Origin of the sequence: Trabulsiella odontotermitis, from assembly GCF_001188485.1 — a bacterium.
In the GTDB taxonomy this organism is placed as follows: domain Bacteria; phylum Pseudomonadota; class Gammaproteobacteria; order Enterobacterales; family Enterobacteriaceae; genus Trabulsiella; species Trabulsiella odontotermitis_A.
This window is the reverse complement of record NZ_JNGH01000085.1, coordinates 113782-168499: the sequence shown is the minus strand read 5'-3', so window position 1 is coordinate 168499 and position 54718 is coordinate 113782. Positions and strand designations below refer to the sequence as shown.

50 protein-coding genes and 3 pseudogenes (1 of these 53 cut by a window edge) are annotated in these 54718 nt (G+C 55.0%); 35 read left to right on the top strand and 18 right to left on the bottom strand.

Features of this window, described 5'->3' with window-relative positions:
- Positions 1–1188, top strand: a 1188-nt coding sequence (locus tag GM30_RS11865) for an MFS transporter (RefSeq protein ID WP_049848794.1), incomplete at its 5' end; no start/stop codon positions are given.
- Here the strand turns inward: GM30_RS11865 and rbsR are convergent.
- The 7 genes from rbsR to kup all read right to left on the bottom strand — a co-directional run bounded on the left by rbsR (position 1185) and on the right by kup (position 9084).
- Positions 1185–2177 (bottom strand): ribose operon transcriptional repressor RbsR, encoded by a 993-nt coding sequence (rbsR, locus tag GM30_RS11860; RefSeq protein WP_124966063.1) that lies wholly within the window; start codon positions 2175–2177, stop codon positions 1185–1187. The two genes, GM30_RS11865 and rbsR, sit on opposite strands and share 4 nt — an antisense overlap.
- A gap of 3 nt (positions 2178–2180) precedes the next feature.
- A complete protein-coding gene (rbsK, locus tag GM30_RS11855) occupies positions 2181–3110 on the bottom strand; it encodes a ribokinase (protein WP_049848789.1) in 930 nt (309 codons plus the stop codon).
- 105 nt (positions 3111–3215) lie between these two features.
- On the bottom strand, positions 3216–4106 hold the full coding sequence (gene rbsB, locus GM30_RS11850) for a ribose ABC transporter substrate-binding protein RbsB (protein WP_049848788.1): 891 nt from the start codon (positions 4104–4106) through the stop codon (positions 3216–3218).
- Positions 4107–4131: 25 nt separating this feature from the next.
- On the bottom strand, positions 4132–5097 hold the full coding sequence (rbsC, locus tag GM30_RS11845) for a ribose ABC transporter permease (protein ID WP_049848787.1): 966 nt from the start codon (positions 5095–5097) through the stop codon (positions 4132–4134).
- A gap of 5 nt (positions 5098–5102) precedes the next feature.
- Positions 5103–6608: a ribose ABC transporter ATP-binding protein RbsA gene (gene rbsA, locus GM30_RS11840; RefSeq protein WP_049848786.1), complete on the bottom strand. Its 1506-nt coding sequence runs from the start codon at positions 6606–6608 to the stop codon at positions 5103–5105.
- Between the two features lie 7 nt (positions 6609–6615).
- A complete protein-coding gene (gene rbsD / locus GM30_RS11835) occupies positions 6616–7035 on the bottom strand; it encodes a D-ribose pyranase (protein ID WP_049848785.1) in 420 nt (139 codons plus the stop codon).
- Positions 7036–7212: 177 nt separating this feature from the next.
- The gene (kup, locus tag GM30_RS11830) at positions 7213–9084 is read right to left on the bottom strand and encodes a low affinity potassium transporter Kup (protein WP_049848784.1); all 1872 of its coding nucleotides are present in this window, start codon (positions 9082–9084) and stop codon (positions 7213–7215) included.
- Between the two features lie 222 nt (positions 9085–9306).
- Here kup and ravA point away from each other — a divergent pair, with 222 nt between their 5' ends.
- Positions 9307–10806, top strand: a complete 1500-nt coding sequence (gene ravA, locus GM30_RS11825) for an ATPase RavA (protein WP_049848783.1) — start codon at positions 9307–9309, stop codon at positions 10804–10806.
- Entirely contained in the window at positions 10800–12251 is a 1452-nt protein-coding gene (viaA, locus tag GM30_RS11820; protein WP_049848782.1) for an ATPase RavA stimulator ViaA, read from the top strand. Before ravA ends, viaA begins: the two co-directional genes overlap by 7 nt.
- 2 nt (positions 12252–12253) lie before the next feature.
- Here the strand turns inward: viaA and asnA are convergent, their stop codons facing one another.
- Positions 12254–13246, bottom strand: a complete 993-nt coding sequence (gene asnA, locus GM30_RS11815) for an aspartate--ammonia ligase (RefSeq protein ID WP_049848781.1) — start codon at positions 13244–13246, stop codon at positions 12254–12256.
- Positions 13247–13396: 150 nt separating this feature from the next.
- On the opposite strand from asnA, the gene asnC reads away from it, so the two are divergent.
- From asnC to phoU, 20 genes and pseudogenes are all read left to right on the top strand, one after another.
- Positions 13397–13855, top strand: a complete 459-nt coding sequence (gene asnC, locus GM30_RS11810; protein WP_008500198.1) for a transcriptional regulator AsnC — start codon at positions 13397–13399, stop codon at positions 13853–13855.
- Positions 13856–13945: 90 nt separating this feature from the next.
- Positions 13946–14389: an FMN-binding protein MioC gene (mioC, locus tag GM30_RS11805; protein ID WP_049848780.1), complete on the top strand. Its 444-nt coding sequence runs from the start codon at positions 13946–13948 to the stop codon at positions 14387–14389.
- Positions 14390–14769: 380 nt separating this feature from the next.
- Positions 14770–16659: a tRNA uridine-5-carboxymethylaminomethyl(34) synthesis enzyme MnmG gene (mnmG, locus tag GM30_RS11800; protein ID WP_049848779.1), complete on the top strand. Its 1890-nt coding sequence runs from the start codon at positions 14770–14772 to the stop codon at positions 16657–16659.
- A 116-nt stretch (positions 16660–16775) separates the two neighbouring features.
- The gene (rsmG, locus tag GM30_RS11795; protein ID WP_049848778.1) at positions 16776–17399 is read left to right on the top strand and encodes a 16S rRNA (guanine(527)-N(7))-methyltransferase RsmG; all 624 of its coding nucleotides are present in this window, start codon (positions 16776–16778) and stop codon (positions 17397–17399) included.
- 614 nt (positions 17400–18013) lie between these two features.
- A complete protein-coding gene (gene atpI / locus GM30_RS11785) occupies positions 18014–18394 on the top strand; it encodes a F0F1 ATP synthase subunit I (RefSeq protein WP_049848776.1) in 381 nt (126 codons plus the stop codon).
- An 8-nt stretch (positions 18395–18402) separates the two neighbouring features.
- Positions 18403–19218: a F0F1 ATP synthase subunit A gene (gene atpB / locus GM30_RS11780; RefSeq protein ID WP_049848775.1), complete on the top strand. Its 816-nt coding sequence runs from the start codon at positions 18403–18405 to the stop codon at positions 19216–19218.
- Positions 19219–19266: 48 nt separating this feature from the next.
- Positions 19267–19506, top strand: a complete 240-nt coding sequence (atpE, locus tag GM30_RS11775; protein WP_000429386.1) for a F0F1 ATP synthase subunit C — start codon at positions 19267–19269, stop codon at positions 19504–19506.
- Between the two features lie 57 nt (positions 19507–19563).
- A pseudogene (gene atpF / locus GM30_RS11770) lies at positions 19564–19993 on the top strand (F0F1 ATP synthase subunit B).
- A 14-nt stretch (positions 19994–20007) separates the two neighbouring features.
- Positions 20008–20541, top strand: coding sequence for a F0F1 ATP synthase subunit delta (gene atpH / locus GM30_RS11765; protein ID WP_049848773.1), 534 nt, complete (start codon positions 20008–20010; stop codon positions 20539–20541).
- Between the two features lie 12 nt (positions 20542–20553).
- Positions 20554–22095 (top strand): F0F1 ATP synthase subunit alpha, encoded by a 1542-nt coding sequence (atpA, locus tag GM30_RS11760; protein WP_049848772.1) that lies wholly within the window; start codon positions 20554–20556, stop codon positions 22093–22095.
- 50 nt (positions 22096–22145) lie between these two features.
- On the top strand, positions 22146–23009 hold the full coding sequence (atpG, locus tag GM30_RS11755) for a F0F1 ATP synthase subunit gamma (protein ID WP_049848771.1): 864 nt from the start codon (positions 22146–22148) through the stop codon (positions 23007–23009).
- A 26-nt stretch (positions 23010–23035) separates the two neighbouring features.
- Complete coding sequence (gene atpD / locus GM30_RS11750) at positions 23036–24418, top strand: F0F1 ATP synthase subunit beta (protein ID WP_049848770.1); 1383 nt, start codon at positions 23036–23038, stop codon at positions 24416–24418.
- A 20-nt stretch (positions 24419–24438) separates the two neighbouring features.
- Positions 24439–24858, top strand: coding sequence for a F0F1 ATP synthase subunit epsilon (locus GM30_RS11745; RefSeq protein WP_049848769.1), 420 nt, complete (start codon positions 24439–24441; stop codon positions 24856–24858).
- 518 nt (positions 24859–25376) lie between these two features.
- On the top strand, positions 25377–26747 hold the full coding sequence (gene glmU, locus GM30_RS11735) for a bifunctional UDP-N-acetylglucosamine diphosphorylase/glucosamine-1-phosphate N-acetyltransferase GlmU (protein WP_049848767.1): 1371 nt from the start codon (positions 25377–25379) through the stop codon (positions 26745–26747).
- A 183-nt stretch (positions 26748–26930) separates the two neighbouring features.
- A complete protein-coding gene (glmS, locus tag GM30_RS11730; RefSeq protein ID WP_049848766.1) occupies positions 26931–28760 on the top strand; it encodes a glutamine--fructose-6-phosphate transaminase (isomerizing) in 1830 nt (609 codons plus the stop codon).
- Between the two features lie 290 nt (positions 28761–29050).
- Entirely contained in the window at positions 29051–30091 is a 1041-nt protein-coding gene (gene pstS / locus GM30_RS11725) for a phosphate ABC transporter substrate-binding protein PstS (RefSeq protein ID WP_049848765.1), read from the top strand.
- An 83-nt stretch (positions 30092–30174) separates the two neighbouring features.
- Complete coding sequence (gene pstC / locus GM30_RS11720) at positions 30175–31134, top strand: phosphate ABC transporter permease PstC (protein WP_049848764.1); 960 nt, start codon at positions 30175–30177, stop codon at positions 31132–31134.
- A complete protein-coding gene (gene pstA, locus GM30_RS11715) occupies positions 31121–32011 on the top strand; it encodes a phosphate ABC transporter permease PstA (RefSeq protein ID WP_049848763.1) in 891 nt (296 codons plus the stop codon). Before pstC ends, pstA begins: the two co-directional genes overlap by 14 nt.
- Before the next feature lie 47 nt (positions 32012–32058).
- Positions 32059–32832 carry a phosphate ABC transporter ATP-binding protein PstB gene (pstB, locus tag GM30_RS11710; RefSeq protein ID WP_049848762.1) on the top strand — a complete coding sequence of 258 codons (774 nt, stop codon included), beginning with the start codon at positions 32059–32061 and terminating at the stop codon, positions 32830–32832.
- 13 nt (positions 32833–32845) lie between these two features.
- Positions 32846–33571, top strand: coding sequence for a phosphate signaling complex protein PhoU (phoU, locus tag GM30_RS11705; protein WP_049848761.1), 726 nt, complete (start codon positions 32846–32848; stop codon positions 33569–33571).
- Positions 33572–33619: 48 nt separating this feature from the next.
- Here the strand turns inward: phoU and yieH are convergent, their stop codons facing one another.
- Positions 33620–34285, bottom strand: coding sequence for a 6-phosphogluconate phosphatase (yieH, locus tag GM30_RS11700; protein ID WP_049848760.1), 666 nt, complete (start codon positions 34283–34285; stop codon positions 33620–33622).
- A gap of 167 nt (positions 34286–34452) precedes the next feature.
- Here yieH and GM30_RS11695 point away from each other — a divergent pair, with 167 nt between their 5' ends.
- Positions 34453–35790: an NCS2 family permease gene (locus GM30_RS11695; RefSeq protein WP_049848759.1), complete on the top strand. Its 1338-nt coding sequence runs from the start codon at positions 34453–34455 to the stop codon at positions 35788–35790.
- Between the two features lie 45 nt (positions 35791–35835).
- Here GM30_RS11695 and GM30_RS11690 read toward each other — a convergent pair.
- The 8 genes and pseudogenes from GM30_RS11690 to GM30_RS27940 form a co-directional block, all read right to left on the bottom strand.
- A pseudogene (locus tag GM30_RS11690) lies at positions 35836–36362 on the bottom strand (NADPH-dependent FMN reductase).
- Between the two features lie 30 nt (positions 36363–36392).
- Positions 36393–37136: a 4'-phosphopantetheinyl transferase family protein gene (locus GM30_RS11685; protein ID WP_049848758.1), complete on the bottom strand. Its 744-nt coding sequence runs from the start codon at positions 37134–37136 to the stop codon at positions 36393–36395.
- A gap of 151 nt (positions 37137–37287) precedes the next feature.
- Entirely contained in the window at positions 37288–38652 is a 1365-nt protein-coding gene (mnmE, locus tag GM30_RS11680) for a tRNA uridine-5-carboxymethylaminomethyl(34) synthesis GTPase MnmE (protein WP_049848792.1), read from the bottom strand.
- A 63-nt stretch (positions 38653–38715) separates the two neighbouring features.
- Entirely contained in the window at positions 38716–40362 is a 1647-nt protein-coding gene (yidC, locus tag GM30_RS11675) for a membrane protein insertase YidC (protein WP_049848757.1), read from the bottom strand.
- 2 nt (positions 40363–40364) lie between these two features.
- Positions 40365–40622, bottom strand: coding sequence for a membrane protein insertion efficiency factor YidD (gene yidD, locus GM30_RS24365; RefSeq protein ID WP_072092080.1), 258 nt, complete (start codon positions 40620–40622; stop codon positions 40365–40367).
- On the bottom strand, positions 40586–40945 hold the full coding sequence (rnpA, locus tag GM30_RS11670) for a ribonuclease P protein component (RefSeq protein ID WP_049848756.1): 360 nt from the start codon (positions 40943–40945) through the stop codon (positions 40586–40588). The genes yidD and rnpA overlap by 37 nt, the downstream gene beginning before the upstream one ends.
- A gap of 17 nt (positions 40946–40962) precedes the next feature.
- A complete protein-coding gene (gene rpmH / locus GM30_RS24360) occupies positions 40963–41103 on the bottom strand; it encodes a 50S ribosomal protein L34 (protein WP_000831330.1) in 141 nt (46 codons plus the stop codon).
- Positions 41104–41332: 229 nt separating this feature from the next.
- The gene (locus tag GM30_RS27940; protein WP_420341001.1) at positions 41333–41413 is read right to left on the bottom strand and encodes a hypothetical protein; all 81 of its coding nucleotides are present in this window, start codon (positions 41411–41413) and stop codon (positions 41333–41335) included.
- Between the two features lie 326 nt (positions 41414–41739).
- Between GM30_RS27940 and dnaA the strand changes: the two genes are divergently transcribed.
- The 11 genes and pseudogenes from dnaA (at position 41740) to GM30_RS11615 (ending at position 54577) form a co-directional block, all read left to right on the top strand.
- Positions 41740–43137: a chromosomal replication initiator protein DnaA gene (gene dnaA / locus GM30_RS11665; protein WP_049848755.1), complete on the top strand. Its 1398-nt coding sequence runs from the start codon at positions 41740–41742 to the stop codon at positions 43135–43137.
- A 4-nt stretch (positions 43138–43141) separates the two neighbouring features.
- The gene (gene dnaN / locus GM30_RS11660) at positions 43142–44242 is read left to right on the top strand and encodes a DNA polymerase III subunit beta (RefSeq protein WP_049848754.1); all 1101 of its coding nucleotides are present in this window, start codon (positions 43142–43144) and stop codon (positions 44240–44242) included.
- Entirely contained in the window at positions 44242–45315 is a 1074-nt protein-coding gene (recF, locus tag GM30_RS11655) for a DNA replication/repair protein RecF (RefSeq protein WP_049848753.1), read from the top strand. Before dnaN ends, recF begins: the two co-directional genes overlap by 1 nt.
- Positions 45316–45343: 28 nt before the next feature.
- Positions 45344–47674, top strand: a pseudogene (gene gyrB, locus GM30_RS11650) (DNA topoisomerase (ATP-hydrolyzing) subunit B).
- Positions 47675–47834: 160 nt separating this feature from the next.
- Complete coding sequence (gene yidA / locus GM30_RS11645) at positions 47835–48650, top strand: sugar-phosphatase (protein ID WP_049848752.1); 816 nt, start codon at positions 47835–47837, stop codon at positions 48648–48650.
- Positions 48651–48874: 224 nt separating this feature from the next.
- On the top strand, positions 48875–49564 hold the full coding sequence (dgoR, locus tag GM30_RS11640; RefSeq protein ID WP_049848751.1) for a D-galactonate utilization transcriptional regulator DgoR: 690 nt from the start codon (positions 48875–48877) through the stop codon (positions 49562–49564).
- Positions 49561–50436, top strand: coding sequence for a 2-dehydro-3-deoxygalactonokinase (locus GM30_RS11635; RefSeq protein ID WP_049848750.1), 876 nt, complete (start codon positions 49561–49563; stop codon positions 50434–50436). Before dgoR ends, GM30_RS11635 begins: the two co-directional genes overlap by 4 nt.
- Positions 50420–51037, top strand: coding sequence for a 2-dehydro-3-deoxy-6-phosphogalactonate aldolase (locus GM30_RS11630; RefSeq protein WP_049848749.1), 618 nt, complete (start codon positions 50420–50422; stop codon positions 51035–51037). The genes GM30_RS11635 and GM30_RS11630 overlap by 17 nt, the downstream gene beginning before the upstream one ends.
- Positions 51034–52182, top strand: coding sequence for a galactonate dehydratase (dgoD, locus tag GM30_RS11625; protein WP_049848748.1), 1149 nt, complete (start codon positions 51034–51036; stop codon positions 52180–52182). Before GM30_RS11630 ends, dgoD begins: the two co-directional genes overlap by 4 nt.
- A gap of 59 nt (positions 52183–52241) precedes the next feature.
- The gene (locus tag GM30_RS11620) at positions 52242–53360 is read left to right on the top strand and encodes an MFS transporter (RefSeq protein WP_072094102.1); all 1119 of its coding nucleotides are present in this window, start codon (positions 52242–52244) and stop codon (positions 53358–53360) included.
- 50 nt (positions 53361–53410) lie between these two features.
- Entirely contained in the window at positions 53411–54577 is a 1167-nt protein-coding gene (locus GM30_RS11615; protein WP_049848746.1) for a YidR family protein, read from the top strand.
- Between the two features lies 1 nt (position 54578).
- Here the strand turns inward: GM30_RS11615 and GM30_RS11610 are convergent, their stop codons facing one another.
- Positions 54579–54718, bottom strand: partial view of a YceK/YidQ family lipoprotein gene (locus GM30_RS11610; protein WP_049848745.1) — the end only. The gene runs 193 nt beyond the window's last position; 140 of the gene's 333 nt are visible here — the last part of the coding sequence; its start codon lies off the right edge, out of view; it ends in the stop codon at positions 54579–54581.

Genomic DNA, 54718 nt, shown 5'->3' with positions numbered 1-54718 from the left:
GCCTGTTTGGGCCCCCGCCGCATCTTTATGCTCGCCGTCAGCCTGTTTACGCTGGGTTCGCTGGCATGTGCGCTCTCCAGCTCGCTGCTGGAGCTGGTTATCTTCCGCGTTGTGCAGGGGATTGGCGGCGCGATGATGATGCCGGTCGCCCGCCTCGCGCTGCTGCGTGCCTACCCGCGCAGCGAGTTGTTGCCGGTGCTGAACTTCGTCACCATGCCGGGTCTGGTCGGGCCGATTCTCGGACCGGTGTTGGGCGGCGTGCTGGTAACCTGGGCAACATGGCACTGGATTTTCCTGATTAATATCCCGATTGGCATCGCCGGGTTGCTCTACGCCCGCAAATATATGCCGAACTTCACCACGCCGCGCCGTGGCTTTGATATGTCGGGCTTCCTGCTGTTTGGCCTGAGTCTGGTGCTGTTTTCCAGCGGCATGGAGTTGCTGGGCGAAAAAATCGTCGCGACGTGGCTGGCTTTAGTCATTGTATTTGCCAGCGTCGTGTTGCTGCTGGCGTATATCCGCCATGCGCGCCACCACCCGACACCGCTCATCGCGCTGCCCATCTTTAAAACACGCACCTTTTCTGTCGGCATCGCGGGCAACCTCGCCACGCGTCTTGGCACCGGTTGTATTCCCTTTCTGATGCCGCTGATGCTGCAGGTTGGGTTTGGATACCCGGCGTTAATAGCAGGCTGTATGATGGCACCGACCGCTGTAGGATCAATCATCGCTAAATCCACCGTCACGCGGGTGTTGCGGACGCTGGGTTATCGCAGAACGCTGGTCGGGATTACGGTGTTTATCGGTCTGATGATCGCTCAGTTCTCGCTGCAATCCCCGGCAATGCCGATCTGGATGCTGCTCCTGCCGCTGTTTGTGTTGGGAATGGCGATGTCAACACAGTTCACCTCCATGAACACCATCACGCTTGCCGATCTGACGGACGAAAACGCCAGCAGCGGCAACAGCCTGTTAGCCGTCACTCAGCAGTTATCGATCAGTCTGGGGGTGGCCATCAGCGCTGCGGTGCTGCGCTTCTATGAAGGATTTGATAACGCCAATACTATCGAGCAGTTCCACTACACCTTTATTACGATGGGGGCGATCACGGTGGTGTCAGCGTTGACGTTTATGCTGTTAAAAGCGAAAGATGGCCGCAATCTGATTAAGGAACGGCACAAGCATTAAACCGAGCCACGCACCACCAGCTCAGGGGTGAGCTGCACACGCTGCTGTTTTTGTTCGGGCTGCGCCATACGATGGATCAGCACATCGATGGCCAGCTCGCCCAGTTCATCTTTCGGTTGATGAACCGTTGTCAGCGGCGGCGTCATGTAGCGCGCCAGTTCGATATCATCATAGCCAATCACCGCCATATCCTGCGGAATACGCAGGCCCGCCTGATAGAGCGCCTGATAAGCACCCACCGCCATCGCATCGTTACCGGCGAACACCGCGTCCGGTGGCACAGGCAGCGCCAGCAGTTTGTTCATCGCCTCAAAACCGCCGCCAAATTCAAAGTCGCTGGTGATTTCATACCCTTCGGTAATCGCAAACCCGGCGCGATGCATTGCCGCCCGGTAGCCTTCAAGCCGCAGGCGGGCAGGGGTTTTGTCGAGCGGGCCAGAAATGCAGGCGATTCGGGTGTGACCGGTGTCGATCAGATACTGCGTCGCCATGTCGCCGCCGAACAGGGAGTTGTCCTGAATCAGATCGCAATCGCCGTCGAACGGTGCCCAGTCCATCATCACCATCGGCACAGACGGGTAGCGTTGCATGATCTCGCGTGAAGGTTGATGCGTTTCGGTGCACAGCAACAGCAGACCATCAACGCGCTTTTGCATCAGCGTCTCAAGGTTGCTGTTCATCCGCTGTTCGTCGCCTTCAGTATTGCACAACACCAGACTATAGCCGCGCTCAAAACAGCTCCGTTCAACGCCGCGAACCAGCTCAGAATAGAAAGGATTGGTACTGGCGGTAATGAGCATACCGATGGTGCGGGTCTGGTTGAGCTTAAGGCTACGCGCCAGCGCAGAGGGCGCGTAGTTGAGGTTTTTGATGGCGGCTTCGACTTTCGCGGTGATGGCTTCACTCACGAAGCGATCTTTATTGATAACGTGTGAAACCGTCGAGGTGGAAACGCCCGCCACGCGGGCAACATCCTTCATGGTAGCCACACATTACCCCTGTTGCTGTAAGAAGTCGTCGATCTCTTTGCGCCAGGGAACCGAAGGCTGCGCGCCTTTACGTGTCACGGCAATCGCCGCCGCGGCATGGGCAAAGCGGATCGCCTCGTCCAGAGGTTTCTCTTCCAGCAGCGCGGTTACCAGCGCACCGTTGAAGGTATCTCCCGCGGCGATGGTATCAATGGCTTTAACTTTGAACCCCGGCACGCGCTGACCTTTACCGTCAACACTGGCCCATACACCACGGCTGCCGAGGGTGATAATGACTGTCCTGATGCCTTTGTCATGCAGCGCGCGGGCGGCTTTCGCCGCATCGTCGTCATTTTCCACGCGAATGCCGGTCAGCTTTTCCGCTTCGGTTTCGTTAGGGGTAATGATGTCCACCAGCGACAGCAGTTCATCCGATAACTCACGGGCCGGTGCCGGGTTGAGGACAACCGAAGTCTGGTGCTGATGCGCAATATTTGCCGCCGCCAGGACGCTTTCCAGTGGCGATTCCAGTTGCATCAGTAATGCGTCCGCCTGTGCGATGCGCGTTTTTTCCGCCTCGACCAGCGTAGTCGAGAGCGCAGCGTTAGCGCCCGCATGAATACCGATAACATTCTCACCTTCCGCGTTGACGAAAATCAGCGCGACGCCGGTTGATTCACCATCAATAGCGCTGACGGGTGTGACGTCAATATTGTCGCTCGCCAGCTGCTTACGAACGCGGATGCCAGTGTCATCATCACCTGTACAGGCGATAAAGGCGATGTTCGCTCCGCTGCGCCCGGCGGCCACCGCCTGGTTTGCGCCTTTGCCGCCGAACGCCACCTGATAGTGGTTGCCGGTGACGGTTTCGCCAGGGGTCGGGAACGTTTCAAGGTTAAGAATGTGATCGGCATTAATACTGCCAAGGACGACGAGGTTGCCTGCGGTTTTCATTTTGAGTGTGTCCGGTAAAGTGCGCCACCGATGATTAGCCGGTGGCGCATGCCCTGCTTTTCTTTATACGTTGTCCCTCAGGCTGCGAACAACCTGAATCGCTTATTACTGCTTGATGACCAGTTTCAGGTCAACCGGATATTTGGCCTGAACCTTCTCGCCTTTCAGCACCTTATCCGCAGTGTCAACGCCTTTGGCGCCGATCTGCTCAGGAAGCTGAGCGATAGTCGCTGCCAGTTTGCCATCATTTACTGCTTTTTCGCCATCAGGAGTACCGTCAAATCCAACCACCATCACATCGGATTTACCTGCGGTCTGCAGCGCACGCAGCGCACCCAATGCCATTTCGTCGTTCTGAGCAAATACCGCCTGTACGTCCGGGTGAGCCGTCAGCAGGTTCTGCATAACGTTCAGGCCTTTGGTACGGTCGAAGTCAGCTGGCTGGCTGGCCAGTACGTTAAATTTGTGTGCCGCGACAGCCTGCTGGAAGCCTTCACCACGCTCACGCGCGGCGGACGTCCCGGCGATACCCTGCAGTTCGATCACTTTCGCGCCTTCACCGGCTTTTTTAGCGATGTAGTCACCGGCGATTTTGCCGCCTAACACGTTATCAGAGGCGATATGGCTGACGACGTCGCCTTTTGACGCAACGCGGTCAAGGGTGATTACCGGAATTTTCGCCTGGTTTGCCATTTTCACAGCGTTACCGACAGCGTCGGAATCGGTCGGGTTGATCAGCAGCAGTTTGGTGCCGCGAACGGTCAGGTCCTGCACGTTAGCCAGCTCTTTCGCCGGGTTGTTCTGGGAATCCAGTACCACCAGGTCATAGCCCAGTTTATCAGCTTCTTTCTGAGCCCCGTCTTTCAGCGATACGAAGAACGGGTTATTCAGCGTGGAGATCACCAGTGCGATGGTATCTTTTGCCATTGCGTTGGCGCTTACGGTGGCGCTCAGTGCCACAGCTGAAACCAGGGTAGCCAGTTTTTTCATGTTCATATCTGAGATGTCCTGTAGTCGATTATTACTGCTTTTTGTTGTCTACCAGTACCGCCAGCAAAATCACCACCGCTTTGACGATCATCTGGTAATAGGAGGAAACACCTAACAAATTCAAACCATTGTTCAGGAAACCGAGAATCAACGCACCAATCAGGGTCCCGACAATACGACCTTTACCGCCAGCCAGACTGGTACCGCCGAGCACAACGGCTGCGATGGCGTCCAGTTCATAGCCTGTCCCTGCTGTCGGTTGCGCGGAAGAAAGCCGCGCGACTTCGATAATGCCTGCCAGCGATGCCAATAAACCACACAAAGAATAGACGATAATCTTGATTTTATTGACGTTAATACCCGACAGGCGCGTTGCTGCTTCGTTACCGCCCAGCGCGTAGATGTAACGACCCAGACGCGTGTGATGCAGCATGTACCAGGCGGCAATAAACACAATCGCCATGATCCAGACCGGTGCCGGGACGCCCAGCAGGCGACCAATACCGAACCAGCCAAACAGATCGGCGTTATCGGTAAAGCCTGTGTTAATAGGGCTACCGTTGGTGTAAACCAGTGTCACGCCGCGCAGCAGCAGCATCATCACCAGCGTGGCGATAAACGCCTGCACGCGACCTTTTGCAACAATTATCCCGGTCACGGCGCCAATCGCCGCACCCAGCGCCAGTGCTGCCGCCACTGCCACCAGCGCGTTAACTTCGATACCGACAATCGATGCCGCCACGGCACCGGTCAGCGCCAGTAACGAACCCACGGAGAGGTCGATCCCCGAGGTCAGAATAACCAGCGTCATGCCGACCGCCATAATGGCGTTAACGGAGGTTTGCTGCAGAATGTTGAACAGGTTGTTGATGGTAAAAAAGTTGGGGCTCATGGCCGACACAATCGCGATCAGCACCAGCAGGGCAATCAGCGATTTTTGCTCCATCAGCCACGCCTTGGTGAAATAACGGCGCCCAGAAACAGCCGAGGTAGTCATCTTTTTTACTCCTGATTCACACGGTTAAGCTTGCCCACAGCGGCAGCCATCAACACTTCCTGAGTGGCCTGCTCGCGTGTGAATTCACCGCCGAGATGCCCTTCATGCATCACCATGATGCGATCGCTCATGCCTAACACTTCCGGCATCTCGGAGGAGACCAGAATGATGCTCAGGCCATCGGCTTTGAACTGGTTTATTAACTGGTAGATCTCTTTTTTGGCCCCCACGTCAACGCCGCGAGTCGGCTCATCAAGGATCAGCACTTTCGGGCGGGTCATCAGCCCGCGGGCAATCGCCACTTTTTGCTGATTACCGCCGGACAACAGGCCGATAGCCTGTTCCATCGACGGCGTTTTGACGTTGAACAGACGGATAAAATCGCTCACCGCCTGCTGCTCATCTTTATGTTTGATGCTGCCGCCGTTACGGCTGAAATAGCGCAGCGCCGTCAGCGACATATTCTCTTTCACCGACATGCCCAATACGAGGCCGTCGCGTTTGCGGTCTTCCGAGATATAGACGATGCCATTCGCCAGGCCATCCTGCGGCGAGCGGGTCACTACTTCATGCCCGTCGAGGGTCACGTAACCGCTGGTGCGTGGCAGTGCGCCGTACAGCACTTTCATCAGCTCGGTACGCCCGGCGCCCATCAACCCGGCAACGCCGAGAATTTCGCCTTTGCGCAGGGTAAACGACACATCGTTCACCCCCGGCCCGCAGAGGTTATCGACCTTCAGACGGATCTCGCCCGGCGCTTTTTCAAGATGGGGATATTGTTCTTCGAGTTTACGTCCCACCATCATCTCGATCAGCTGATCTTCATTGAGGCTGGACACCTCGCGCTCCGCGATAAACTGCCCGTCGCGGAAGACAGTGACGTCATCGCAAATCTGGAAAATCTCTTTCATGCGATGGGAAATATAGACAATCCCGCGCCCCTGCGATTTCAGCTCGCGGATCACGCGGAACAGAGATTCGGTTTCGGTATCGGTCAGCGCATCGGTCGGTTCATCCATAATGATGACTTTCGATTCGAAACTCAGCACTTTGGCGATTTCGACCATCTGCTGATCGCCAATTGACAGATCACCCACCGTACGGTCGCTCTTAAAGCGGAGATTCAGCTTCGCCAGCAGTTTGTCGGCTTCGGCGAACATCATTTTCCAGTCGATTTTGCCGAAACGGTTGATAAATTCGCGGCCGAGGAAAATGTTTTCTGCAATGGTGAGCTGCGGGATCAGGTTCAGCTCCTGATGGATGATGCCAATCCCGGCTTCCTGAGAAGATTTAGGCCCGGTAAAGGTAGTTTCTTTACCAAGCCATAACAACGAACCGGCATCACGGGTGTAGATCCCCGTCAGCACTTTCATCATCGTGGATTTGCCCGCGCCGTTTTCACCCACCAGCGCCATCACGCGACCGGGATAGACGTTCAGTGACGCGCCGGACAGGGCTTTAACCCCCGGGAAAGCTTTATCGATGCCTTTGAGTTGCAGTAATGCGTCCATGATGGCCTCAGAAAGTGACGCCAGCACAAAGAATAATATTCGCATACGGGGAACATTCCCCGCTGCGAATGACCGCCTGACTCAGCGCGGTTTGTTGTTTGAACTGTTCATGCGTGGTGTAACGAATTTCAATGGTGTTTCCCTGGTGCTGCTGCAGTCGCTCGATGTGCCTGAGCAACGCTTCGTGGAGTTGCGGATTATGTTGTTTAATCTCTTCCGCGAGAATGGCCTTCTCAACCTGCATCTCCGTGGTGACCACTTCCAGAACCTGCATAAACGAAGGTACGCCGTGGGTTAATGCCATATCGATGCGTTCGGCGCTGTGTGGGATCGGCAAGCCTGCATCACACACCACCAGCGTATCGGTATGCCCAAGACGGGAAATGACTGAGGAGATCTCAGCGTTAAGAACGATACCTTTCTTCATTTTTTTGACTCCACTAGCGAAACGTTTCGCTGGTAGTAGTTTTATCGTAGAGACGCTCAGAAAACCATCGTTACGTTATAGAAATGTGATCGCCATCGAAACGTTTCGCAAAGTGAAATTATGAAGAGGTTTTGGACGGCCGGGTAAGCGAAGCGCTACCCGGCAGAAGGACGCGCGTTAAATCTCGACCTGAGTGCCGAGTTCGATAACGCGGTTGGGCGGAATTTCAAACTGATCCGGCGCACGCAGAGCGTTGCGCTGCAGCAACAGGTAAAGCTTACCGCGCAGGCGCAAATACCACGGCCGGTTTTCGCCGATGATCAGCGACTCGTGCGACATAAAGAATGACGTCTCCATCATCCGGCAACTGAGCCCTTCCAGACCACAGCGGTGGAACACCTCTTCCACGTTCGGCGTTTCACGCCAGCCGTAGCTGGCCACCACCCGCCAGAATGACGGCGACAGCTGTTCTATCTGTACGCGGCGTACGTTATGCACATACGGCGCATCTTCGGTGCGCAGCGTCAGCAGGATCACACGCTCGTGCAGCACTTTGTTGTGCTTCAGGTTATGCAGCATGGCGAACGGGATGACGTTCAGCGCGCGGGACATATACACCGCGGTGCCGGGCACGCGCACCGGCGGGGATTTCTCCAGCGAGGCAATCATCGCTTCCAGAGAATTACCGTGCTCGTGCATACGGCGCAGCAGGCGGAAGCGTTCGCTTTTCCAGGTGGTCATCACCAGGAACATCACGATACCGAGGCTTAACGGCAGCCAGCCGCCGGAGAGCAGTTTGTCCAGGTTCGCCGAGAACAGCGGCACGTCAACAAACAGGAACGCCAGCAGGATAAGACCCACCAGATATTTGTTCCAGTTCCAGTTTTTCCGCGCCACGGTGGCGGAAAGAATAGACGTCAGCACCATCGTCCCGGTCACCGCAATCCCATACGCCGCCGCCAGATTGCTTGAATGTTCAAAGCTGACGATCACCAGCACCACGGCAAAGTAGAGCATCCAGTTGACGAACGGGATGTAAATCTGACCAGATTCCATTTCTGAGGTGTGGATGATGCGCATCGGCGACAGATACCCCAGACGCACCGCCTGACGGGTCAGCGAGAAGACGCCGGAGATCACCGCCTGCGACGCGATAACGGTCGCCAGCGTGGCGATAATCAGCATCGGCACCAGCGCCCATTCTGGCGCCAGCAGGAAAAACGGGTTTTTAATCGCTTCAGGGTGCTTCAGCAGCAGCGCGCCCTGGCCAAAATAATTCAGCACCAGCGACGGCAGCACCACGCTGAACCAGGCGACGCGAATCGGCAATTTGCCGAAATGGCCCATGTCCGCATACAGCGCCTCAACGCCAGTAATCGCCAGCACCACCGCGCCCAACGCCACGAAAGAAACCGTTTTGAATTCAAGGAAGAAATGGACGGCCCAGTATGGGTTCAGCGCATGCAGCACGTCCGGGTTGGCGATAATGCTGCGTAACCCCAGTACCGCCAGCAGCAGGAACCAGATCAGCATAATCGGCGCAAACAGCTTGCCGACCATACCGGTGCCATGCTTTTGAATCACAAAGAGTAATGTGAGAACAATTATGGAAATGGGGACGATCCAGGTGTCCAGTTCCGGAGCAATAATTTCCAGCCCCTCAATGGCGGACATCACCGATATCGCCGGGGTGATCACCACCTCGCCGTAAAAGAAACTCCCGCCAATCAAGCCCAGGATCACCAGCACCGAAGTGGTTCTTGCCGACGTATTGCGCCCGGCAAGGGACATCAGTGTCAGAATACCGCCTTCACCGGCGTTATCCGCACGCATCACAAAGGTGATGTACTTGATAGAGACCGTAAAAATCAGCAGCCAGAAAATCAGTGACAGAAACCCAAATACCGCATCACGCTCTACGCCAAATCCGAACTGCCCTGACAGGCATTCACGAAGTGTATAAAGCGGGCTGGTACCGATATCACCGTATACCACGCCAATTGCCGCGAGCGTAATCGCCGGCAACGATTGCTTATTATCAGTACTCATAGACTCTTCTTTCGTTTATAAAACAAATGAGTGCCTGGTCCCTTGGCCCACAAAAAGGCGCACAGTATGCACGATTAATCGCAAAATCGTACCCCTAACTGAATTCATGTTAACCTGGCTCAAATAAAAAAAGAGCAGCGTCGACACCGGGTACCACCGACAATCCTGAGCGGCTATACTCGCTCAATTAGCCGGTATTCGGCGAAAGGACGCAAATCAATTATGGCTCAATCACATCTGTTGGCGGAAAGAATTTCCCGGCTAAGCGGAGCGCTGGAAAAAGGGCTCTATGAACGCAGCCACGCCATCCGCCTGTGCCTGCTGGCAGCACTCAGCGGCGAGAGCGTTTTTCTGCTCGGCCCGCCTGGCATCGCCAAAAGCCTTATCGCCCGCCGCCTGAAATTCGCGTTTCAGCATGCGCGGGCGTTTGAATATCTGATGACCCGTTTCTCCACACCGGAAGAGGTGTTTGGCCCGCTGTCCATTCAGGCGCTGAAAGACGAAGGCCGCTATGAGCGGCTCACCGCAGGCTATCTGCCGGAAGCGGAAATCGTTTTTCTGGATGAGATCTGGAAAGCCGGCCCGGCGATTCTGAACACCCTGCTAACCGCTATCAATGAACGCAGCTTTCGTAACGGCGCTCATGAAGCAAAAATTCCCATGCGTCTGCTGGTGGCGGCGTCCAACGAACTGCCGGAAGCGGACAGCAGCCTGGAAGCATTGTATGACCGTATGCTGATTCGCCTGTGGCTCGATAAAGTCCAGGAAAAGGGCAATTTTCGCTCGATGCTGATAAGCCAGCAGGATGAAAGCGAAAACCCGGTGCCAGCCGGGTTGCAGGTCACTGATGAAGAGTTCGTACAGTGGCAGAAAGCCATTGGCGATATCACCCTCACGGACAGCGTCTTCGAACTGATTTACCAGTTGCGCCAGCAGCTGGATGCGCTACCCGGCGCACCGTATGTTTCCGACAGGCGCTGGAAAAAAGCGATCCGTCTGTTGCAGGCCAGCGCCTTCTTCAGCGGACGCGACGCCATCGCGCCCATCGATCTTATCCTGTTGAAAGACTGCCTGTGGTATGACGCGGAAAGCATGAACCTGATGCAGCAGCAGCTGGAAATATTGATGACCGGGCACGCCTGGCAGCAGCAGGCCATGCTGACACGTCTTGGCGCGATTGTTCAGCAACGCATCCAGATCCAACAGCAACAGAGTGATAAAACGGCGCTCAAAGTCACCCGCGTCGGGGGGATGTTCAGCCGCAAACCGCATTACGAACTGCCTGCAGATATTAAAGAATCCACGCTGATACTGCTGCTTCAGCAGCCGCTGAAACTGCACGATATTAACGTGGTACATATTACCTTTGAGCGTGCGGTGCTGGAGTTGTGGCTCGAAAAAGGTGGTGAGATCCGCGGTAAACTGAACGGGATCGGTTTTGCGCAGGTGATTAATCTCGAAGTCGACACCAGCCTGCATCTGGTGGTTCGCGACGTCAGTCTGCAGGGTTCCCGCCTCGCGCTGCCCGGCGCCGAATCGCAAGAGAACATGCCTGCAGAGATCAAACAGCAGCTTGATGCGCTCGACGAAGCATGGCACCAGCAACATAACCGCTTTAGCGAACAGCAAAAATGCCTGTTCATCCATCGCGACTGGTTAGGTCGCATTGAAGCCAGCCTACAGGACGTCGGAGCGCAGATTAAACAGGCTCGTCAATGCTGACGCTGGATACGCTAAATGTGATGCTGGCAGTGAGTGAAGAGGGATTAATCGATGAGATGATCCTTGCCCTGTTAGCCTCACCGCAGCTGGCGCTTTTTTTTGAAAAATTCCCCAGACTGAAAAACGCGATAGCCAGCGATCTCCCGCGCTGGCGCGATGCGTTAAAAAGCCGGTTAAAAGAGACCGATGTGCCGCCGGATCTGGCGGAAGAGGTGCTCTGCTATCAGCAAAGTCAGCTGCTGTCGACGTCGCAGTTCATCGTTACGCTGCCGCAAATTCTGGCACTACTGCATAAAGTCCAGTCGCCGTTTGCCGCCCAGGCGCAGCATCTGGTGGACAGCAACACCACGTTCACCCCTGCGCTGCATACCCTGTTTTTACAGCGCTGGCGGCTGAGCCTGGTGGTTCAGACCACCTCCCTGAATCAGCAACTGCTGGAAGACGAACGCGAGCAGTTACTGAGCGAAGTGCAGGAGCGCATGACCTTAAGCGGGCAGCTTGAGCCGGTGCTGGTGGAAAATGAAAACGCCGCCGGACGACTGTGGGACATGAGCGCCGGGCAGCTCAAGCGCGGCGACTATCAGCTGATCGTGAAATACGGTGAGTTTCTGAGCCAGCAACCAGAGCTGATGCAGCTGGCGGAGCAGCTAGGCCGTTCGCGGCAGGCGAAATCCGTTCCCAAAAAAGATTCCCCGATGGAAACCTACCGCACGCTGGTGCGCGAACCATCCACCGTGCCGGAGCAGGTCGATGGTCTGCAGCGAAGCGATGACATTTTGCGCCTTTTACCCCCGGAGCTGGCCACGCTCGGCATCACCGAACTGGAATACGAATTTTACCGTCGGCTGGTGGAAAAACAGCTGCTGACCTATCGCCTTCACGGCGATGCCTGGCGGGAGAAGATCAGCGAACGACCGGTGGTTCATCAGGATGTGGATCAGCAGCCTCGCGGGCCATTTATCGTCTGCGTGGATACCTCGGGATCGATGGGCGGCTTTAACGAGCAGTGCGCCAAGGCCTTCTGTCTGGCACTGATGCGGGTGGCGCTGGCAGATAACCGCCGCTGCTTTATTATGCTGTTTTCCAGCGAAGTGGTGCGTTACGAGCTTTCCGGGCGTCAGGGTCTGGAGCAGGCGATCCGCTTTTTAAGCCAGCGTTTTCGCGGCGGTACGGATCTGGCCAGCTGTTTTCGCGCCATTATCGAAAGGATGCAGGAAACTGCATGGGCGGATGCCGATGCGGTGGTGATTTCTGACTTTATCGCCCAGCGACTGCCGGATGAGGTGGTAAACAAAGTGAAAGATTTGCAGCGTGTGCATCAGCACCGTTTTCATGCCGTGGCGATGTCCACACATGGAAAACCCGGCATCATGCGCATCTTCGATCATATCTGGCGCTTTGATACCGGGTTGCGTAGCCGCCTGCTGCGTCGCTGGCGGCGCTAATCTTACAGCAGGGAGCCGACGCTCTCGCGAACCTGCTGCGGCCATACGCCGCACTGCACCTGACCGATGTGCGGCAGCTGGAGCAGCAGCATGGTAAGGCGGGACTGACCGATACCGCCGCCGATGGTCTGCGGCATTTCGCCACGCAGCAGCGCCTGGTGCCATTCGAGCTTCAGGCGATCTTCATCACCGGTCAGCGCCAGCTGGCGTTTCAGCGTTTCGGCATCGACGCGGATCCCCATGGATGAAAGCTCAAACGCATCTTCCAGCATCGGGTTCCACACCAGAATATCGCCATTCAGACCAGCAAAACCTTCAGACACCGGCGTGCTCCAGTCGTCATAATCCGGCGCACGAACATCGTGACGGTGACCGTCGCTCAGCTTGCCACCGATACCAATCAGGAAAACCGCGCCCAGCTCTTTGGCAATCGCGCGCTCGCGGCCTTTGGCGTCGAGTCCCGGATAGCGCGCCAGCAACTCCTGACTGTGAACAAACTGAATCTGTTCCGGCAGGAAAGGCTTCAGACCAAACTCTTTGCTGACTGCGGCTTCGGTTTCTTTAATTCCCTGCCAGATCGCTTCAACGGTCGCTTTCAGCGTGCCGGTGTGACGTTCTCCATCGCCCATCACGCGTTCCCAGTCCCACTGATCCACATACACTGAGTGGATCGGCGTGAGGCGATCTTCGTCAGGACGAAGGGCTTTCATGTGCGTGTACAGGCCCTCACCCGCGCTGAAATCGTGTTGCCCGAGCGTCTGGCGTTTCCATTTTGCCAGGGAATGCACCACTTCAAACTGCGCGTCCGGCAGTGTTTTCACTTTTACCTGCACCGCTTTTTCGCAACCCGACAAGTTATCCTGCGTCCCGTCACCCACGCGGCTTAAGATCGGCGCCTGTACTTCAATCAGGCCAAGTTTTTCTTCCAGCTGGCGGGAAAAATGGGATTTTACGAAACTGATCTGACGTTGTTTTGCGATATAAGCGGTTTTCATTTTTTTGACTCCTGCGTCCTGTTGGTATTGATTAAGCAACAAAAGTGGAGTGGAATTCAATAATCAACAAACAAAATTGGCTTTGCACTTTTAATTCAATAAAATCGCAGGCTAAAATTGCATAATCATTAATGATCATAAGAAAAACCTATGGAAAATTATCAGATCGACAATCTGGACCGCGGCATCCTTGAGGCGCTGATGGCCAATGCGCGCACCGCTTACGCCGAACTGGCGAAACAGTTTGGTGTCAGTCCGGGGACCATTCATGTGCGTGTCGAGAAAATGAAGCAGGCCGGGATCATCACCGGTGCGCGTATCGATGTCAGTCCAAAGCAGCTGGGGTACGACGTCTGCTGCTTTATCGGCATCATCCTTAAAAGCGCGAAAGACTATCCGTCGGCGCTGGCAAAACTTAACGCGCTCGATGAAGTGACCGAGGCGTACTACACCACCGGGCATTACAGCATCTTTATCAAGGTGATGTGCCGTTCGATCGACGCGCTTCAGCAGGTACTTATCAACAAGATCCAAACAATCGATGAAATTCAGTCCACCGAGACGCTGATCTCCCTCCAGAACCCGATTATGCGGACGATCCGCCCGTAAGCGCGCAGAATTAATCCCACATTTTCCACAGGTAGATCCCAGCTCGCACACAGCGTACAATACGCCACTCTGTAATAAGGAGTGGCGATCATGGCGGACATTACGCTTATCAGCGGCAGCACGCTGGGCGGTGCTGAATATGTAGCGGAGCATCTGGCGGAAAAGCTGGAAGACGCAGGTTTTTCAACCGAAACGCTGCATGGACCTCTGCTGGAGGATCTGACGCCGAACGGTCTCTGGCTGTTGATCAGCTCCACGCACGGTGCCGGCGATATTCCGGACAACCTGCAGCCGTTCTATGACGATCTCCAGGAGAAGAAGCCGGACCTGTCTGGCGTGCGTTTTGGCGCGATCGGTATCGGCAGCCGTGAATACGACACCTTCTGTGGCGCGATCGACAAACTCGACGCCCTGCTGCTCTCCTGCGGAGCCAAACAGGTTGGCGAAACGCTGAAGATCAACATCCTTGAACACGACATTCCTGAAGATCCGGCTGAGGAATGGACAGGATCCTGGATAAACTTGATCAAATAAATGAACAGATCGTGCGATCGGGTGTGGATAACTCTGGTTAAAAGCTTGGATCAACCGGTAGTTATCCAAAGTATAACGTCTGGTCAGTTTTCACCCTGTGTATAACCCTTCAATTTGATCCCAGCTTATACGGGGCAGGATCACCGATCATTCACAGCGAATGATCCTTTGTAATCTATTGATCCTGAACGGCGGATCGGACTTATCCACAAAGGATGCCGATCCTAATAAGAGATCACAATAGAACAGATCTCTAAATAAAAAGATCTTCTTTTTAATACCCAGGATCCCAGTGCTTTCTCCATCGGCTAAAGTTGAGTAGAATCCACGGCCCGGGCACCAATCCATTTTCAAACCGCGACACCGCGAGGCAGGAAACCATGTTTTATCAGGATCCTTTTGACGTCATTATCATTGGCGGGGGTCATGCAGGCACTGAGGCCGCGATGGCCGCAGCGCGTATGGGTCAACAGACTCTGCTTTTGACACACAATATCGATACGCTGGGACAGATGAGCTGTAACCCGGCGATCGGCGGTATTGGAAAAGGACATCTGGTAAAAGAAGTGGACGCCCTCGGTGGATTGATGGCGAAGGCGATCGATCAGGCGGGTATTCAGTTCAGGATACTAAACGCCAGCAAAGGCCCGGCGGTTCGCGCCACCCGTGCGCAGGCCGACCGTGTACTGTACCGTCAGGCAGTGCGTACCGCGCTGGAGAATCAGCCAAACCTGATGATCTTCCAGCAGGCGGTTGAAGATCTGATCGTTGAAAACGATCGTGTCGTGGGCGCAGTAACCCAGATGGGGCTGAAGTTCCGCGCTAAAGCGGTGGTCCTGACCGTGGGCACCTTCCTGGACGGCAAAATTCACATCGGTCTGGATAATTACAGCGGTGGCCGCGCTGGCGATCCGCCGTCAATTTCACTCTCACGCCGTCTGCGTGAACTGCCGCTGCGGGTTAATCGCCTGAAAACCGGGACCCCGCCGCGCATTGATGCCCGCACTATCGACTTCAGCGTTCTCGCCCAGCAACACGGCGATAACCCGATGCCTGTTTTCTCGTTTATGGGTTCAGCGGATCAACACCCGCGCCAGGTGCCGTGTTATATCACGCATACCAATGAGAAAACCCATGACGTGATCCGCAATAACCTCGATCGTAGCCCGATGTATGCCGGTGTGATCGAAGGGATCGGCCCGCGCTACTGCCCGTCGATCGAAGACAAAGTGATGCGCTTTGCGGATCGCAATCAGCACCAGATTTTCCTTGAGCCGGAAGGGCTGACCTCAAACGAAATCTACCCGAACGGGATCTCCACCAGCCTGCCGTTTGATGTGCAGATGCAGATTGTCCGTTCGATGCAGGGTATGGAAAACGCGCGCATTGTGCGTCCAGGCTACGCTATCGAGTACGATTTCTTTGATCCGCGTGACCTGAAACCCACGCTGGAAAGCAAATTTATTGCGGGGTTGTTCTTTGCCGGGCAGATCAACGGCACCACCGGTTACGAAGAAGCCGCTGCGCAGGGTCTGCTCGCCGGTCTCAACGCCGCCCGCTTTTCTGCCGACAAAGAGGGCTGGGCGCCGGGCCGTTCGCAGGCCTACCTCGGCGTGCTGGTGGACGACCTTTGCACGCTGGGCACCAAAGAACCGTACCGCATGTTTACCTCGCGCGCGGAATATCGCCTCATGCTGCGTGAAGACAACGCCGATCTGCGTCTGACCGAAATGGGCCGTGAACTGGGTCTGGTGGACGACGAACGCTGGGCGCGATTCAACGAAAAACTGGAACGTATTGAACGTGAACGCCAGCGCCTGAAAACCACCTGGGTGAATCCGGCCGCGGAATCAGCCGCAGAAGTGAACGCTCACATTACGGCACCGCTCTCCCGTGAAGCCAGCGGGGAAGATCTGCTGCGTCGCCCGGAGATGACCTACGACCAACTGGTGCAGCTGTCGCCGTTTGCGCCGGGGCTGGATGACGTTCAGGCCGCCGAGCAGGTTGAGATTCAGGTGAAATACGAAGGATATATCGCCCGTCAGCAGGATGAGATCGACAAACAGCAGCGCAACGAAAATACTCTGTTGCCGGCGACGCTCGATTATCGTCAGGTGAGCGGGCTCTCCAATGAAGTGATCGCCAAACTCAATGATCATAAACCTGCTTCGATCGGACAGGCGTCACGAATTTCAGGTATAACCCCAGCAGCCATCTCGATCCTGCTGGTGTGGCTGAAAAAACAAGGTATGCTGCGCCGTAGCGCCTGATAGCAGCATCATTAGTGCTGTTTTGGCGGGTGGCGCTTCGCTAACCCGCCCTACAAATTCGCAGGCCCGGTCAGCGTTAGCGCCACCGGGCAAATTCTTTTAGACAGGTATCAACCGTGCTCAAAAAACTCTCTCGTCTGCTCGATGAAGCAGGCATTTCGTTGTCCGATCACCAGCAACAGCAACTGGTGGCCTACGTCGAATTGCTCAACAAATGGAACAAAGCGTACAACCTGACGTCTGTACGCGATCCGAACGAGATGCTGGTGCGTCATATCCTCGACAGCGTGGTCGTGGCACCGCACCTGCAGGGCTCGCGCTTTATCGATGTGGGTACCGGGCCGGGATTACCGGGCATCCCGCTGGCCATCGTGCTGCCTGAGGCCCATTTTATCCTGCTCGACAGCCTCGGCAAGCGCGTGCGTTTTCTGCGTCAGGTGCAGCATGAACTGAAGCTGGGCAATGTTGAACCCGTACAGAGTCGGGTCGAGGACTTCCCGGCAGAGCCGCCGTTCGATGGCGTGATCAGCCGTGCATTTGCGTCGCTGAATGATATGGTGAGCTGGTGCCAGCATTTACCGGCGCCGTCGGGACGTTTTTATGCCCTGAAAGGCCATGTGCCGGACGATGAAATCGCGCAGTTACCTGCCGGTTTTGCCGTTGAAAACATCATCAAACTGCAGGTGCCTGAGCTGGATGGCGAGCGTCATTTGGTGCTGTTAAACCACAACAAAATTTAATTTTCATCAAAAAAAATAGAAAAATTCCCCCCGTCGTAATGTTAACAATTGACGGACAAAACGGCGGAACATCCGGTTACATTTAACCACTCGTTTACCAGGCTTTTTCTTGTTCATAACGGTGCGCGTTTTGTCAGTGGAGAAAATAGTTACAACTGAAAATATCAGTCTGCTAAAAATGCGTGTAATGAACCACCGGCGGCTGTTAATTAGTTATTAAAAATGTCAATGACAGGTTTTTAATCTGTATAAGCCTTTTTTGAAAACAGTCGTTCAGTTTCGGCTTAAATTTCAAAAGGATGAATAAAGCTATTTTTCGTACAGTTTTATTTGGATGAAAACAGTAATTTTTATTATGTGATCTGTGCCACGCTTTATTGCCAGTGATTTCGCGTTATTTGCAGATTTGTCTGATCGTTCACAGTTTGGTGAAATCCTGGAAAATAGCCCGGCAGAAAAATGTTTAAACATTTATTCACCTTTTAGCTACTTATTGTTTGAAATCACCGGTACGCACCGTATAATTTGTCCGCTTTTTGATGCTTGACTCAAAGTCTCAAAGGACGTTTTATACGACACGCGGCATACCTCGTAAGGAGCAGGAGTAGAACGTGATGTCTGTGTCGCTCGTAAGTCGAAACGTTGCTCGTAGGCTTCTGTTCATTCAGCTCATGGCAGTAATGGCAAGTGGATTGCTGTTTTGCCTCAAAGACCCCTACTGGGGCATTTCCGCCGTATGTGGCGGTATGGCAGTATTGCTGCCTAACGTGTTGTTTATGATTTTTGCCTGGCGTCACCAGGCGCATACACCTGCTAAGGGACGCGTGTCCTGGACATTTGCCTTCGGTGAGGCGTTCAAGGTGTTAGCGATGCTGGCTCTGCTGGTGGTGGCGCTGGCGGTTTTTAAGGCGGTTTTCTTGCCGCTCATCGTTACGTGGGTTTTGGTGCTGGTGGTTCAGATACTGGCACCCGCTGTAATTAACAACAAAGGGTAAAAGGCATCATGGCTTCTGAAAATATGACGCCGCAGGATTACATAGGTCACCATCTGAACAACCTTCAGATTGACCTGCGTACATTCTCGCTGGTGGATCCGCATAACCCCCCAGCCACCTTCTGGACGCTCAATATTGACTCCATGTTTTTCTCGGTGGTTCTGGGTCTGTTGTTCCTGGCGATGTTCCGCAGCGTTGCGAAAAAGGCGACCAGTGGCGTTCCGGGTAAATTCCAGACCGCAATTGAGATGATCATCGGCTTTGTGCATGGCAGCGTCAAAGACATGTACCATGGCAAGAGCAAACTCATTGCACCACTGGCCCTGACGGTTTTCGTCTGGGTATTCCTGATGAACCTGATGGATCTGCTGCCTATCGATATGATCCCATACATCGGTGAGCATGTGCTGGGTCTGCCTGCGCTGCGCGTCGTTCCGTCTGCTGACGTGAACATCACCCTGTCTATGGCGCTGGGCGTATTTATCCTGATTCTGTTCTACAGCATCAAAATGAAAGGCGTGGGCGGGTTCGTAAAAGAACTGACCCTTCAGCCGTTCAATCACTGGGCATTCATCCCTGTCAACTTAATCCTTGAAGGTGTTAGCCTGCTGTCCAAACCGGTTTCACTCGGTCTGCGACTGTTCGGTAACATGTATGCGGGTGAGCTGATTTTCATTCTGATAGCGGGTCTGTTGCCGTGGTGGTCACAGTGGATCCTTAATGTGCCCTGGGCCATTTTCCACATCCTGATCATCACACTGCAAGCCTTTATCTTCATGGTTCTGACGATCGTCTATCTGTCGATGGCGTCTGAAGAGCATTGATTTTTAACAACACTACTACGTTTTAACTGAAACAAACTGGAGACTGTCATGGAAAACCTGAATATGGATCTGCTGTACATGGCTGCCGCTGTGATGATGGGTCTGGCGGCAATCGGTGCTGCGATCGGTATCGGCATCCTCGGGGGCAAATTCCTGGAAGGCGCAGCGCGTCAACCGGATCTGATTCCTCTGCTGCGTACTCAGTTCTTTATCGTTATGGGTCTGGTGGACGCAATCCCGATGATCGCTGTAGGTCTGGGTCTGTACGTGATGTTTGCTGTCGCGTAGTAAGTTGTACGGGATAACCCTAATCCACAGTCGTAAAATTTTAAGAGGTATTGTGCTGTGAACATGAACGCAACAATCCTCGGCCAGGCCNNGCCCGCCGTTAATGGCTGCCATCGAAAAACGTCAAAAAGAAATTGCTGACGGCCTTGCTTCTGCAGAACGCGCTAAGAAAGATTTGGACCTTGCACAGGCCAACGCGACCGACCAGCTGAAAAAAGCGAAAGCGGAGTCCCAGGTGATCATCGAGCAGGCTAACAAGCGTCGCGCTCAGATCCTGGACGAAGCGAAAGCGGAAGCAGAACAGGAACGCACAAAAATCGTCGCACAGGCGCAGGCTGAAATTGAAGCCGAACGTAAACGTGCTCGCGAGGAGCTGCGTAAGCAGGTCGCAATCCTGGCTGTTGCTGGCGCCGAGAAGATCATCGAACGTTCCGTGGATGAAGCTGCTAACAGCGACATCGTGGATAAACTTGTCGCTGAACTGTAAGGAGGGAGGGGCTGATGTCTGAATTTGTAACGGTAGCTCGCCCCTACGCCAAAGCAGCTTTTGACTTTGCCGTCGAACACCAGAGCGTTGACCGCTGGCAGGACATGCTGGCGTTTGCCGCTGAAGTGACTAAGAACGAACAAATGGCAGAGCTTCTCTCTGGCGCCCTGGCGCCGGAAACGCTCGCTACGTCGTTCATCGCCGTGTGCGGTGAGCAGCTGGACGAAAACGGCCAGAACCTGATTCGGGTAATGGCGGAAAACGGTCGTCTGAGCACGCTCCCGGATGTTCTTGAACAGTTTATTCACCTGCGCGCCGCCAGTGAGGCGATCGCTGAGGTAGAAGTCACTTCTGCCTCTGAGCTTAGTGAAGAACAGCGTTCGAAGATCACAAGTGCGATGGAAAAACGTCTGTCACGCAAAGTTAAGCTGAATTGCAAAATCGATAAGTCTGTAATGGCAGGCGTTATCATCCGTGCGGGTGATATGGTCATTGATGGCAGCGTACGCGGCCGTCTTGAGCGCCTTGCAGACGTCTTGCAGTCTTAAGGGGACTGGAGCATGCAACTGAATTCCACCGAAATCAGCGAACTGATCAAGCAGCGCATTGCTCAGTTCAATGTTGTGAGTGAAGCTCACAACGAAGGTACTATTGTTTCTGTAAGTGACGGTGTTATCCGCATTCACGGCCTGGCCGATTGTATGCAGGGTGAGATGATTTCCCTGCCGGGAAACCGTTACGCCATCGCACTGAACCTCGAGCGTGACTCTGTAGGTGCGGTTGTGATGGGTCCGTACGCTGACCTCGCCGAAGGCATGAAGGTCAAATGTACAGGCCGTATTCTGGAAGTGCCGGTTGGCCGTGGCCTGCTGGGCCGCGTGGTGAACACCCTGGGTGCGCCAATCGACGGTAAAGGTCCGGTTGAGCACGATGGCTTCTCGCCAATCGAAGTGATCGCACCGGGTGTTATCGACCGTCAGTCCGTCGATCAGCCGGTTCAGACCGGTTATAAATCCGTTGACGCCATGATCCCAATCGGTCGTGGTCAGCGTGAATTGATCATCGGCGACCGTCAGACCGGTAAAACCGCGATGGCTATCGACGCCATCATCAACCAGCGTGACTCCGGCATCAAATGTGTGTACGTGGCTATCGGCCAGAAAGCGTCCACCATTTCTAACGTGGTTCGTAAACTGGAAGAGCACGGCGCACTGGCTAACACCATCGTTGTGGTGGCGACCGCGTCTGAATCTGCCGCACTGCAATACCTGGCGCCATACGCCGGTTGCGCCATGGGCGAATACTTCCGTGACCGCGGTGAAGATGCGTTGATCGTTTACGATGACCTGTCTAAACAGGCCGTTGCTTACCGTCAGGTTTCCCTGCTGCTCCGTCGTCCGCCAGGACGTGAAGCTTTCCCGGGCGACGTATTTTACCTCCACTCCCGTCTGCTGGAGCGCGCATCCCGCGTTAACGCGGAATACGTTGAGAACTTCACCAAAGGTGAAGTGAAAGGTAAAACCGGCTCCCTGACCGCGCTGCCGATTATCGAAACTCAGGCAGGTGACGTTTCTGCGTTCGTTCCGACCAACGTAATTTCCATTACCGATGGTCAGATCTTCCTGGAAACCAACCTGTTTAACTCCGGTATTCGTCCTGCGGTTAACCCGGGTATCTCCGTATCCCGTGTGGGTGGTGCAGCGCAGACCAAGATCATCAAGAAACTGTCCGGTGGTATCCGTACCGCGCTGGCGCAGTATCGTGAACTGGCCGCGTTCTCTCAGTTTGCATCCGATCTGGACGAAGCAACCCGTAAACAGCTGAGCCACGGTCAGAAAGTGACCGAGCTGCTGAAACAGAAACAGTATGCCCCGATGTCTGTTGCTCAACAGGGTGTGGTGCTGTTCGCAGCTGAACGCGGTTACCTCGAAGATGTGGAACTGGCGAAAATCGGTAGCTTCGAAGCCGCGCTGCTGGCTTACGTTGACCGTGATCACGCTCCGCTGATGCAAGAGATCAACCAGTCCGGTGGCTATAACGACGAAATCGAAGGCAAGCTGAAAGGCATCCTCGATTCCTTCAAAGCAACCCAGACCTGGTAACGTCCGGCGGCTTGTCTTAGGGCAGGCCGCAAGGCATTGAGGAGAAGCTCATGGCCGGCGCAAAAGAGATACGTAGTAAGATCGCAAGCGTCCAGAACACGCAGAAGATCACTAAAGCGATGGAAATGGTCGCCGCTTCCAAAATGCGTAAATCGCAGGATCGCATGGCGGCCAGCCGTCCTTATGCAGATACCATGCGCAAAGTGATTGGTCACCTTGCGAACGGTAATCTGGAATATAAGCACCCTTACCTGGAAGAACGCGACGTTAAACGCGTGGGCTACCTGGTGGTGTCTACCGACCGTGGTCTGTGCGGTGGCTTGAACATTAACCTGTTCAAAAAGCTGCTGGCGGATATGAAAGTCTGGTCCGACAAAGGCGTTCAGAGCGATATCGCGATGATCGGCTCCAAGGGCGTGTCTTTCTTTAATTCCGTAGGTGGCAACATTGTCGCCCAGGTGACCGGTATGGGTGATAACCCGTCCCTGTCCGAACTGATCGGCCCGGTAAAAGTGATGTTGCAGGCCTACGATGAAGGCCGTCTGGACAGGCTGTACGTTGTCAGCAACAAATTTATTAACACCATGTCTCAGGCCCCGACCCTGACTCAACTGCTGCCGTTACCGGCATCTGAAGACGAAGAGTTAAAACACAAAGCCTGGGATTACCTGTATGAACCTGATCCGAAACTGCTGCTGGATACCCTGCTGCGTCGTTACGTTGAATCTCAGGTTTATCAGGGCGTGGTAGAAAACCTGGCCAGCGAGCAGGCCGCACGTATGGTGGCGATGAAAGCCGCGACCGACAATGGCGGCAGCCTGATTAAAGAGCTGCAGTTGGTATACAACAAAGCTCGTCAGGCCAGCATTACTCAGGAACTCACCGAGATCGTCTCGGGGGCCGCCGCGGTATAACCAGGTTAATTCGTAGAGGATTCAAGATGGCTACTGGAAAAATTGTCCAGGTAATCGGCGCCGTAGTGGACGTCGAATTCCCTCAGGATGCCGTACCGCGCGTGTACGATGCTCTTGAGGTTATGAATGGTAGTGAAAATCTGGTGCTGGAAGTTCAGCAGCAGCTCGGTGGTGGTATCGTACGTACTATCGCCATGGGTTCTTCCGATGGTCTGCGCCGTGGTCTGGAAGTGAAAGACCTTGAGCACCCGATCGAAGTCCCGGTTGGTAAAGCAACGCTGGGTCGTATCATGAACGTGCTGGGTCAGCCGATCGATATGAAAGGCGACATCGGCGAAGAAGAGCGTTGGGCTATCCACCGCGCAGCGCCGTCCTATGAAGAGCTGTCCAGCTCTCAGGAACTGCTGGAAACTGGTATCAAAGTAATGGACCTGATCTGCCCGTTCGCTAAGGGTGGTAAAGTTGGTCTGTTCGGTGGTGCGGGTGTAGGTAAAACCGTAAACATGATGGAGCTCATTCGTAACATCGCGATCGAGCACTCCGGTTACTCCGTGTTTGCGGGCGTGGGTGAACGTACTCGTGAGGGTAACGACTTCTACCACGAAATGACCGACTCCAACGTTCTGGACAAAGTATCCCTGGTGTATGGCCAGATGAACGAGCCGCCGGGAAACCGTCTGCGCGTTGCACTGACCGGTCTGACCATGGCTGAGAAGTTCCGTGACGAAGGTCGTGACGTTCTGCTGTTCGTCGATAACATCTACCGTTACACCCTGGCCGGTACGGAAGTTTCCGCACTGCTGGGCCGTATGCCTTCAGCAGTAGGTTACCAGCCGACTCTGGCGGAAGAGATGGGTGTTCTTCAGGAACGTATCACCTCCACCAAAACCGGTTCTATCACCTCCGTTCAGGCGGTATACGTACCTGCGGATGACCTGACTGACCCGTCACCAGCCACCACCTTTGCGCACTTAGATGCAACCGTGGTACTGAGCCGTCAGATCGCGTCTCTGGGTATCTACCCGGCCGTTGACCCGCTGGATTCCACCAGCCGTCAGTTGGATCCGCTGGTGGTGGGTCAGGAGCACTACGACACCGCACGTGGCGTACAGTCTATCCTGCAGCGTTACCAGGAACTGAAAGACATCATCGCCATCCTGGGTATGGATGAACTGTCTGAAGAAGACAAACTGGTCGTGGCACGTGCGCGTAAAATTCAGCGCTTCCTGTCTCAGCCGTTCTTCGTGGCAGAAGTCTTCACCGGTTCTCCGGGTAAATTCGTATCGCTGAAAGATACTATCCGTGGCTTTAAAGGCATCATGGAAGGCGAATACGATCACCTGCCGGAGCAGGCGTTCTATATGGTTGGCACCATCGAAGAAGCCGTCGAGAAAGCCAAAAAACTTTAACGCCTTAATCGGAGGGTGATATGGCAATGACTTACCACCTGGACGTCGTCAGCGCAGAGTCAAAAATGTTCTCTGGTCTGGTCGAGAAAATCCAGGTAACGGGTAGCGAAGGTGAACTGGGTATCTACCCGGGTCACGCGCCGCTGCTCACCGCCATTAAGCCTGGTATGATCCGCATCGTGAAACAGCACGGTCATGAAGAGTTTATCTACCTGTCCGGCGGCATTCTTGAAGTGCAGCCTGGCACCGTGACCGTTCTGGCTGATACCGCGATTCGTGGCCAGGATCTCGATGAAGCGAGAGCCATGGAATCGAAGCGTAAGGCAGAAGAGCACATTAAGAGCTCGCACGGCGACGTGGATTACGCTCAGGCGTCTGCGGAACTGGCCAAAGCGATCGCTAAACTGCGCGTTATCGAGTTGACCAAAAAAGCGATGTAACACCGGCTTGAATGTCTCAAAGGCCAGTCTGGTTTCCAGGCTGGCTTTTTTTATGCCTGCTGTTAATAAAATGTGATTTGTATCACCCGGATATTGATCTGCTCAAAAATGAAGCGTAGACTTCGTTTCTGTGATACATATCACAAAAATAAATACATGCTATGCAGGAATTTATAATGAAAATCGTTAATAAAATCATCGCTATGTTCAGCAATATGAGCTTCTAAGCGCATATTGGTCGAATTGGAAAAGGTCGCCTTCTGGCGGCCTTTTTGTTTATGGACGCTTTATTCAGGTGTCAAAAAAACCATGAAAGCAGCGGCATAGCCGCTAATCTTCAGATTACGGGGATTTTTTTCGAGACAAAACCGCGTACGATCGCTGAAAATGGCACCATAAACTGGTTTTACACCCGGGCGTTGAGCATTTTCTCTGCATCCCATTTCATGATGCAAAATATGTAGAATTTTCAACGTGAAAGGGTTTTACTTCCCACTCAAATTACTGTCAGGATGCGTATGTCAAACAGTGCGATGAGCGTGGTGATCCTTGCCGCAGGCAAAGGAACCCGCATGTATTCCGAGCTTCCGAAAGTGCTGCACACATTGGCCGGGAAGCCGATGGTTCAGCATGTCATTGATGCTGCTAATGAATTAGGCGCCCGCCAGGTTCATCTTGTGTATGGTCACGGCGGCGATCTTCTCAAGCAAGCGCTGAAAGCTGAGAGCCTGAACTGGGTGCTTCAGGCGGAACAGCTGGGTACCGGTCATGCGATGCAGCAGGCCGCGCCGTGCTTTGCAGATGATGAAGACATTCTGATGCTTTACGGCGATGTACCGCTGATCGCCGTCGATACCCTCCAGCGCCTGCGTGAAGCGAAACCGCAGGGCGGCATCGGCCTGCTGACGGTCGTGCTGGACGATCCGAGCGGTTATGGTCGTATCATCCGTGAAAACGGTATGGTGACCGGCATTGTTGAACAAAAAGATGCCAGCGAGGCGCAGCGTAAGATTCAGGAAATCAATACCGGAATCCTGGTCGCCGGTGGCGCGGATATGAAGCGCTGGCTCAGCAAACTGACCAATAACAACGCACAGGGCGAATACTACATCACCGATATCATCGCGATGGCGCATGCCGAAGGGCGTGAAATCTCAGCGGTTCATCCGCAGCGTTTAAGTGAAATGGAAGGCGTGAATAACCGCCTGCAGCTGTCGCGCCTTGAGCGCGTTTATCAGAGCGAGCAGGCAGAAAAACTGCTGCTGGCGGGCGTTATGCTGCGCGATCCGGCGCGTTTCGATTTACGTGGCGAACTGATTCACGGGCGTGATGTGGAAATTGATACTAACGTTATCCTGGAAGGCCAGGTCACGTTGGGTCATCGCGTTAAAATCGGCACCGGCTGTGTCATCAAAAATAGCGTGATCGGTGACGACTGCGAAATCAGCCCCTACAGCGTGGTGGAAGATGCGCATCTTGAGGCCGCCTGCACCATTGGCCCGTTCGCGCGTTTGCGCCCCGGCGCTGAGCTGCTGGAAGGCGCGCACGTCGGTAACTTTGTTGAGATGAAAAAAGCGCGGCTGGGTAAAGGCTCGAAAGCGGGCCATCTGAGCTATCTCGGCGATGCGGAAATTGGCGACAACGTGAATATCGGCGCGGGCACCATCACCTGTAACTACGATGGCGCGAACAAGTTCAAAACCATCATTGGTGATGATGTGTTTGTCGGCTCCGATACCCAGCTGGTGGCGCCTGTGACCATTGGTAAAGGCGTAACCATTGCGGCAGGTACCACCGTGACCCGCGATGTGAACGACAATGAATTAGTGATTAGCCGTGTGCCACAGGTCCAGAAACAGGGCTGGAAGCGTCCGGTGAAGAAAAAGTAATAATAGTTTTTACCTCGCTTTTCTGAAGAGAGGTCGGGGTGAGGAAATAACATAATTTCCCGCCCCAATGGCAGTACCCATAAATATAACCCCACTCTCTACAAGGCTCGGGGTACCCGGAATAAGGGAAACAACAGGTCAGCGACAACGCAGGCGTAATGCCTATATTCGGAATAAAACATTATGTGTGGAATTGTTGGCGCAGTTGCGCAGCGTGATATTGCTGAAATCCTTCTCGAAGGATTACGTCGTCTGGAGTACCGCGGTTATGACTCTGCCGGTCTGGCAGTGGTTGACGCAGAAGGGAACATGACCCGTCTGCGCCGCCTCGGTAAAGTCCAGATGCTGAGTCAGGCGGCGGAAGAACATCCGCTCCATGGCGGCACAGGTATTGCTCACACCCGCTGGGCGACGCACGGCGAACCGTCGGAAGGAAACGCGCATCCGCATGTGTCTGAACACATCGTTGTGGTGCATAACGGCATCATCGAAAACCACGAACCGCTGCGCGAGCTGCTGCAGTCGCGTGGCTACGTCTTTGCCTCCGAGACCGATACCGAAGTGATTGCTCACCTCGTTCACTGGGAGCTTGAGCAGGGCGGTACGCTGCGCGACGCCGTTATGCGCGCTATCCCGCAGCTGCGCGGTGCTTACGGCACGGTGATCATGGATACCCGCGATCCGGGCACGCTGCTGGCAGCGCGTTCAGGAAGCCCGCTGGTGATTGGTCTGGGCATGGGTGAAAACTTCATTGCCTCCGATCAGCTGGCGCTGCTGCCGGTGACCCGTCGCTTTATTTTCCTCGAAGAGGGCGATATCGCGGAAGTCACGCGTCGTGCCATCACCATCTTTGATAAATCTGGCGCACAGGTTAAACGCCCGGACATCGAATCTAATCTGCAGTATGACGCCGGTGACAAAGGCATCTACCGTCATTACATGCAGAAAGAGATTTACGAACAGCCGAACGCGATCAAAAACACGCTGACCGGCCGCATCAGCCACGGTGAAGTTGATTTAAGCGAGCTGGGCGCGAACGCCAACGAGATGCTGGCTCAGGTTGAGCATATCCAGATTGTCGCCTGCGGCACGTCGTACAACTCGGGGATGGTTTCTCGCTACTGGTTTGAAGCGCTGGCTGGCGTGCCGTGCGATGTGGAAATCGCCTCTGAATTCCGCTATCGCAAGTCTGCCGTGCGTCGCAACAGCCTGATGATTACCCTGTCGCAGTCCGGCGAAACGGCGGATACGCTGGCGGCGCTGCGTCTGTCGAAAGAGCTGGGTTATCTGGGCTCGCTGGCTATCTGTAACGTGCCGGGCTCTTCGCTGGTGCGCGAGTCCGACCTGGCGCTGATGACCAAAGCCGGTACCGAAATTGGCGTGGCGTCCACCAAAGCGTTTACCACTCAGTTGACCGTACTGCTGATGCTGGTGGCGAAGCTGGCGCGTCTGAAAGGTCAGGATGCTGCCGTTGAGCACGATATCGTTCATGGTCTGCAGGCGCTGCCGAGCCGTATTGAGCAGATGCTGTCGCAGGACAAGCGCATTGAAGCGCTGGCAGAAGATTTCTCTGACAAACACCACGCCCTGTTCCTCGGCCGTGGCGATCAATATCCGATTGCGCTGGAAGGCGCGCTGAAGCTGAAAGAGATCTCTTACATCCACGCGGAAGCGTATGCCGCAGGCGAGCTCAAGCATGGCCCGCTGGCACTGATCGATGCCGATATGCCGGTTATCGTGGTAGCGCCAAACAACGAACTGCTGGAAAAACTGAAATCCAACATTGAAGAGGTGCGCGCGCGCGGCGGTCATCTGTATGTTTTTGCCGATCGCGATGCGGGTTTCACCAGCAGCGACAACATGCACATCATTGAGATGCCGCATGTGGAAGAGGTGATTGCGCCGATCTTCTACACCGTGCCGCTACAGTTACTGGCGTACCACGTCGCGCTGATTAAAGGCACTGACGTTGACCAGCCGCGTAACCTGGCGAAATCGGTAACCGTAGAGTAAAAAAAACGCCCCATATCAATAAATGGGGCGTTTTTTATCCTTTCCTTTATGACAATCTGTCATCATCAACTACCTTTTTCAGTGTCACAGAAATAAAATTATTCTGACATGTTGTGGTCATAATTGTGGCTATCGATATGAAAAAGAAGCTTTTTTAAATGCTGACTAAACAAAATTTTCCACTGTCATTAAACTGTCATAAACCGTACATATAACTGTCACCTCTTTGTCCTATTTTGCTCATCGTAGCCACTTAAACAACGATTTACACAAATCTTGCAGGAGACATTATGAACGTTATGCGTACCACTGTCGCAACTGTTGTCGCCGCGACCTTATCGATGAGCGCTTTCTCTGCTTTCGCAGCAGCAAGCCTGACTGGCGCTGGCGCAACATTTCCTGCGCCGGTGTATGCCAAGTGGGCTGATACCTACCAGAAAGAAACGGGTAACAAAATCAACTATCAGGGTATCGGCTCCTCCGGTGGCGTTAAGCAAATCACAGCAAACACAGTAGACTTCGGCGCGTCTGACGCTCCGTTGGCGGATGACAAATTACAGCAGGAAGGGCTGTTCCAGTTCCCGACCGTGATCGGCGGCGTGGTGCTGGCGGTAAATCTGCCTGGCTTCAAATCTGGCGAGCTGGTGCTTGACGGTAAAACCCTGGGGGATATCTACCTCGGCAAAATCAAAAAATGGGATGATGAAGCGATTGCAAAGCTGAACCCGGGCAAAAAACTGCCTTCTCAGAATATCGCGGTTGTTCGTCGTGCTGACGGTTCGGGTACCTCCTTCGTCTTCACCAGCTACCTGGCGAAAGTAAACGAAGAGTGGAAATCCAAAGTTGGTGCTGGTTCAACCGTTAACTGGCCGACCGGTCTGGGCGGTAAAGGTAACGACGGCATCGCCGCGTTCGTACAGCGTCTGCCGGGCTCTATCGGTTATGTTGAATATGCTTACGCTAAGCAGAACAACCTGACCTACACCAGGCTGAAATCTGCCGACGGTGCTGACGTCAGCCCGACCGAAGAGAGCTTCTCTAACGCCGCGAAAGGCGTTGACTGGAGTAAATCTTTCGCTCAGGACCTGACCAACCAGAAAGGTGCGGACGTGTGGCCAATCACTTCCACTACCTTCATCCTGGTGCACAAAGATCAGAAAAATGCTGAGCAGGGCACTGAAGTGCTGAAATTCTTCGACTGGGCGTACAAAAACGGTGCAAAAGAAGCGAACGCACTGGATTATGCGACCCTGCCGGACAGCGTGGTTGAGCAGGTTCGTGCTGCATGGAAAACCAACGTGAAAGATAGCAGCGGCAAAGCGCTGTACTAACAGGATATAGTTGACGAAGATGGCGGGGAGCGCGTGCGCTCACCCGCCTGTTTCGTAAGACGTAAATAACTGAAGAGTAACTTATGGCTGCAACCAAGCCTGCTTTTAACCCACCGGGTAAACAGGGTGACATGATATTCAGTGCGCTGGTAAAACTGGCTGCGCTGATTGTGCTATTGATGCTGGGTGGCATCATCGTTTCCCTGATCATCTCCTCCTGGCCAAGCATTCAGAAATTTGGCTTCTCGTTTCTGTGGACCAAAGAGTGGGATGCGCCAAATGACATCTTCGGTGCGCTGGTCCCTATCTACGGTACGCTGGTCACCTCCTTTATCGCGCTGCTGATCGCCGTTCCGGTGAGTTTCGGCATCGCACTGTTCCTGACAGAACTCGCCCCGGCCTGGCTGAAACGCCCGCTGGGTATCGCGATTGAGCTGTTAGCGGCAATACCCAGTATCGTTTACGGTATGTGGGGGCTGTTTATTTTCGCGCCGCTGTTCGCCACGTATTTTCAGGAGCCGGTCGGCAATGTGCTGTCAAATATCCCGTTTGTGGGCGCGCTGTTTTCCGGCCCGGCGTTCGGCATTGGTATTCTGGCCGCTGGCGTTATCCTTGCCATCATGATCATCCCGTACATTGCGGCAGTGATGCGCGATGTGTTTGAACAAACGCCGGTGATGATGAAAGAGTCTGCGTACGGCATCGGCTGTACGACCTGGGAAGTCATCTGGCGTATCGTGCTGCCGTTCACCAAAAATGGGGTGATCGGTGGCATTATGCTCGGCCTGGGCCGCGCGCTGGGTGAAACGATGGCGGTGACCTTTATCATCGGTAACACCTACCAGCTCGACAGCGCTTCGCTGTATATGCCGGGCAACAGTATTACTTCGGCGCTGGCTAACGAATTCGCAGAAGCGGAATCCGGCCTGCATGTCGCGGCGCTGATGGAACTGGGTCTGATTCTGTTCGTTATCACCTTCATTGTTCTGGCTGCCTCGAAATTCATGATCCTGCGTCTGGGGCGCGTTAATGGCGACTCTTGAAATGCAAACGACCGCTGAACTGGCGGAATCCCGCCGCAAAATGCAGGCTCGCCGCCGTACGAAAAACCGTATCGCCCTGACGCTGTCGATGGCGACCATGGCGTTCGGCCTGTTCTGGCTTATCTGGATCCTGGTCTCAACCGTTTCGCGCGGTTTTGACGGCATGTCACTGGCGCTGTTCACCGAAATGACGCCGCCGCCAAATACCGCGGGTGGCGGTCTGGCGAACGCCCTTGCAGGCAGTGGGTTACTGATCCTGTGGGCCACCATCTTCGGTACGCCCCTGGGCATCATGGCGGGCATTTACCTGGCGGAATATGGCCGTAAATCTCTGCTGGCGGAATTTATTCGTTTCATCAATGACATTCTGCTTTCTGCGCCGTCCATCGTAGTGGGCCTGTTCGTGTACACCATCGTGGTGGCCAAAATGGAGCACTTCTCCGGTTGGGCCGGGGTGATTGCGCTGGGCCTGCTGCAGGTGCCGATTGTCATTCGAACCACTGAGAATATGTTAAAGCTGGTGCCGGACAGCCTGCGCGAAGCCGCGTATGCCCTGGGAACGCCGAAATGGAAGATGATTTCCGCCATCACGGTGAAAGCGTCCGTTTCCGGCATCCTGACTGGTGTGCTGCTGGCGGTGGCGCGTATCGCCGGGGAAACCGCGCCGTTGCTGTTCACCGCGCTTTCCAACCAGTTCTGGAGCACCGACATGATGCAGCCTATCGCTAACCTGCCGGTGACCATTTTCAAATTTGCGATGAGCCCGTTTGCTGAATGGCAGCAGCTGGCCTGGGCCGGGGTATTGATCATCACCCTGTGCGTCCTGTTGCTGAACATTCTGGCGCGCATCATTTTTGCCAAGAGTAAACACGGTTAATTTTTACGGCGTGGTTATGGACGGCGCCGGATGAGGAAAAGAGTGAGATGAGTATGGCTAATACTGCCCCGGGTAAGATTTCGGTTCGTGATTTGAACTTCTACTACGGCAAATTCCATGCCCTTAAGAACATCAACCTGGACATCGCAAAGAATCAGGTGACGGCATTTATCGGACCTTCAGGCTGCGGTAAATCGACGCTGCTGCGTACCTTCAACAAAATGTATGAGCTCTATCCCGAGCAGCGTGCGGAAGGTGAAATCCTGCTGGATGGTGACAATATTCTCACCAATACCCAGGATATCGCGCTGCTGCGCGCTAAAGTCGGTATGGTCTTCCAGAAACCGACGCCGTTCCCGATGTCCATCTACGACAACATCGCCTTTGGCGTGCGTCTGTTTGAGAAGCTGTCCCGTGCCGATATGGACGAGCGCGTGCAGTGGGCGTTGACCAAAGCCGCATTATGGAACGAAACCAAAGATAAGTTGCACCAGAGTGGATACTCTCTCTCTGGGGGTCAGCAACAGCGTTTGTGCATCGCGCGTGGCATTGCGATTCGCCCGGAAGTGCTGCTGCTGGATGAGCCGTGTTCCGCGCTGGATCCTATCTCCACCGGTCGTATCGAAGAGCTGATCACCGAGCTGAAGCAGGATTACACCGTCGTGATCGTGACGCACAACATGCAACAGGCGGCACGTTGCTCCGACCACACTGCGTTTATGTATCTTGGTGAGCTGATTGAATTCAGCAATACGGATGATTTATTCACCAAGCCTGCTAAGAAGCAAACCGAAGATTATATTACTGGCCGCTACGGTTGATTTGGAGTTAGCGATGGACAACCTTAATCTCAACAAACATATTTCCGGCCAGTTCAACGCAGAACTGGAGCATATCCGCACCCAGGTGATGACCATGGGCGGGCTGGTGGAACAGCAGCTCTCTGACGCGATTACGGCAATGCATAATCAGGATCAGGATCTGGCGAAGCGCGTTATCGACGGTGACAAGCAGGTTAATATGATGGAAGTGGCCATCGATGAAGCCTGCGTGCGCATTATTGCCAAGCGCCAGCCCACCGCCAGCGACCTGCGCCTGGTGATGGCGATCATCAAGACTATCGCTGAACTGGAGCGCATTGGTGACGTGGCGGACAAGATTTGCCGTACCGCGCTGGAGAAATTCTCCCACCAGCACCAGCCGCTGCTGGTGAGCCTGGAATCGCTGGGTCGCCACACTGTGCAGATGCTGCATGACGTGCTGGACGCCTTCGCGCGGATGGATATCGATGAAGCCGTGCGTATCTATCGTGAAGACAGAAAAGTGGATCAGGAGTACGAGGGCATTGTGCGTCAGCTGATGACCTACATGATGGAAGATCCGCGTACTATTCCAAGCGTCCTGACGGCGCTGTTCTGCGCGCGCTCCATCGAGCGTATCGGTGACCGCTGCCAGAACATCTGCGAGTACATTTTCTACTTCGTGAAAGGGCAGGATTTCCGTCACGTGGGCGGCGATGAGCTGGACAAGCTGCTGGCGGGTAAAGATCCGAAAGAGTGATCGGTGTTAAAAGGCCCGGTGGCACTGCGCTTACCGGGCCTGCGATAGTTAGCGAGTCACCTTCCAGCCGCGCGCTTTCCACAGCGCAGGCAGTTCCGATAATGCCCTGAACGTCGTCACCTTAGGGTGATCAATCGGCGGGTTGTGCGGGTCGGCACAGAAGTAAAACACCTCCATTCCGGCCGCGACGCCGGATTGTGCGCCCGCGCTGGAATCATCCACCAGAATGCAGTTTTCCGGATTCACGTTCATCGCTTTTGCCGCATGGAACATTAGCGCCGGATCGGGCTTCCAGCGCTGGATATCGTAACCGCTGAACAGTTTTTCCGGGAAATGATGCAACATGCCGGTTTTTCCCAGCGAATGCTGCATTTTGCTGACCGGGCCATTAGACACCACGCACATTGGAACGGTAACCGCATCCAGCAACGCATTTGCCCCCTCAATGACGTCCAGTTCGCTGTCGAACAGGCGTGCGACCTCGGCGCGGTAAAGAGGCTCTAAATCCGCTTTCTGCAGATTTACCCCATGTTCGGCGTTGATCGTATCGATGATTTCGTAGAGCTTCACGCCCTTAAAGCGTTTAAAAATCTCTTCGAGATCAAGCGTTATACCCATCTGCTGAAACATATAGACGTAGGCGCGGGAACAAATCACTTCACTGTCGACCAGCGTACCATCACAGTCGAAAAATACCGCTTCAATGTTGGTCATGCCGTTTCCTGTTATAACAAGTTTATCGTTTACCTGATGAAAATTGCGCAACGCAATCGTTGCCGTATAAGAAAAACCAATAAAAAAAGTGCGAGTTAATTCTCCCTATTGTCGCATTTTGGGGTAGGATAGCGACGAATTTTCCCTCCTTTGCTCGGAACCAGAAGATGAGTCAACAACACACTACCCAGGCCTCTGGTCAGGGACTGCTTGAGCGCGTGTTCAAACTGCGCGAACACGGGACATCGGCACGCACCGAAGTCATCGCCGGCTTTACGACTTTCCTGACGATGGTGTACATCGTTTTTGTTAACCCGCAAATTCTTGGCGCCGCGGGAATGGATACCAGCGCCGTGTTTGTGACCACCTGTCTTATCGCCGCGTTCGGCAGCATCCTGATGGGGCTGTTTGCCAATCTGCCGGTAGCGCTGGCGCCTGCGATGGGGCTTAATGCCTTCTTCGCGTTTGTCGTTGTCGGTGCGATGGGCCTGCCGTGGCAGGTCGGAATGGGCGCCATTTTCTGGGGTGCGGTGGGTCTGCTGCTGCTGACCGTTTTTCGCATCCGCTACTGGATGATCGCTAATATCCCGGTCAGCCTGCGCGTGGGCATCACCAGTGGTATCGGCCTGTTTATCGGCATGATGGGGCTGAAAAACGCCGGAGTGATTGTTGCCAACACGGAAACGCTGGTGACCATTGGCAACCTGACGTCGCATAACGTACTGCTTGGCGTGCTGGGCTTTTTCATTATTGCGATTCTGGCGTCCCGCAATATTCATGCGGCGGTGCTGGTGTCTATCGTCGTGACCACGCTGCTGGGCTGGCTGATGGGCGATGTTCATTACAACGGTATCGTCTCCGCGCCGCCGAGCGTCACCACCGTGCTGGGTCATGTCGATCTCGCTGGTTCGCTGAACATCGGTCTGGCCGGGGTGATCTTCTCGTTTATGCTGGTCAACCTGTTCGACTCCTCAGGCACGCTGATTGGTGTGACCGACAAAGCCGGTCTGACCGATGAGAACGGTAAATTCCCGCGCATGAAGCAGGCGCTGTATGTGGACAGTATCTCGTCCGTCGCCGGGTCGTTCATTGGTACCTCATCCGTTACCGCGTACATCGAATCCTCATCCGGCGTCTCCGTTGGCGGTCGTACGGGTCTGACGGCGGTGATCGTCGGTCTGCTGTTCCTGCTGGTGATTTTCCTTTCCCCGCTGGCAGGCATGGTGCCGCCATACGCGGCCGCAGGCGCGCTGATTTACGTTGGTGTGCTGATGACCTCTAGTCTGTCGCGCGTGAAGTGGGATGACCTTACCGAGGCCGTTCCGGCGTTTATTACGGCGGTGATGATGCCGTTCAGCTTCTCTATCACCGAAGGGATTGCGCTGGGCTTTATCTCTTACTGCGTGATGAAAATCGGTACCGGTCGTTTCCGCGATCTCAGCCCGTGCGTGATTATCGTCGCGCTACTGTTTGTTCTGAAGATTGTGTTTATCGACGCGCACTAATCGATACACCCTCTCCCCGCAGGGGAGAGGGTCTGCATAAAGACGTTATGCTTTTACCCGCTGAATATAATCACCAAAGGCGGTCAGCTGACCGGTCAGATGATCCAGCGTGCTCTGATCAATCACTTCACCCGTTTGCGGGTCGACTTTGTTCTGAATCACCCCACCCATAAATTCCGGCTTGTTCATCACCATGGCGTCAAGGAACACCAGGATCTGCCGCAGGTGATACTGACAGCGAGCGCCTCCCCCGCCAGCGGCTGGTCAGGCAAACGGGACAGCCAGTCGATGGCGTTCTTCAGCCCGCCCGGCACCGAATAGTTATATTCCGGCGTGACAATCACCACGCCGTCGGCCTGGCGAATCTGCCCGGCCAGCGCTTCAACGCTTTGCGGAAAACCCTCTTCCTGCTGCACATCCGCATCATAAAGCGGAATGTCGCCAATCGACGGCAGTGCAGTGATATCCATTCCCGCTGGCGCGATTTTAGGCAGGGTGCGAGCCACCATACCGTTAAATGAGCCTTTACGCAGGCTCCCCAGTAACGTAACAACATTCAACGTTTCAGACATGATTACTCCTTTGCATCATGAGAAGACAGGTCAGTTGATTATAAGGGCTTTTTCGGCAGGCAGGCTGGTAAATCGCATCAGGCGTGCGGCAGGCTCATTGGCGCGTGTCTGGGCATCCGGCAGGCTGCTCCAGCCGTTTTTGCCATCATATTCCCACAGACTCAGTTTTTCGATAGCGGGGCTGGTGGCAACCGACCACACCAGAATATCTTCGGCATCGCAAATCGCCTCGATCTGCATGACCTTTGCCGAGCGTAAACGCCCTGAGCCGGGAAGCAGCTGTAATAAACGGGGGGAATCCTCTGTGGCGTGACCGGACATTTTCAGCACGCTCTGACGCAGGACAACCAGCTGAGTGCGCGCCTCGTGGGGATCGTTTTGATTGGCAATCCACAGACTTTCGTTACTGGTGAAAGGATACTCTTCCGGGACGCTGGCGCTGCTGAGGCTGGTGTGCTGCAATTCCATGTCGAGGCCACAATTGCCCTCTGTTGCCAGCGCCACGCCGACGATATTGCCGGTATAGGCGACGGAAAAACCCGGTAGTTCCGCATCGGCAAACACCGGTTTTCCGTTAGGCTGCGTGATGATTTCCGGAAGCTCACTAATACCGTAAAGCATGAACATCAGTTCAGCCAGCAGCGCGCGTGACCCCATAAAACGGGCACGCCGGTGCTCCGGCAGCCGCCGTGCCGCGTGGTGAATGGTTGAGGGTAGTCGTACCGAAGCGAGGTGTTCCTCGCTGAGTATGCCTCTTGCAAAGTGAGTGGCCATTTTTCGCTCCCTGATTAATGGACAATGGTTAACGCCGGGTAATGTATTATCGCCGATAATGGACAGGTTTTAATGCGGAAAAACCTGTCTGAAAAGCATTCAGGCATGACTTTTACATTTCCTTAGTCACATTAGCCGAATCGCTCACAAATTATTTCCCGATGCAGAAGCTGGAGAAGATCCGCCCCAACAGGTCATCCGACGTAAATTCGCCGGTGATTTCGCTTAAGTTGTGCTGCGCCAGCCGCAGCTCTTCCGCCAGCAGTTCGCCTGCCCAGGCACCAAGCAGCTGTGCTTTGCCTTGTTGCAGATGATTCGCTGCCTCTTCCAGCGCCTGTAAGTGACGACGACGAGCCAGGAAACCGCCTTCCATGTTGGTTTCAAAGCCCATGCTCTGTTTGAGATGGTTACGCAGCGTATCCACGCCTTCGCCGGTCCGCGCGGAGAGGCGAATAAGTGAGTGGTTATTCACTTCGCTGAAGCCCAGCGTTTCGCCGGTGACGTCTGCTTTGTTGCGCACGACGGTGATCGGCAGTTTCGCAGGCAGACGGGCAATAAAATCGGGCCAGATATCGGCCGGATCTACCGCGTCAGTGGTGGTGCCATCAACCATAAACAGCACGCGGTCCGCCTGCTCGATTTCCTGCCAGGCGCGTTCGATGCCGATGCGCTCCACTTCGTCGCTGGCGTCGCGTAAACCGGCGGTATCAATGATATGCAGCGGCATACCGTCGATGTGAATATGTTCGCGCAACACGTCACGAGTGGTACCGGCAATGTCGGTGACAATCGCCGCTTCGCGGCCAGCCAGCGCGTTCAGCAGGCTCGATTTCCCGGCGTTAGGTCGCCCGGCAATCACCACTTTCATCCCTTCACGTAGCAGGCTGCCCTGACGCGCCTCGGCGCGTACAGCGTCGAGATCGGCGATAACCGTATTCAACTGCGCTTCGATTTTACCGTCCGACAGAAAGTCGATCTCTTCGTCCGGGAAATCGATGGCAGCTTCTACATAGATTCGCAGGTGAGTGAGTGCTTCCACTAAATGATTGACCCGCGCGGAAAACGCCCCCTGCAGCGAATTCAGGGCAGAACGTGCCGCCTGTTCCGAACTGGCGTCGATCAGGTCGGCAATCGCCTCTGCCTGGGCTAAATCAAGCTTATCGTTTAAGAAGGCGCGTTCGGAAAACTCTCCCGGCTTTGCGATACGCACGCCCGGCAGCGTCAGAATACGTTTGAGCAACAGATCGAGGATCACCGGTCCGCCGTGGCCTTGCAGCTCCAGCACGTCTTCACCGGTAAAAGAGTTCGGGCCGGGAAACCACAGCGCGATGCCCTGATCCAGCGCGGTGCCGTCGGCGTCTTTGAACGGCAGATAATCGGCGTAGCGTGCCTTTGGTAGTTTACCCAACACGGCGTGCGCAACGTCCCGCGCCTTCAGGCCGGAGATGCGCAGGATGCCCACACCACCGCGTCCCGGTGGGGTTGCCTGGGCGATGATAGTGTCGTTATGGCTCATAAAATCACTCGTATTAAAAAAGGCGGTCATTAGACCGCCTTCTGGCTTGAAGAATGAAGCGTATTAAGACTTTTTCTTCTCGCGGCTGTGCAGCCCACGTTTTTCCAGACCACGGTAAATCAGCTGCTGCTGAATAATGGTCACCAGGTTGCTGACGATATAGTACAGCACCAGACCTGACGGGAACCACAGGAAGAATACCGTGAAGATGACCGGCATAAAGGTCATGATCTTCTGCTGCATCGGGTCGGTCACGGTGGTCGGCGACATCTTCTGAATGAAGAACATCGTCACGCCCATCAGGATCGGCAGGATGTAGTACGGGTCCTGTGCGGACAGGTCATGGATCCACAGCGCAAACGGCGCGTGGCGCAGCTCAACGGAGCCCATCAGCATGTAGTACAGCGCAAGGAAGATAGGCATCTGGATGATCAGCGGGAAGCAGCCACCCAGCGGGTTTACCTTCTCGGCTTTATACAGGGCCATCATTTCCTGGCTCTGACGCTGTTTGTCATCGCCCAGACGCTCACGCATTGCCTGAATCTTCGGCTGCAGCATACGCATCTTCGCCATGGAGGTGTACTGCGCTTTGGTCAGCGGGTACATGATGCCACGAACGATAAAGGTAATAACGATGATGGAGAAGCCCCAGTTGCCCAGGAAGCTGTGGATCCACTTCAGCAGCTTAAACAGCGGCTGAGAGATGAACCACAACCAGCCGTAGTCAACGGTCAGATCCAGGTGCGGCGCAACGGCAGCCATTTTATCCTGAATTTCCGGACCGACCCACAGGGTGCTGTTCAGCGTTGCGTTCTGGCCCGGCTGCACCAGCGTCGGCTGAGATTTGTAGCCGATCGCGGCAATGCCGTTGCCCAGGTTCGCGGTGTAGAAGTTGTTGTTGCCATCGTTACGCGGAACCCATGCGGTTGCAAAATACTGCTGCAGCATTGCTACCCAGCCATTTTTGGCATTCAGGTTCAGGTTCTCGTTGTCGGCGATAGTATCGAATTTGTATTTTTCGTATTTTTCGTCCGGCGTAGAGTACGCCGCGCCGCGGAAGGTATGCAGCGCAAAGTTGCTGCTGCCAGTGTCGCGGTGAGACGGCAGATTGATGGATTGCTTCAGCTGACCGAAAGAGGCCAGTTCCAGCGGTTTCTCGCCGACGTTTTTCACGTCATAGCCCACATTCACTGAGTATTCACCGCGTTTCAGGGTGAAGGTTTTGGTGAAGGTGTTACCGGCTTTGTCGGTATACGTCAGCGGGATTGCCAGTTCATTCTGGCCATCAGCCAGTACAAACGCATCTTTATCAACGTTATACAGAGGACGAGGACCATTGGCCGGGTTGTCCGGGCCATCACGTCCAGTCAGGCCGCTCTGCGCCTGGTAGATAAACTGTGGCGTCGTTTCCAGCAACTGGAACGGTTCATTGGAACCCAGATCTTTCGGGTATGCCAACAGCAGTGCCTGCTCAACATCACCACCGCTGGTGTTGATGGTCAGTTCAAGCACATCGGTTTTAACCGTAATCAGTTTCCCCTGGCCACTGGCCGGTACGCCCTGGTCTGCTGCACTACCCGCTGGGGTGGTCGTCGTCTGCGTGGTCTGTTGCGGCTGGGGCTGAGGATTTTTATCCTGCTCCCACGCTTGCCAGATCATGAAAGACACGAACAACAAAGCGATGATAAGAAGATTGCGTTGGGAATCCATCGTTAGTGTTCTCTGGTATCAAATGGTCCTGGTGGGACGGGGTCGTCTCCACCCGGGTGTAAAGGGTGGCATTTTAATACGCGTTTCACCGTCAACCAACTGCCTTTTATCACTCCAAACCTGCGCAATGCCTCAATTCCGTATTGAGAGCAGGTTGGGGTGAAACGGCAATGTGGCCCGAGTAGCGGACTAATCAGGCGTTGATAGACCCGGATAAGGGCTATCAGGACCCGCGAGCCAGGCGACAGTGACGGCGCCATAATTTTTCCAACGCTTCCGTGAGAGCACGGTTATCGAGGTCAGCAACCCCCTTTTTCGCCACCACCACGAAATCCATTGACGGGAGTTCGTGCTGAAGTAAACGGAAGCTCTCACGCGTCAGACGTTTAATCCGATTGCGTTCATGAGCGCGTTTCACGTTTTTCTTGGCGACAGTAAGACCGATGCGGGGATGCCCCAGCGAATTCAGGCGGCCGAGGATAGTGATTTGCGGCGTGCCAGCCCGTTGTGGCTGCTGGAAGACGAATGTGAAATGATTGGGAGTTAACAAACGTAACTCCCTGGGAAATGCGAGCTTAACCACTCAGGGGTTAGCTTTTATTACTTGGAAACGGTCAGACGAGCGCGGCCTTTAGCACGACGACGTGCCAGAACCTGACGACCATTTTTAGTAGCCATACGAGCACGGAAGCCGTGAGAACGGTTGCGCTTCAGTACAGACGGTTGAAAAGTGCGTTTCATGGCGATTTCTACCTAAACTTGAATAAATTCACTGACTTTTGCGTATACCCGAACAACATTCGAACGACTTACGCTTCAGCTTGGGTGATTAAAGAGGCCGGATTGTAATAATTGTACACTCCGGAGTCAATTCTCTTTACCTTATTTCCCGCGTAATTCCGCACTTTTACGTGCAAAAAATGCGCTGTCGTCGATACACGAACGCGGGCTCTACGCGCCGGGTGGGGGATTATACGGCCTCCCGCTTAAAGCGCAAGGATCGTGCAGGATCTTTATTAGATCGTTTAAACCAAAATTCGGCATTACTCATTAATTTTTCCAATATGCGGCCTAAATCCTGCTTCACTCGTGCCAGGATCGTTTACACTTATCCGGTTTCGATCCTTCCTGTGGATAAACAGGGAAGAATCTGTGAGAAACAGAAGATCTCTGGTTCAGATTACGCTATGATCCGCGGTCCCGATCGCGATCTTTAGATCCTGGCCGGGTAAAAAAACCGCGCACAGCGGTTCGCACGTCACCCTTTTGCGCAGGGTCAACAACGCTTCAACCTTAACCGGGCCGAGGCGTACATTCGACGTGTGCCAACAATCACGATCGTTTTCTTTTTTTCTTTTTGTTCGAGTGGAGTCCGCCGTGTCACTTTCGCTTTGGCAGCAGTGTCTTGCCCGATTGCAGGATGAGTTACCAGCCACAGAATTCAGCATGTGGATCCGCCCGTTGCAGGCGGAACTGAGCGATAACACGCTGGCTTTGTACGCGCCAAATCGTTTTGTACTTGACTGGGTAAGAGACAAATACCTGAATAATATCAACGGCCTGCTTAACGATTTCTGCGGTACGGACGCCCCTCAGTTACGCTTTGAAGTTGGCACAAAACCCGTTGCGCAAACGGTGAAAGAGCCGGTTCATGCGGCGGCGCCAGCCCAGGTGGCGCAGATTCAAATGCCACGCACCGCGCCCGCGCCGCGTCCGGGTTGGGATAACGTCCCGGCTCCAGCGGAACCGACCTACCGTTCTAACGTCAATGTTAAGCACACCTTTGATAACTTCGTCGAAGGTAAATCCAACCAGCTGGCGCGCGCGGCAGCCCGTCAGGTGGCGGATAACCCCGGCGGCGCCTATAACCCGCTGTTCCTGTACGGTGGCACCGGTCTCGGTAAAACGCACCTGTTGCACGCGGTTGGTAACGGCATCGTGGCCCGTAAGCCGAATGCCAAAGTGGTATACATGCACTCAGAGCGTTTTGTACAGGACATGGTCAAAGCGCTGCAAAACAACGCCATCGAAGAGTTCAAGCGCTACTACCGTTCCGTTGACGCGCTGCTTATCGATGACATCCAGTTTTTTGCCAATAAAGAACGATCCCAGGAAGAATTTTTCCACACCTTTAACGCCCTGCTCGAAGGCAATCAACAGATCATCCTGACCTCGGATCGCTATCCGAAAGAGATCAATGGCGTTGAAGATCGTCTGAAATCTCGCTTCGGCTGGGGGCTGACGGTGGCGATCGAACCGCCTGAGCTGGAAACCCGCGTGGCGATCCTGATGAAAAAAGCCGACGAAAACGACATTCGTCTGCCGGGTGAGGTTGCGTTCTTTATTGCCAAACGTCTGCGTTCCAATGTTCGTGAGCTGGAAGGGGCGCTGAACCGCGTCATCGCCAACGCCAATTTTACCGGCCGGGCGATCACTATCGATTTCGTGCGTGAAGCGTTGCGTGATTTGCTGGCGCTGCAGGAAAAACTGGTCACCATCGACAACATCCAAAAGACGGTGGCAGAGTATTACAAGATTAAGGTAGCGGATCTGCTTTCCAAGCGCCGCTCCCGCTCGGTCGCACGTCCTCGCCAGATGGCGATGGCGCTGGCAAAGGAGTTAACCAACCACAGTCTGCCGGAAATTGGCGATGCGTTTGGTGGCCGCGACCATACCACCGTGCTGCACGCGTGTCGTAAAATCGAACAGTTGCGTGAAGAAAGCCACGACATCAAAGAAGATTTCTCAAACTTAATCAGAACATTATCTTCGTGACGCTATGAAATTTACCGTAGAACGTGAACATTTATTAAAACCGTTGCAACAGGTGAGTGGTCCATTAGGTGGCCGCCCAACGCTGCCGATTCTCGGTAACCTGCTGCTTCAGGTCGCAGATGGCGCGCTGTCGCTGACCGGTACTGACCTTGAAATGGAGATGGTGGCTCGCGTCGCGCTGATTCAGCCACACGAACCGGGGGCAACGACCGTTCCGGCACGTAAATTCTTTGATATCTGCCGTGGCTTGCCGGAAGGCGCGGAAATCGCGGTGCAGCTCGAAGGCGATCGGATGCTGGTGCGGTCTGGCCGCAGCCGTTTCTCGCTCTCCACGCTGCCTGCCACCGATTTCCCGAACCTTGACGACTGGCAGAGCGAAGTGGAATTCACCCTGCCGCAGGCGACGATGAAACGTCTGATTGAAGCGACCCAGTTCTCAATGGCGCATCAGGACGTTCGTTATTACCTGAACGGCATGTTGTTCGAGACCGAAGGCGAAGAGTTGCGCACTGTCGCGACAGACGGCCACCGCCTGGCGGTGTGCTCGATGCCTGTTGGCGAGCCGTTACCCAACCATTCGGTGATCGTGCCGCGTAAAGGGGTGATTGAGTTGATGCGTATGCTCGACGGCGGTGACAACCCGCTACGCGTGCAGATCGGCAGCAACAACATCCGCGCTCACGTCGGCGATTTTATCTTCACGTCGAAGCTGGTTGATGGCCGTTTCCCGGATTATCGCCGCGTATTGCCGAAAAACCCGGACAAACACCTGGAAGCCGGTTGCGATATCCTCAAACAGGCCTTTGCCCGTGCGGCCATTCTCTCCAACGAGAAATTCCGCGGCGTGCGTCTGTACGTCAGCGAAAACCAGCTGAAAATTACCGCTAATAACCCGGAACAGGAAGAAGCGGAAGAGATGCTGGACGTCACCTACGGCGGCACCGAAATGGAAATCGGCTTTAACGTTAGCTACGTGCTGGATGTGCTGAACGCGCTGAAGTGTGAAAACGTCCGCATTCTGCTGACCGACTCGGTTTCAAGTGTACAGATTGAAGATGCGGCCAGCCAAAGCGCGGCTTATGTTGTCATGCCAATGAGACTGTAATGTCGCTCACCCGTCTGTTGATCCGCGACTTTCGCAACATCGAAAGCGCGGATCTCGCGTTATCCCCCGGCTTTAATTTTCTGGTTGGCGCCAACGGCAGCGGAAAAACCAGCGTTCTGGAAGCCATTTATACGCTCGGCCATGGCCGGGCGTTTCGCAGTTTGCAGATTGGCCGCGTGATCCGCCATGAGCAGGAATCGTTTGTGCTGCACGGGCGATTGCAGGGGCAGGAGCGCGAAATCGCCATCGGTCTGACGAAAGACAAGCTCGGCGACAGCAAAGTGCGCATCGACGGTACCGACGGTCACAAAGTGGCGGAGCTGGCGCTGCTGATGCCGATGCAACTGATTACGCCGGAGGGGTTTACTTTACTCAACGGCGGCCCCAAATACAGAAGAGCGTTCCTTGACTGGGGATGCTTTCACAACGAAGCCGGTTTCTTCACCGCATGGAGCAATCTGAAGCGCCTGCTCAGGCAGCGTAATGCTGCACTGCGTCAGGTGACTCGCTATGCACAATTGCGCCCGTGGGACACCGAGCTTATCCCGCTGGCGGAGCAGATCAGCCGCTGGCGCGCGGAATACAGCGCGGCCATTGTGGATGATATGGCGGATACCTGTAAGCAGTTTTTACCCGAGTTTTCTCTCACCTTCTCCTTCCAGCGCGGCTGGGAGAAAGAGACGGACTATGCCGAAACGCTGGAGAAAAACTTCGAACGTGATCGCCTGTTAACCTACACCGCGCACGGTCCGCACAAAGCGGATTTTCGCATTCGCGCCGACGGTGCGCCGGTGGAAGACACGCTGTCGCGCGGGCAGCTCAAACTCCTGATGTGCGCGCTACGTCTGGCGCAAGGGGAGTTCCTGACCCGCGAAAGCGGGCGACGCTGCCTGTACCTCATAGATGATTTTGCCTCTGAACTGGATGATGCGCGCCGCGGGCTGCTGGCCAGCCGTTTAAAAGCGACGCAATCACAGGTTTTTGTCAGCGCGATTAGCGCTGAACACGTAATGGACATGTCGGACAAAAATTCGAAGATGTTCACCGTGGAAAAGGGTAAAATAACGGATTAACCCAAGACAAAATGAGCGAGAAACGTTGATGTCGAATTCTTATGACTCCTCCAGTATCAAAGTCCTGAAAGGGCTGGATGCGGTGCGTAAGCGCCCGGGTATGTATATCGGCGACACGGATGACGGCACCGGTCTGCACCACATGGTATTCGAGGTGGTAGATAACGCTATCGACGAAGCGCTCGCGGGTCACTGTAAAGACATTATCGTCACCATCCACGCCGACAACTCCGTTTCCGTACAGGATGACGGGCGTGGTATTCCGACCGGTATTCACCCGGAAGAGGGGGTCTCGGCGGCGGAAGTGATCATGACCGTACTGCACGCGGGCGGTAAATTCGATGATAACTCCTATAAAGTGTCCGGTGGTCTGCACGGCGTTGGCGTGTCCGTGGTAAACGCCCTGTCGCAGAAGCTGGAACTGGTTATCCATCGCGAAGGCAAGATCCACCGTCAGATTTACGCGCACGGCGTGCCGCAGGCCCCGCTGGCGGTGACCGGTGAAACGGAAAAAACCGGTACCATGGTTCGTTTCTGGCCGAGCCTGGAGACGTTTTCTAACCACACCGAATTTGAATATGAAATTCTGGCGAAACGCCTGCGCGAGCTGTCATTCCTCAACTCTGGCGTTTCTATCCGCCTGAAAGACAAGCGCGACGGTAAAGAAGACCATTTCCACTACGAAGGCGGCATCAAGGCGTTTGTTGAGTATCTCAACAAAAACAAAACGCCGATCCACCCGACTATTTTCTACTTCTCTACCGAAAAAGACGGTATCGGCGTTGAAGTGGCACTGCAGTGGAACGACGGTTTCCAGGAAAACATCTACTGCTTTACCAACAACATTCCGCAGCGCGACGGCGGTACGCACCTTGCGGGCTTCCGTGCGGCGATGACCCGTACACTGAACGCCTACATGGACAAAGAAGGCTACAGCAAAAAAGCGAAAGTCAGTGCCACCGGTGACGATGCCCGTGAAGGCCTGATTGCGGTAGTTTCCGTGAAAGTGCCGGACCCGAAATTCTCTTCTCAGACCAAAGACAAGCTGGTTTCTTCAGAGGTGAAATCGGCGGTAGAACAGCAGATGAACGAACTGCTGAGCGAATACCTGCTGGAAAACCCGTCTGATGCGAAAATCGTGGTCGGCAAAATCATCGACGCGGCGCGTGCCCGTGAAGCAGCGCGTAAAGCGCGTGAAATGACTCGTCGTAAAGGCGCGCTGGACCTCGCTGGTCTGCCGGGCAAGCTGGCGGACTGTCAGGAACGCGACCCGGCGCTGTCCGAACTGTACCTCGTGGAAGGGGACTCCGCGGGCGGTTCTGCGAAGCAGGGCCGTAACCGCAAGAACCAGGCGATTCTGCCGCTGAAAGGTAAAATCCTTAACGTGGAAAAAGCGCGCTTCGACAAGATGCTCTCTTCTCAGGAAGTGGCGACGCTTATCACCGCGCTGGGCTGCGGCATCGGTCGCGACGAGTACAACCCGGACAAGCTGCGCTATCACAGTATCATCATCATGACCGATGCGGATGTCGACGGCTCGCACATCCGTACGCTGCTGCTGACGTTCTTCTACCGTCAGATGCCGGAAATCGTTGAGCGTGGTCACGTGTATATCGCACAGCCGCCGCTGTACAAAGTGAAAAAAGGCAAGCAGGAACAGTACATTAAAGACGATGAAGCGATGGATCAGTACCAGATCGCCANNCGGGGGCGGGGGAGCCGCTGGAGCGTCTGGTGTCCGAGTTCAACGCCACGCAGAAAATGATTGGCCGTATGGAGCGTCGCTACCCGCGTTCGCTGCTGAAAGCGCTTATCTATCAGCCGACGCTGACCGAAGCGAACCTCAGCGATGAACAGGCCGTGACCCGCTGGGTGAACGCGCTGGTGACGGAGCTGAACGAGAACGAACAGCACGGCAGCCAGTGGAAATACGATGTCCGTGAAAACACGGAACAGCAGCAGTTTGAGCCGATCATCCGCGTGCGTACGCACGGCGTGGATACTGATTATCCGCTCGATCACGAATTCGTGACCGGCCCGGAATACCGTCGTATCTGCACGCTCGGTGAGAAACTGCGCNCGCCAGCCGGTGACCAGCTTCGAAGCGGCGCTGGACTGGCTGGTGAAAGAGTCCCGCCGTGGCCTCTCCATCCAGCGCTACAAAGGTCTGGGCGAAATGAACCCGGAACAGCTGTGGGAAACCACCATGGATCCGGAAAGCCGTCGTATGCTGCGCGTTACCGTTAAGGACGCGATTGCCGCTGACCAGCTATTCACCACGCTGATGGGGGATGCGGTTGAACCACGTCGCGCCTTTATCGAAGAAAACGCCCTGAAAGCGGCGAATATCGATATTTAAGTCAGTACACCCCGGTGGCGCAGCGCCACCGGGCTTTTCTTTACCCGCAAAAGGGGATTCCCGCCCCGTCATTACATCCCCCTTTTACCGCCTCTCTTTTGCTGTTTTTTGAGCTAAATCGCGTTAGCATGAGCCGAGACTCATTTAATCCGGGGAAAACATGGCTATTAAACTCATCGCGATCGATATGGACGGCACTTTATTGTTACCGGACCATACCATCTCTCCTGCTGTTAAAAATGCCATTGCCGCTGCGCGTATGCGTGGGGTAAACGTTGTACTGACGACAGGGCGTCCGTATGCGGGTGTGCACCACTACCTCAAAGAATTGCATATGGAACAGCCAGGGGATTATTGCATCACCTACAACGGCGCGCTGGTGCAGAAAGCCAGCGACGGCAGTACCGTTGCACAAACCGCGCTGAGCTACGACGATTACCTGTACCTGGAAAAACTGTCCCGCGAGGTGGGGTCGCACTTCCACGCGCTGGATCGCAACACGCTGTACACCGCGAACCGTGATATCAGCTATTACACTGTGCATGAATCCTACGTCGCCACCATTCCGCTGGTGTTCTGCGAAGCGGAGAAAATGGATCCGGCCACCCAGTTCCTGAAAGTGATGATGATTGACGAACCGGTGGTGCTCGATCGGGCCATCGCACGCCTCCCGGCGGAAGTGAAAGAGAAATACACCGTGCTGAAGAGCGCGCCGTACTTCCTCGAAATCCTCGACAAGCGCGTCAACAAAGGTACCGGCGTGAAATCGCTGGCGGAAACGCTGGGCATTCAGCCTGAAGAAATTATGGCGATTGGCGATCAGGAAAACGACATTGCGATGATTGAATATGCGGGCGTTGGCGTGGCGATGGATAACGCCATCCCGACGGTCAAAGAAGTGGCGAATTTCATCACTAAATCGAATCTGGAAGATGGCGTGGCGTACGCTATCGAGAAATACGTCCTCGCGTCATAACTCCCCTGCAAAACCCTCCAGCACAGCGAGCTTCGGTTAGCTGTGCTTTTTTTTATCTCTGAATTGTTCTTTTTGTGATCTAAATTGTAGTACAACACATCATCATTGTACTACATTGATATCACGCAAACGGATGAACCCCACAAATTTGTACTGCAAAAGTGCGGTGAAATTCAGCGGTCGAGGTAAAGTAAACATGGACGCACAGAGCATAAGGACTCTCCATGAATCTCAACAAAACCGACCGTATTGTCATCACGCTGGGCCGTCAGATCGTAGGCGGGAAATATGTACCCGGTTCGGCGCTGCCTGCAGAGGCCGATTTGTGTGAAGAATTTGAAACCTCGCGCAACATTATTCGCGAGGTGTTTCGCTCGCTGATGGCCAAACGGCTGATCGAGATGAAACGCTATCGCGGGGCGTTCGTGACGCCGCGCAACCAATGGAACTACCTCGACACGGACGTGTTGCAGTGGGTACTGGAAAACGATTATGACCCGCGACTCATCACCGCGATGAGCGAAGTGCGAAATCTGGTGGAGCCGGCCATCGCCCGTTGGGCAGCGGAACGCGCTACCTCCAGCGATCTGGCGAACATTGAGTCGGCGCTCAACGACATGATCGCCAACAACCAGAATCGCGATGCGTTTAACGAAGCGGATATTCGCTACCACGAAGCGGTGCTGGCATCGGTGCATAACCCGGTGTTGCAGCAGCTGAGTGTGGCGATCAGTTCGCTCCAGCGGGCGGTATTTGAACGCACCTGGATGGGCGATGAGGCCAACATGCCGAAAACGCTCCAGGAGCATAAGGCGCTGTTCGATGCGATACGGCATCAGGACGGCGAAGCAGCGGAGCAGGCAGCGCTCACCATGATTGCCAGCTCAACACGACGGTTGAAGGAATTCACATGACATCACGCTACATCGCCATTGACTGGGGATCGACCAATCTGCGCGCCTGGCTGTATCAGGGCGATGAATGCCTGGAGCACCGGCATTCGGAAGCAGGGGTCACCCGTCTTAACGGAAAATCTCCAGGGGCGGTGTTAGCGGAAGTGACGCAGGGCTGGAATGACGGCGCTACGCCGGTGGTCATGGCGGGCATGGTCGGCAGTAACGTCGGCTGGAAAATCGCCCCCTATTTGCCCGTTCCCGCATATTTCTCTGCCATTGGCGAGCAGTTAACGTCCGTTGGCGACAATATCTGGATCGTTCCTGGCCTGAGCGTATCGCGTGACGATAACCACAATGTGATGCGCGGCGAGGAAACACAGTTGCTCGGCGCGCGTGAAATCGCCCCCTCGACCCTGTATGTCATGCCCGGCACGCATTGCAAATGGGTACAGGCTGACCACCAGCAAATTCTCGATTTTCATACTGTGATGACCGGTGAACTGCATCACCTGCTGCTGCGCCAGTCGTTGATCGGCGCGGGGTTGCCGGAGCAAACCGCATCCCCCGAGGCCTTCAGCGCCGGGCTGGCGCGTGGTCTCGCCTCTCCTTCTCTTTTGCCGCAGTTGTTCGAAGTGCGTGCCGCCCATGTCCTGGGTGCGCTGCCGCGCGAACAGGTGAGCGAGTTTTTATCCGGTCTGCTGATCGGCGCAGAAGTTGCCTGCATGGGCGACCGCTTTGCCGACGGGCAGATCGCTATTGTTGCCGGAAATTCACTGGCTGTGCGTTACCAGCAGGCGCTCCACGCCGCCGGGCGCAACACCGTGCTGGTGGACGGCGATACCGCATTTCAGGCTGGAATAAGGAGCATCGCCCATGCAGTGGCAAACTAAACTCCCGCTGATCGCGATTTTACGCGGCATTACACCAGACGAGGCGCTCGCGCACGTCGGCGCGGTCATCGACGCGGGTTTCGACGCGGTAGAAATCCCGCTGAACTCGCCGCAATGGGAGAAAAGCATCCCGGCGATCGTCGCCGCGTTTGGCGATAAGGCACTGATTGGCGCCGGTACGGTGCTGAAACCGGAGCGAGTCGATGAACTGGCGGCAATGGGCTGCAAGCTGATTGTGACGCCAAACATCCAGCCGGAGGTGATCCGCCGCGCTGTGGCGCACGGCATGACGGTCTGCCCCGGTTGCGCCACGGCGACGGAAGCCTTCGAGGCGCTGGACGCGGGTGCCCAGTCGCTGAAAATTTTCCCCTCTTCCGCGTTTGGCCCGGCGTATATCAAAGCGCTGAAAGCAGTGCTGCCGCCGGACGTCCCCGTATTTGCGGTGGGCGGCGTCACACCGGAAAACCTCGGGGAATGGATTCAGGCCGGGTGCGCGGGCGCCGGACTCGGGAGCGATCTCTATCGCGCCGGGCAGTCCGTTGAGCGAACCGCGCAGCAGGCCGCCGCATTTGTTCAAGCGTATCGAGAGGCAGTGCAATGAAAATAACCAAACTCACGACATACCGTTTACCGCCGCGCTGGCTGTTTCTGAAAATCGAAACGGACGAAGGCGTGGTTGGCTGGGGCGAACCGGTGATTGAAGGGCGCGCGCGCACCGTTGAAGCCGCCGTTCATGAAATGGGCGATTACCTGATTGGTCAGGATCCGGCGCGGATTAACGATCTCTGGCAGGTGATGTACCGCGCCGGTTTCTATCGCGGCGGCCCGATCCTGATGAGCGCCATTGCCGGTATCGACCAGGCGCTGTGGGATATCAAAGGCAAAGTGCTGAACGCCCCTGTCTGGCAGCTAATGGGCGGTCTGGTGCGCGATAAAATCAAAGCCTACAGTTGGGTCGGCGGTGACCGTCCGGCCGAGGTGATTGATGGCATCAAAACCCTGCGTAACATCGGTTTTGATACCTTTAAACTGAACGGCTGTGAAGAACTGGGCGTGATCGACGATTCGCGCAAAGTGGATGCCGCCGTCAATACCGTGGCGCAAATCCGCGAAGCGTTCGGCAGCGACATCGAATTTGGTCTGGATTTCCACGGTCGCGTCAGCGCGCCGATGGCGAAGGTGCTTATCAAAGAGCTGGAGCCGTATCGCCCGCTGTTCATTGAAGAGCCGGTGCTGGCGGAGCAGGCGGAATACTATCCGAGGCTGGCGGCGCAAACGCACATTCCGATTGCGGCGGGCGAGCGCATGTTCTCACGCTTCGAATTCAAACGGGTGCTGGAAGCGGGCGGTATCGCCATTCTGCAGCCTGATTTGTCGCATGCCGGCGGGATCACGGAATGCTACAAAATCGCCGGGATGGCGGAAGCGTACGATGTGGCGCTGGCGCCGCACTGTCCGCTTGGACCGATTGCGCTGGCCGCGTGTCTGCATATCGACTTCGTGTCGCGCAATGCCGTATTCCAGGAGCAGAGTATGGGCATTCATTACAATAAGGGCGCGGAACTGCTCGACTTTGTAAAAAATAAAGATGACTTCAGCATGGATGGCGGATTCTTTAAACCGTTAACGAAACCCGGGCTTGGGGTGGATATTGACGAAGCAAAAGTCATCGAAATGAGCCGGAACGTGACCGACTGGCGAAATCCGTTGTGGCGTCATGAAGATGGCTCAGTTGCCGAGTGGTAATCGGCAGAATTAAATAATTAAAAAACGTTTTTTCTTACACCCTCTGTAAATTACAGGGCATGGTGAGCGGCTTCGCTATGCCCAAAATCTGGAGACAGATTGCGATGGATATATCAGTGACTACTGCGAAAGTCGGGCGTCGGCGTTATCTGACCCTGATTATGATCTTTATTACGGTTGTGATTTGTTATGTCGATCGGGCAAACCTCGCCGTAGCGTCGGCACATATTCAGGAAGAGTTCGGCATTACCAAAGCCGAAATGGGATATGTCTTTTCTGCGTTTGCCTGGCTGTATACCCTGTGCCAGATCCCGGGCGGCTGGTTCCTTGACCGCGTGGGCTCGCGCTTAACGTATTTCATAGCGATTCTGGGCTGGTCGGTGGCGACACTGTTCCAGGGGTTCGCCACAGGGTTGATGTCGTTGATTGGCCTGCGCGCCATCACCGGTATCTTTGAAGCGCCGGCGTTTCCCACCAACAACCGCATGGTGACCAGCTGGTTCCCGGAACATGAGCGTGCGTCGGCGGTCGGTTTTTACACCTCCGGGCAGTTCGTTGGCCTGGCGTTTCTGACGCCGCTGCTGATCTGGATCCAGGAACTGCTGAGCTGGCACTGGGTGTTCATCGTGACGGGTGGGATTGGCATTATCTGGTCGTTTATCTGGATCAAGGTTTATCAGCCGCCGCGCCTGACCAAAAGCGTTTCCCAGGCGGAACNGGCTGGATTTATGACCACCGTGCCGTTCCTGGCGGCTTTCTTTGGCGTACTGCTCTCCGGCTGGCTGGCGGACAGAATGGTGCGCAAAGGCTTCTCGCTGGGTGCGGCGCGTAAAACGCCGATCATTTGCGGCCTGCTGATTTCCACCTGCATCATGGGCGCTAACTACACCAACGATCCGGTGTGGATTATGACTCTGATGGCGCTCGCCTTCTTCGGCAACGGCTTCGCGNTCACCTGGTCGCTGGTCTCTTCGCTGGCGCCGATGCGTCTGATCGGCCTGACCGGCGGCGTGTTCAACTTTGTGGGCGGTCTGGGTGGTATCACCGTGCCGCTGGTGGTGGGTTATCTGGCGCAGGATTACGGTTTTGCTCCGGCGCTGACCTATATCGCCGTGGTGGCGCTGATCGGCGCGCTCTCCTACATCCTGCTGGTTGGCGACGTGAAACGGGTAGGCTAAACACCGCACCTGAGATACCCTGATGCGACGTCAAGCATCAGGGTATCCTAATGAAACAAGTCACTTTCGCCCCCCGCCATCATCAGCTCACCAATACACAAACCTGGACGCCGGACAGCCAGTGGCTGGCGTTTGATGTGCGTCCGTCAGGCGCGTCGTTTACCGGTGAAACCATTGAGCGTGTCAATATCCATACCGGTGAGGTCGAAGTGATTTACCGGGCGACTGACGGCGCGCACGTTGGTGTGGTGACGGTGCACCCGCAGGAGGCGCGATACGTTTTCATTCACGGGCCGGAACAGCCGGATGCGGACTGGCAGTACGATTTTCATCACCGTCGTGGCGTGGTGACGCACAACGGCGAAACGCATAACCTCGACGCGATGGATATCACGCCCCCCTTCACTCCCGGTGCGCTGCGCGGTGGCAGCCATGTTCATGTTTATAGTCCGGACGGCAAGGCCGTCAGCTTTACCTATAACGATCACATATTGCACGAGCGCGATGCGACGCTGGATTTGCGCAACGNNGCCAGCCACTGGAGCGTGCTGGTCAGCCGTACCACGTCAACGCCCGCGCCGGGTAGCGATGAGATCAACCGCGCTTATGAAGAGGGTTGGGTGGGCAACCGCGCGCTGGCGTTTATCGGCGATACGCGTACGCTGCAGGGCGAAAAAGTACCGGAGCTGTTTATCGTGACGCTGCCGGAACACGAAGCAGACTGGAAACAGGCAGGGCAGGAACCGCTCGAAGGGACGAGCAGCACGATGCCTGCGCCGCCAGCCAGCGTTCAGCAAAAACGCCTTACCTTTACTCACCTGCGTGCGTATCCCGGGCTGGTTAACGTTCCGCGTCACTGGGTGCGCGCGAACCCGCAGGGAAGCCAGATCGCCTTTTTGATGCGTGATGATAACGGCGTGGTGCAGCTGTGGCTGATGTCGCCGCAGGGCGGTGAGCCGCGCCAGCTCACGCAGACGCTGAGTGGTATTCAGTCGGCATTTAACTGGCATCCGTCAGGGAATGCGCTGGGATGTGTCGTGGATAACCGGATTGCGCTGTGCGATGCGGCAACGGGCGCAGTGACGTTTCTGACTGACGGGCATGGAAATCCGCCTTCAGCCGATGCTGTTGTGTTTTCGCCGGACGGCCAGTACATCGCCTGGATGGAAGAGGTGGACGGTTTTCGTCAACTGTGGGTAACGGAAACCGGCAGTTAAGCTATTTCGATGGCATGGGCGCTGGCGGGATCACGGAATTCGTCGCCAGCGTTTTTTGTTCGCTTTTTTCCACGCGCGATTTCACCGAGCTGTCGGTACGGAACAGATCCCACGGGAGCAGCAGCGTGTCCATCACGGCGG

Coding starts and splice junctions, on each gene's coding strand:
- rbsK (WP_049848789.1), bottom strand. CDS start 3,110: ATGAAAACCGCAGGCAACCTCGTCGTCCTTGGCAGTATTAATGCCGAT.
- rbsB (WP_049848788.1), bottom strand. CDS start 4,106: ATGAACATGAAAAAACTGGCTACCCTGGTTTCAGCTGTGGCACTGAGC.
- rbsC (WP_049848787.1), bottom strand. CDS start 5,097: ATGACTACCTCGGCTGTTTCTGGGCGCCGTTATTTCACCAAGGCGTGG.
- rbsA (WP_049848786.1), bottom strand. CDS start 6,608: ATGGACGCATTACTGCAACTCAAAGGCATCGATAAAGCTTTCCCGGGG.
- rbsD (WP_049848785.1), bottom strand. CDS start 7,035: ATGAAGAAAGGTATCGTTCTTAACGCTGAGATCTCCTCAGTCATTTCC.
- kup (WP_049848784.1), bottom strand. CDS start 9,084: ATGAGTACTGATAATAAGCAATCGTTGCCGGCGATTACGCTCGCGGCA.
- ravA (WP_049848783.1), top strand. CDS start 9,307: ATGGCTCAATCACATCTGTTGGCGGAAAGAATTTCCCGGCTAAGCGGA.
- viaA (WP_049848782.1), top strand. CDS start 10,800: ATGCTGACGCTGGATACGCTAAATGTGATGCTGGCAGTGAGTGAAGAG.
- asnA (WP_049848781.1), bottom strand. CDS start 13,246: ATGAAAACCGCTTATATCGCAAAACAACGTCAGATCAGTTTCGTAAAA.
- asnC (WP_008500198.1), top strand. CDS start 13,397: ATGGAAAATTATCAGATCGACAATCTGGACCGCGGCATCCTTGAGGCG.
- mioC (WP_049848780.1), top strand. CDS start 13,946: ATGGCGGACATTACGCTTATCAGCGGCAGCACGCTGGGCGGTGCTGAA.
- mnmG (WP_049848779.1), top strand. CDS start 14,770: ATGTTTTATCAGGATCCTTTTGACGTCATTATCATTGGCGGGGGTCAT.
- atpI (WP_049848776.1), top strand. CDS start 18,014: ATGTCTGTGTCGCTCGTAAGTCGAAACGTTGCTCGTAGGCTTCTGTTC.
- atpB (WP_049848775.1), top strand. CDS start 18,403: ATGGCTTCTGAAAATATGACGCCGCAGGATTACATAGGTCACCATCTG.
- atpE (WP_000429386.1), top strand. CDS start 19,267: ATGGAAAACCTGAATATGGATCTGCTGTACATGGCTGCCGCTGTGATG.
- atpH (WP_049848773.1), top strand. CDS start 20,008: ATGTCTGAATTTGTAACGGTAGCTCGCCCCTACGCCAAAGCAGCTTTT.
- atpA (WP_049848772.1), top strand. CDS start 20,554: ATGCAACTGAATTCCACCGAAATCAGCGAACTGATCAAGCAGCGCATT.
- atpG (WP_049848771.1), top strand. CDS start 22,146: ATGGCCGGCGCAAAAGAGATACGTAGTAAGATCGCAAGCGTCCAGAAC.
- atpD (WP_049848770.1), top strand. CDS start 23,036: ATGGCTACTGGAAAAATTGTCCAGGTAATCGGCGCCGTAGTGGACGTC.
- GM30_RS11745 (WP_049848769.1), top strand. CDS start 24,439: ATGGCAATGACTTACCACCTGGACGTCGTCAGCGCAGAGTCAAAAATG.
- glmU (WP_049848767.1), top strand. CDS start 25,377: ATGTCAAACAGTGCGATGAGCGTGGTGATCCTTGCCGCAGGCAAAGGA.
- glmS (WP_049848766.1), top strand. CDS start 26,931: ATGTGTGGAATTGTTGGCGCAGTTGCGCAGCGTGATATTGCTGAAATC.
- pstS (WP_049848765.1), top strand. CDS start 29,051: ATGAACGTTATGCGTACCACTGTCGCAACTGTTGTCGCCGCGACCTTA.
- pstC (WP_049848764.1), top strand. CDS start 30,175: ATGGCTGCAACCAAGCCTGCTTTTAACCCACCGGGTAAACAGGGTGAC.
- pstA (WP_049848763.1), top strand. CDS start 31,121: ATGGCGACTCTTGAAATGCAAACGACCGCTGAACTGGCGGAATCCCGC.
- pstB (WP_049848762.1), top strand. CDS start 32,059: ATGAGTATGGCTAATACTGCCCCGGGTAAGATTTCGGTTCGTGATTTG.
- phoU (WP_049848761.1), top strand. CDS start 32,846: ATGGACAACCTTAATCTCAACAAACATATTTCCGGCCAGTTCAACGCA.
- yieH (WP_049848760.1), bottom strand. CDS start 34,285: ATGACCAACATTGAAGCGGTATTTTTCGACTGTGATGGTACGCTGGTC.
- GM30_RS11695 (WP_049848759.1), top strand. CDS start 34,453: ATGAGTCAACAACACACTACCCAGGCCTCTGGTCAGGGACTGCTTGAG.
- GM30_RS11685 (WP_049848758.1), bottom strand. CDS start 37,136: ATGGCCACTCACTTTGCAAGAGGCATACTCAGCGAGGAACACCTCGCT.
- mnmE (WP_049848792.1), bottom strand. CDS start 38,652: ATGAGCCATAACGACACTATCATCGCCCAGGCAACCCCACCGGGACGC.
- yidC (WP_049848757.1), bottom strand. CDS start 40,362: ATGGATTCCCAACGCAATCTTCTTATCATCGCTTTGTTGTTCGTGTCT.
- yidD (WP_072092080.1), bottom strand. CDS start 40,622: ATGGCGCCGTCACTGTCGCCTGGCTCGCGGGTCCTGATAGCCCTTATC.
- rpmH (WP_000831330.1), bottom strand. CDS start 41,103: ATGAAACGCACTTTTCAACCGTCTGTACTGAAGCGCAACCGTTCTCAC.
- GM30_RS27940 (WP_420341001.1), bottom strand. CDS start 41,413: ATGAGTAATGCCGAATTTTGGTTTAAACGATCTAATAAAGATCCTGCA.
- dnaN (WP_049848754.1), top strand. CDS start 43,142: ATGAAATTTACCGTAGAACGTGAACATTTATTAAAACCGTTGCAACAG.
- recF (WP_049848753.1), top strand. CDS start 44,242: ATGTCGCTCACCCGTCTGTTGATCCGCGACTTTCGCAACATCGAAAGC.
- yidA (WP_049848752.1), top strand. CDS start 47,835: ATGGCTATTAAACTCATCGCGATCGATATGGACGGCACTTTATTGTTA.
- dgoR (WP_049848751.1), top strand. CDS start 48,875: ATGAATCTCAACAAAACCGACCGTATTGTCATCACGCTGGGCCGTCAG.
- GM30_RS11635 (WP_049848750.1), top strand. CDS start 49,561: ATGACATCACGCTACATCGCCATTGACTGGGGATCGACCAATCTGCGC.
- GM30_RS11630 (WP_049848749.1), top strand. CDS start 50,420: ATGCAGTGGCAAACTAAACTCCCGCTGATCGCGATTTTACGCGGCATT.
- dgoD (WP_049848748.1), top strand. CDS start 51,034: ATGAAAATAACCAAACTCACGACATACCGTTTACCGCCGCGCTGGCTG.